This window comes from Chlorogloeopsis sp. ULAP02 (assembly GCF_038404745.2).
Taxonomy (GTDB): domain Bacteria; phylum Cyanobacteriota; class Cyanobacteriia; order Cyanobacteriales; family Nostocaceae; genus Chlorogloeopsis.
On the sequence record NZ_JAYKTT020000049.1, the window covers coordinates 115,343 to 173,013 of the forward strand.

Sequence of the window (57,671 nt, forward strand, 5' to 3'; positions counted from 1 at the left end):
ACGGCGCTGGCGAATTTAATCTCAAGAAAGAACTACCACCCGTACTGATAGCGATCGCTCTGTTTACCATTGCCATTCTGTTGGAGAAACCCTTACACAACACACCCTACAACATTGCCGAATTAGCCGTGATTATTCCAGCCTATTTGTTGAGTGGTTGGACAGTGCTGAAAACGGCTGGACGCAATATTCTCAGAGGGCAAATCTTTGATGAAAACTTTTTGATGACGATCGCAACCCTGGGCGCACTCGCTATTCACCAGCTGCCTGAAGCCGTTGCCGTGATGTTGTTCTTTCGGGTTGGAGAGTTGTTTCAGGAATACTCAGTGGGGCGATCGCGCCGTTCGATCAAAGCGTTGCTGGAAGTTCGTCCCGATACCGCTAACTTGAAAGTGAATGGCACAATCAAACAGGTTTCTCCAGAAACAGTCAACGTCGGAGACTTGATTTTGGTGAAACCAGGCGAGAAAGTACCGCTCGATGGCGAAATTCTAGAGGGGAACTCGCAAGTCGATACTTCAGCCCTCACAGGAGAGTCAGTTCCCCGTACGGTTAAACCTGGAGATACCATTCTCGCAGGCATGATTAATAAATCAGGTGTGCTGACGATTCGAGTGACGAAACTGTTTGGCGAATCATCGATTGCCAAGGTGCTTGACCTAGTTGAAAATGCCACCAGCAAAAAAGCATCTACTGAAAAATTCATTACTAAGTTTGCCCGCTACTATACACCCGTTGTTGTCTTTCTCTCATTAGGTATTGCCCTGTTACCACCCCTACTAATTCCAGGGGCAAATCGAGCGGACTGGGTATATCGTGCCTTGGTGCTACTGGTAATCTCCTGCCCCTGCGGACTGGTAATTAGCATTCCTCTCAGCTATTTTGGTGGGATTGGGGGAGCCGCCAAGCGGGGAATTTTGGTCAAAGGCTCAACGTTCCTGGATTCGCTTACAGCGATTAAAACAGTTGTGTTTGATAAAACGGGAACCTTAACCAAAGGCACGTTTCAAGTCACCCAAGTTGTGACAAAAAATGGGTTTTCTGAGTCGGAACTGCTGACCTTGGCAGCGAAAGCGGAATCTCACTCTAATCATCCGGTGGCACAGTCGATTCGGGAAGCTTACGCTCAACCGATTGCTGAATCTGAGGTTACGGATTACGAAGAAATTCCGGGGCATGGCATCCGGGCAGTTGTTCAAAATCAAGTGGTGATTGCAGGCAACGATCGCCTGTTGCATCGAGAAAAAATTGACCATGACACTTGTGATGTCGCAGGTACTGTGGTTCATTTGGCAGTGGATGGACGCTACGCCGGATACATTCTCATTGCAGACGAAATCAAAGAAGATGCTCCTCAAGCCATTCAAGATTTGAAACGAATGGGTGTAGAGAAAACCGTGATGCTGACGGGAGATAATCGGGTAGTTGCTTCCTCAGTAGCTCGTCAACTAGGTTTAGATATGTTCATTCCCGAATTGCTGCCAGAAGGAAAAGTAGACGAAATCGAAAAACTGCTAGAGCGATCGGGCAAAGCAAAACTCGTATTCGTGGGAGATGGCATTAATGATGCGCCTGTAATTGCTAGAGCTGATGTCGGTATGGCAATGGGTGGGTTAGGGTCGGATGCTGCCATTGAAACTGCTGATGTCGTACTGATGACGGATGCTCCTTCAAAGGTGGCAGAAGCCATCAAAGTTGCCCAGAAAACCCGTCAAATTGTAGTGCAAAACATTGTGGTGGCACTAGCGATTAAGGCACTCTTTATTGTGCTAGGAACCATTGGAGTAGCAACACTATGGGAAGCTGTGTTTGCCGATGTCGGTGTAGCCCTACTGGCGATTTTGAATGCGAGCCGGATTGCAAAGTAGAGGTCTATCAAATGAATCGCTTTTTGTGCTTGAGAAGTCAATCAGTGAATGATGCCTACATTTACACTTTCAGATGAAACCAGAGAACAGCCCATCAATCTCCTCTGGCTAGTGTTGGGATTGCGAAGTGGACTGTTTCTAGCAGAGCTGATTGTCGGGCTTTGGGTTCATAGCTTGTCTTTACTTGCGGTTGCAGGACACATGGCAGTTGATGTCTTCGCGATCGCTATTGCGCTAGTGGCGGCTGAATTAACCCATCGTCCGTCAAATAAGCTCAATATTGATCCAGTTCATCTAGATGCTTGGGCAGCTTTAATGAATAGTCTGCTTCTACTTGGAATTGCTGTATTTATAGCCTGGAAAGCGATCTATCAGATTCAAGAACCGCAGGTTAGTGCAGGTCTTCCGATACTAATGATGGCTATTTTAGAACTTGTCGTAAAAGGGGTAAATGCTGCCTTGTTATATGAGGAGAGCCATCACAACTTAAATATACGTGGCGTATTTCTTCACGCCATTGCTGATGCGATTAACTCTATTAGTCTTTTATTTGCATCTTTGGCAGTCCTTTTGTTGAATTGGCTGTGGGCTGATGCGATCGCCAGTATATTCGTTTCTCTACTCATTTTCATCAATGCATTATCCCTACTTCGGGAAAGCTTAAAAACTCTCAAACCTGAGTTGAGTTGAATCAGTAGATATGTTAATAATAGAATTCGGTTTTAGATTGGAGGCGTTAATAAATTATTCATGCTAGTTGAGTGATTGTGTTGCTGAGATTTCCGAAATGTGATGAATGCTAAAGCAGCAACTACTGTTAAGTAAATACGTTGTAACCAGATATTACTCAATTTTAAGCTAATACCACCTCCGATGGCTCCACCTATAAACATAGCAATCCCAAGAATTAATCCTAACTTATAATCAACCATCTCTTGTTTAATGAAAATAGTTGTAGCTATAAATGAGGAAAAAATATTAATTAATTTAGTAATTGCTATCGCTTCAACAAATGTCATGCGAAATAGCATTATGTAAGCTGCACTCTGGCTCCAGAAAATGGGGTTTAAAAGTTTACTTGGCTATACTTATGTCTTTTAGAGCTTCTTGACTGCTACACCAATTATTTGAGGGCTGACGATCGCAGGCACGTTTGCCCGAAAATGTTGATAATCTACTCGCTCAAACCCGGCATTCTCCAATGCTATCCAAGTTTCGCGATCAGGATGGCAGCCATCACCAAGGGTTTTCCAAAGTGGTCGTATTCCATGCTGTATCAAACGCAATATTGTTCCTTGAGGTGCCGCAACGTGCTCAAGGAAAAAGAAGCGTCCGCCAGGTTTAAGTACCCGTATAACTTCCTGCAACACAGCAGCTAGATTATTCACAGAACATAAAACGAGCGTACTGACAACAGCATCCATGCTGTTATCTTCGACTTCCAAGTGTTCGGCAGTTCCATTACAGAGGTCAATGCCTAAGCCGAGCCGTTCAGCTTCTTGCTGTAAATATGGATGCATGAAAGGGTTTGGCTCAATGCCAATCCAGTGAACATCAGACGGATAATAAGATAAGTTGCAGCCCGTACCCGGGCCAATTTCTAAAACGTTGCCATGTAGTTCGGTAAACAAAGCTCGCTTTCGGTCTGCTATCTCCTCTTCGTACTTAGCAGTGCCATGAGCCATCATCCAGGCAAATAAACGTTTATACCAGTCTAGAGAATCTTTTGTATTTGACTCTACAGTAGTATGTATCTTCGCCATCATTATTTTCTCAATTGTGGAACTATGATTAATGCTACTCAAGCTATCATCATTACTCTCTATTGATTAACTAAGGCAATGGCTAAACTGTAATCTTAGTTGCAAGTAATCCTAAACATTCAAAATGTCTTGATTGCAGATTTGAGCGATATTACCGATTACTACAGCTAGGTAGATAGTCTTCAAATTTATTTTAGTTCTATCCATGTTTTGCCGCTATTTTGGGATTGAAAGACAGCGTTGTTATCATTTACTGTATAAAATATCCGAGGATTGCTAGGGGCGATCGCTAGTTTGACAACTACACCATTAGTTTCAGTCCAAAGTTTCGCCCAGGTTTTACCACCATTACTGCTACGATAAATACCGGGTGCTGATTTGAGAAAGCGATAGCCATACATTATAAGATTGTTGCCTTCTTTTTGTAGAGCCAAACTGATAACAGGAACTTCCCGTGTACTAGGTACTAATGTCCAATCATTGCCGCTGTTGGTGCTTTCATACATTCCCGAACGGGTAGTTGCAAACAAATGCTTAGGGTTTTGTGGGTCAACTGCAAGGTCAAAAGGAGCATCGCCTAATCCAGTCATGCGGGTTTTGACCCAAGTTTTTCCACGATCGTTAGAAGTATGCAGCCCTTGCGCCCCAGAAGCGGGCCATCCATAAAAAACGTTGGGGTTACTGGGTGCGATCGCTATTGCATGAAAATCTACCCCAGGCATAGAAATTTGTTTCCAATCTTGCCCTTGATTTTCACTGATCTGGAATCCTAGATTACCTCCTGTGTGTGGATGTCCGCTAGAATAAAAGCGTTTACTGTTAATTGGATCGGCAGTAAAGCCCATATAATCAGCTCGCTCTTTTCCCATCCAAAACCATTCTCCAGTTTCAGAACGTTGCAAGAGTCCATTATGACTTGCAACATAAATAATGTTGGGATTATCTCGATTCACGGTCAAACCATGAACGTGATTATTTACTTGCCAATTGACTGCTTTTTCTAGGAATACATTTACAGCCTTTGGTTGAGCCTGGTTGTTTGGCTGGTTGGTTGACTGATTGCTAGTAGGCTGCTGGATAGAACGACCGAACCACACTCCCAAGCCTCCGCCTAAAAAGAGGAAAAATGCTATCGGTATAGCACAGCAAGCTACCATAGCAATTCCCATCCATTTCATCATGTTGTAGTCTTTTGAGTCAGGCTGACTCATAATTGTGTTTCTCCTGAGTAAGTTTTCTGCTGTAATAAAGCTATTGACTTATGATGAAACACAAAAGCAAGTGCGATTTGAGCTTCTGGATAAAAGGAGCGAGTTCGATAGTCATCTTGATTTACCTTAAGTTCCTTAGCCAAACCATAAGATAGCTTCCTTAGCAATGAGTTCATTAGCCTTTTTCGGCGAGACTTCTCTAAACATTCCTAGTTTTTTCTGACATTTCAAATGTGTTTCTCACCGATGGATTTATCAAGCTCTATCTTGATGGACTGTCTTGGCTGTTCATCATTCCCGGCATATTGTTCATCATTCCTGGCTTACTATTCATCATTGCTTGGCAACACTTACATCCCGTTGGGTTTGGCTGCTGTGGTGTTTGATTCGTTGGCGCTGTTTTTTGACTGGTCAGCACTTGAGTTAGTTTTGCTTCGCTTATAGCCCTAGCCGATTGATTCGGGGTCACAGTTTCCTTGGGGGTGTTTGCAAAGGAAGCAGTAGTGGTTAACGTCAGCAATGCAAAACTGGCAACAGCTCCGCTCAATACTGTCTTAACGCTTGTACTAATGTTCATTTTTACTCTCCATTATTCTGCCAAGCTAGTAGTATCTGAAAAACTAAGACCATACTAAAGTCTCTAGTCGGGTATAGAGTCAAGTCATAAATTTCCTATCCTCGTAAATTGTGAACAGGTATATCAGAGCAGGCAACTTCCTCAATCAAGCTACAAAGCTCTTTATTACAAGGATTATCCAAGGGTCGGTTTGCCCAACGCTGTTGATATGCCTCTAGCTCATCCTTCAGTTCCTTCATGCGATAAATTTGCTCCTCAAGATGAGCAATTTTCTGTTTGAGTAAGTCCCGAACTAGTGGACAAGCAGGGTCGCCTTGGGAACGGATACCTAGCACTTGCTGAATTTCGGACAGGGAAAACTGTAAAGACTGGGCTTTTTTGATGAATTGCAGCCTGTTGATTGCCTCACAGTCGTAATAACGGTAGCCACTTTCACTTCTTTCAACTGGTTTTATCAAGCCCAAGCCTTCGTAATACCGGATGGTTCCCACTGCCACATCAGTTTGCTTTGCTAGCTCACCAATTTTCAGGAGTTTTTTTAGGGATGATACTTCACAACAAACTTCTTCCATGACAGCAATCATAGTTATTTACTACTATGTGTTGCTATAACTTTAAAGTCTATAGTCGGCTAGAGAGTCAAGTGATACATTGAAAGTTTTAAGTAAAGTTTAATTACAATACTTGTAGGCAAAAATATTAGCTTAAAACTTGATGAGCTAGGCTTGCAAATTTAAGGGGATGATATGTCCAAGGAATTTTAATTAAGGTTATTTGGAAAATAATGTTTACCTATAGGGTTGACTCTATAGTTAGCTAGAGGCTTCAGAATGAATAAGTAAAAAGAATTTTGGTGGATATCATGACAAAACGTCAAGTTGAGATTTTTACTGCTGACTGTCCTCTTTGCGATGAAACAGTTCAATTGGTGCAAGAATTGACTTGCCCTAATTGTGAAGTATCAGTCTATAACCTGCGACAAGAGCAGGAGAAAGCCCAGCAGTATGGAGTGAATGCAGTGCCTGCGATCGCTATCAATGGAAAACTAGTTATGACTGGCAAACCCAGTCGAGAGCAACTCCAAGCTGTTGGTGTAGGTCAACCATTAAATTAGAAGCGGTAGGAAGGAGGAATTTACTACCCGTTCGAGTGGCGAATTCGTGCAAGTGAGATGTTAGTTTGTTTCTAGCTAGGAACAAACTAACAGTATATAAAAGGTTTACTGCTTTAGCTAGTAGGTTAACTAGAGTTAGCGTAGGCGTAGCCCGTCGTAGACATCGCGTTTCTTTACCATACTCGCAGATACTACACATAGGCATTAACAAGGGCGATCGCAGACGAGTTGCCTAAATTTCATGCTAATTTCATTTAGGTATGGTAGTAACTTTGGCTAATAAGTTATAAAAATTTCATGTAAATTTCATTTGTTTACAAAGAAGTGAATATATAGCTTGGAACTGTTTATATTGTTTTAGTCTTAATTGCCAAAACAAACTGACGGGGCAATGAAATGGGTTATAAAGCTTATCAAATAGGCTGAATCGGCCTATTTTTGTAGAAATTTACTCAAAATTTCATCCTAATTTCATAGTGACCTGTCAAGCTAGTTTTGTAAAGGTTCATTCGCTAAGAATAAATCTGCAATCTAGTTAACATAGTTTGTTAATCTAAAACTTGAGATGAAGAGAACACTACTTTATGCTGCTGTATGTAGTGTAGCTACCGCAGCTCTGATTTGCACTGGCTATGCAAATGCGAAAACAGATAATAATAAGGTTGCTAGTATTGAAAATAACATCCGATCTATTCCTACTGGCTGGCAACTTGTTAAATTGGCCTTCCAGTTACACATTCCTAAAAATGGCAAGGCTCTTTCTCAGCTAATTATTGATGCTCGATCCACAGTTGCTGTAAGTAATGATATTGACGTGTTAGATGATAAAGGTCAAAAAATAAAAATTAATATCTCTTTAGAGAGTGAAAGAATTATTATAGATTTTCCTGAACCAGTTACTTCCAGCACTACTAAATTACAAATAAATCTCAACAAAGTACTTCAACCAATTCTTGGTTCTACTTCTAGTTACCATCTTTCGGGTAAAGTCGTTGGTAGTGACGTAGAGATTCCTATAGGTGAAGCTCAATTTTCTCCATTTTAATTTATTTATAGATTTTAATGGTAACTGCTGAAATTTCATCTTGATTTCATTCTGACTTGTCATGCTAGTAGATAGAGGTATGCTACCTCTTTTGCAAAAACATCACCGACCATTTGAACTTGATAAAGGTAAGCTAACTACCTACTTCTCCTGATTAACAGCTGTATCAAGGGGTAGTTAAATATGGCTTCGCCAAGTTTTGATGTATCTATTAAGAGCAGATTCACTCACAATGCATGAACCTGCACTTTAACTAACGTGTTTAATTATTTTGGAGATAAATATGAAGAGGTCATTGATTTACGCCATTGTATTGACTCTGAGTAGCACAGCTATTATTGCTCCTAGCTATGCAAGTGCTAGAACAGATGATGGTAGGGTTCCCCATATTGATGGAAATTCACAATTCCCTCCCATACGCTGGGGAACTTTTAGACATACTTTCCGGTTACACGTTCCCCAAAATAGCAAAGCTGTTACCCAACTAATTCTCAAAGTTCCAGACAATGTAACTATAAGTAATAGCATTCAGGATATCGATGTCGTGGATGAAAAGGGGCAGAAAATTAACACTAATGTATCTGTCAACGGTAAAACAATACTATTAGCTTTCGCCGAACCAGTTGCTCCTAACACTAAGTTTGATGTTGACCTTAACAAAATAAGAAGACGAAATCTTGGTAATGGTTCTGTCTACAGCTTCTCAGTTAGAGAGGTTGGCATTGATGGAGAAATTCCCATAGGTGTTGCTTGGTTTCGTACTTACTAATCCAACCTTTTTTCTCTAACAATCTATGGGATTTCATTGAGATTTCATCTGTGAATGTCAAACTGATAATAGAAAGTAAATTGAACTAGTTTTTGAGGAGAATGAAAATGAAAAATTTGATTTATACTGTTGCATTCACACTGGCATTTACATCTTCAGTTGATGCTGTTTTTGCAAGCGGAAAAACAGGTGATTTTAGCGCTTCCCATTTAATGAAAAGTGCTGCCATTCCTAATACTACTTATGCCACAGATGCTACTCACAAATTTGAAGTCCATGTACAGGGTAAACCTTTAGAAGCACTCACAATTAATTTGCCTGAAGGAGTGAAAATTGATAGAGGAATTGAGGTCAACAATCAATCAGGACAAAAAATTCCCACGACAGTTTCTATTAATGGACAAAAAGCTACTGTAGCTTTTTCACAACCAATAGACCCTGAGACAAAGCTCTCAATTTTAATGAGAGGAGTCAATACTCAAACTTATGAACCAGGCTATGGTGCAACTTGGCAGTACCAAGTCTATGCCAAGAAAGTTGGATTCACGCAAGAAATTCCACTTGGTCTAACTCAGATTCAGACCTACCCCTAGTCAGAGCAATTCTTAGAGTTTATGAAACTGGTGCTTAAGGATCTCGTATTGCTATAAGTAGAGATGCAAATTGTGATAGATGCGTTTATGGTGGTTTTTTGATTCATTAACCTATCATTAACCTGTGATTTCATCCTAATTTCATCATGCTATGAGAATCTATTTATAGGAGTGAATCCTGTAAATAGATTTTCAGGTTTGAAGAGACAAGAAATCATGTCGGAATCAAATTTAGGTGTGAGTGAGAAAACAATCATGACCAAACCATTCTGGAATGTTCTAAGGCTCAGTCCAGTTGTTGCCGCTACATTTTTTGCTGCTAACAGTGCCTTAGCAGTTGAAGCTAACGAACAGGTAATGACTGTAGAGCAGTTGACTGCCCAATCAGACAACTTTGGTCAAGTCACATCAGTTTCTCAGTTTTCTGATGTACAACCAACAGACTGGGCATTCCAAGCTTTACAATCACTAGTTGAACGTTACGGTTGTATTGCTGGTTATCCCAATGCGACTTACCGAGGTAATCGTGCTTTAACTCGTTATGAATTTGCTGCTGGTTTGAATGCTTGTTTAGATAGAGTTAATGAACTGATTGCTACTGCTACTGCTGACTTAGTAACAAAAGAGGATTTGGCTACCCTACAGCGTCTGCAAGAAGAATTTTCTGCGGAACTAGCTACCCTGCGTGGTCGCGTAGATGCTTTAGAAGTACGCACTGCTGAGTTGGAAGCCAATCAGTTCTCGACTACCACCAAGTTAATTGGGGAAGCAATTTTTAACGTATCTAATGTTTTTGGTAGCGATCAAAGGGCAGTTCCTTCTGGTGTAGATCCAAGTACTGCTCCCGACCTAGATTCTAATACTATTCTAACTGACCGGGTTCGTCTGAGATTGGAATCAAGTTTTGTTGGTACAGACCTATTGCAAATCCGCTTGCAATCCCGGAACGTCACTCCCTATGACACAAATGTGACGGGTACTAACATGACCCGCTTCGGTTTTGATGGAAATCAGAACAATGAGACTGTCATCGATAAAATTAACTATGCTTTCAACCTGAGTAATGCAGTGCGGGTAAAAATTGATGCAGCAGGCGGTAACATCTACGACAACATCAACAACTTCAACCCTGATCTTGCCAGTGATGGTAGGGGCGCTTTGTCTCGCTATGGTCGATTTAGCCCTATCTATCGCACTGGTTTCGGTGGTGCAGGTGCAACCATAATTTTCAATCCTACAGGAGCTTTCACTGCATCTGCGGCTTACATAGCTCGCACAGCTAGCAATCCTGGTTCAAATGGAGGTCTGACAAATGGTGCCTATACAGCCCTTGGTCAGGTAGCTTTCAGGCCTAGTGATGCATTTAATATTGGTCTTACCTACGCTCACAGCTATCAAAATAGTTTATCCAGTGTAAACATGTTTGAGGGTACAGGTAGTGTATACGCAGGTAATCCCTTCAATGGAGTTGCTACTACTGCCAACCATTACGGTATAGAAGCTACCTTCAAACCCAGTTCCAAGTTAACTATTGGTGGTTGGTATGGTTACAGCAACGCTGAAGCCAGGGCAAGTGGTACGGGTGTGAATCAAGGTGATGAAGCATCAATGAATTACTGGGCTGCAACCGTAGCCTTCAAAGACTTTGGCAAAGAAGGCAACTTGCTTGGTCTGATTTTTGGTCAACCACCTAAAGTAAGTGATAATGATGCATTCACTTCCGCCGCAAGAACTACTAGGCGTGAAGATAACGACACCTCTTACCACCTAGAAGCTCTGTACCGCCTACAGATCAACGATAATATTTCCGTCACTCCTGGTTTATTGGTCATCTTCAATCCAGAGCATAATAATAACAACGACACAATTTACGTTGGTACACTGCGTACCACTTTTGCTTTCTAAAACTACTAATCATCATCATTTCATTAATAGTATTGTCATCAATACATAGAACTGTTTTTAAGTTCTAATTCTGTCTAGTAGTATGTGTTAAATACAACACTCTAGTCTTTCGATTAGGGTGTTGTATTATTTAGGCAAGTATAAATTTTAAATTTTCTGAGGCAGCTTGATATTTCATCTTAATTTCATACTGATTTGTCACAATAAAGATAACTTAATAGATTTCTTGCTAGCAGTTAGTTTCCAGAACTTCTCTAACTGACTTTTGCTCACACCAAATTACAATCATTTGTGGCAATGAGGTCTATTGAGTTTTTTCTAACTGTTAATATTTTAATACTTTGATTTTAGACAACATAATAAAAACTTATGCATTAAAATTCACTAAAGATGAAACTTGTATAGTTTTAAGCACATTTACTAGATTTTAGAAGTTATATGGTGCTAAGGCTCTTTATTTAACTGATATTAGTAGCGTATATCCTGTTAACTCTACCATAAGTAATGCTGTTTAAAATTACCAAATCCAGTAGCAAGAAAAGGAGTGCGATTGCCAGTGCTGTAGGCAATCGCACTCCTTTTCTTTTATAAATTATTCAACGTCGCAGTAGTTTATATAACGGTTACAGATCGGGTGAGGTACGTTTTTAAAGCTATTAACCTTGGTAAACAAAATTTGGGTGTACCTCAGTTGCTTAGGAAACAATATACTTTGCGATCGCAAAGTATATCTCTTTTCACCACAAATGCAGAAAAATCGAAATTTTTTAATTTCCTATCCTTCTGCAAGGAAAAAGTACTGCCTGTATTTTGACTCTCTTATTTACGTTGCAGTGCGAAAAAAAGCACTATAATTTCACTGACAGTACCTGCAAGCATTCCATACGCTGCTGAAGTAGCTCCGCTATGTCTAGTAAAAATCAGACTTGCACATACTATCAGGGTAAAAGCTGCGGCAACTAATGTTGCAAGGTTGATGAACCAATTTTTTGCTCGGTGAATAAGCAGTCCTTGAAACGTATTTTGCAATGCCAGGAGCAAGGGTAAAAATGACAGTATTTGTACAACCGGACGAGCTGCTTCCACAAGAGATAAATTATTTCCCAAAAACTGGCCAAGTAGTAGCAATCCTTTGTCCGTAAACCCAAGAAAAATTGGTATTACAGTAAAGCCCAAACCGACAAGAACCACAAAAGCAACAAGTGTCCGCCTAGAAGTTTCTTCATAAGTAGAAATCACCACTTGTTGAATCATGCGTGTACCGTTGGCGATCGAAAGAAGTAGCCCCCAAGCAGCGGGCCACACAGCAAGTGCAAGACTGCCATCGAATGAGCGAGCAATGAGACTCAGGAGTATTGCCCTTGCACCCCAAACAATAAGCATTGTTGAAGCTAAAGGAATATAGTAAAATGTGACTCCTCGAAAGGTTTTAGGCAGTTTCTTAGTTTCAGAATCTACTTGCCCTTTAAGAATAGAAATAGCCCCAAGACGCAAACAAAACCATGTGACCAGTACTGCTTCAATAAGTATGGCTCCCATCATGGTGATACCTGCAAGAAATGCCCCGTCACTTCTAAGACTGACTCCTACTGCCAGCGCCACAATTACCCAAGTAAATCGCGCTACACCTGCCCATCCTACAGCTACGCTCTTTTGAGCGCGGATAAGCAGTCCCTGAAAGAATCGTCGCCAAGCAATTACAAAAGGCCATAGGAACATCAAAAGAAAAGCAGTTCTCCCTCGCGCTGCAATAAATGGGCTAACACCAAATACGTCTAAAAGAAGCCAGTTATACAAAGGCTCCCAAGTGAGTAAAAGAAAAATGCCACTGAGAGAAAGTCCTGCAATTACTGTAAATTGCCAAAGTGCGCGCCGAGATGCGACGTTGCCCCCAAGAGCAGTTGAGGCATGAAGAATCATGATAATGGGGCTTTCTAGAAATACGGCAACTCCTTTGACTACCCCAACTCCGGCTAATGTCTCTTGCGGCAAGGCCAGGCGACTGAGTGCAGCAGTCTGAAGTGGATCGCCGAGAGTCATTGCCACATCAGTCAAGGAAAGAGGTATAAACTGGGCGAGTAACATTAACAGCGATCGTTGGGAGGCTGTTTTATTACCTTCCTGTTCCTGCTGGGGTGAGGTGTTCATGAAATTTTTGAGCACTATATAATAAGCCACTAAAAATACACAGGAGTCAGTGAGGCGATCGCATCATCAAGATGCTCCCCTTGTTTGACAATAAATCCATGATGGTCAAGCCAATGGTTGTCGTAGACTGTTTCAAGGTATCTATCCCCTCCGTCTGGATTGATCATCAGAATCCGCGCACTAGCACCAAGAGAGCGCGCCAGATGCAAGCCACCAGCTACAATTGCCCCTGTTGATGCACCAAGAAGCAATCCTTCACGACGTGCGAGTGCATGACATACCGAGTAAGCAAGCGCCTCTGGTACCACGTAAGCACGATTAAGCAGCGAAAGCTCTAGATTAGGTGGAAAGAACGATAATCCAACACCCGTCATCTTGTATGGTTTTGCTGGGGTTCCCATAATGACTGAACCCTCAACATCAACGCCAACAATACGTATTTCTGGAAATCGCGGTCGAAGATAACGAGCAATTCCCATTATTTGTCCCGCAGTGCTAACACCAACAACGACAGCATCAAGATCGGAGGAAAAATGAGCTTCAATCTCACGCGCAGTGTAGTATGAATGTGCCTCCGTATTCAGAGGATTCAAGTGCTGGCATGGATACCAAGCATGAGGAATGGTCGCGGCAAGCTCACGCGCCCGTTTCATTCTTGCCTTCTGCATCGAGCCTGATTCGTCTGCCTCATGTAGCGGTACATCCACAAGTTCTGCACCATAAGCTTTCAGCATTCGTCTAAACGGTGGCGCAGTTTTGGCATCGACAACAATAATGACTCGATACCCTCGGACTGCTCCTACCATAGCCAGACCAACGCCGAAATTTCCTGAGCTTGACTCGATAATCGTACCACCAGGTATAAGAAGCCCTTCCTCCTCTGCACGTGTCACGAGATAGACTGCATTTTTCTCCTTAATAGACCCTCCTGGATTACAGCTCTCTAACTTCAAGAAACATTCTGAGACAACACATACAGGAGAAATATTCTTGAGTTTTACAATCGGTACATTTCCTATTGCCTCGGTAACATCAGCGGCAGTAATCTTTTTCCATTTACTATGATTGTTCCATTGACAGTTAGAAACGTTCTCGAATGATGAAGATTTTGCAAGCTGATTCATATTTAACATCCAAAAAATTCAAAAACTAGTAGGAATTATCAAGGCTGAATGAACTTGCTCATTGGAGCGGATTTTTATTTGCAGTATCGTTACTACATTCTTTCATTGACGATACGAATTGTAGTGATTATTGCTTGTATAGCTAATCACCACTTAAAACTCTTTCAAGTTGACCAAAAGTAAATATCAATTAGGTCTGAGCGATAACTACCTGAGCAAGCCTTTAAGTCATGTCCACAAAAATATTGATATCCATTATGGAATCAACCTATTTTTTATCTTGAAGGAGAAATATGAAATCAAGATGAAATTTTCTATTTTGTCTTTAATAATTTCCCAAGTTCAGTATTCATAATGTGTTATTGTCATCTCATTGACTTCTCATTGTTGTATAATTTGAAGAAAGATTCAAAATAGAAGTCATAATTAATGATATGTCTGAATTTTCCACAAATTGAAGACTACAAAATTGAAAAACATATGTGGCATTTCACCATTGGTTAACTCGCAGTACAGAATTTATGTACTAATTATGAATTTTGAATTCTGAAGTTTTTCTTGATAAACATAACAACTTGATGTCCAATGCATATATATGTATAAATTAGAATTAGTTGCAATATTTATTGTTATAAATTCTAACTAAAGTTAGAGGTATAATGCTAACTTCGCTTATATATCAACTAATTAATGACAACAAATTTTCTAAATGTCCTTGAGATAATTGAAATTTCATCTTAATTTCATATTTCCGTGTCAAAATTATTATTGACTCAATAGATATCTTGCAAAACTTAGTTTCTATAACTCCTCAAACTAAGTTCACACCCTATTTTGGCAAGTTGGTCTACTGAGTCTTTTCTCTTTGATTATGTATCGCTAAGATACTAGTTACTGTTAGGTTTTGTATAGCTTAATTCTAATTCTTAAGAATTTCATCCTAATTTCATAAACTTCTGTCAACCTATTTATAGGGGTATCCCTATTGCAGACTATGCTTACATCACAAATTTACAACGAACCTTTAACTATTCAATTTGATATGAGGGTGCTGCTAGTCGAAGATGAGCCGGATTTGGGGGCTGCTATTAAGCGCACCTTAAATCAACAAAAGTACTTAGTTGATTGGGTAATGGATGGTACTGAAGCATGGGCTTACTTAGAAAATAGCTCGGCACAATATACAGTAGCGATTCTCGATTGGATGCTTCCTGGAATTACTGGTTTAGAATTGTGTAAAAGACTACGTTACAAAGGTAATCCTCTTCCCATCTTGATGCTAACTGCTAAAGATAGAATGGAAGATAAAGTTGCCGGACTAGATGCTGGTGCTGACGATTACCTAGTAAAGCCCTTTAGCATGGTAGAACTACTGGCACGATTGCGGGCTTTGCAGCGTCGCTCTCCGCATTTCCAACCTCAACAATTGACTGTTGGTAACTTGACTCTAGATTATGGCAACAGCACAGTTGTAAGACAACATACTACGGGTGAACCGGAAAGGATTCCTTTGACTAACAAAGAATTCCAACTACTGGAATATTTTATGAAGCACGCCAACCAGATTGTTACTACCGAACAAATTCGCAATCAAATTTGGGAAGTTAATGCGGAATCTAGTAGCAATGTAGTGGCGGCGCAAATACGTTTGTTACGTCGCAAACTCACCAATAGCGACTGTACTAACTCAATTGAAACTTTGCACGGTATGGGATATCGTCTTAATTTCACCAATGAATCAGAATAAGCTGTTTCGGCTCACCCGTATTCGGTTGGCTCTGTATTATGCCATCGTTATGGGTTTAATTTTAAGCCTATGTGCCTTCGGTTTTTATCGAGCAGTGTTCCATGCTCATGTGGTGGCTTTAGACAGTGAAATCGAGTCTGTAGCGGGAACATTGCACGACAGTATCGAACTAAAACTACAGTTACCTGGACGTTTAGAACCATTGGCACATCAGTTATTTCCAAATATAGATAAATGTGGAACTGGAGCTACTAATTGTATTCAACAACAGTCAGATTCTAAACGTCATCTTCTTGGTATTGTTACTAAAACTAGCTACTATATACGTTTTTTTGATACTTCTGGAAAATTAATTGCTACTGCTGGTTATTATCCAGAAGGATTACCTGACATTTTTAATCAAAAAACTTGGCAATTTCTCAAAGACAGCAAAGGCAAAGATTATCATCAAATTACTCTAGAGTTGCATACCCAAAATCATCAAGACTGGGGATATATGCAAGTAGGGCGAAGTCTAGAAGAGTTTAATCATTACTTAGATAGTATAAAACTAATTTTGGTATTAGGGCTGCTAGTTGCTATGGGTATGATTGCTGCTGCTAGTTGGTGGCTATCAGGATTAGCTATGCAGCCAATTTATCAATCCTATCGACAAATTCAACAGTTTACAGCAGATGCCGCACATGAATTACGAACGCCTTTAGCTGCAACAGGTGCAACGGTAGAATCAGCACTTTTAATGCCGCAAATAGACTCTGAAGATACACGAGATATTTTGCAAACTATACAACGTCAGAATCAACGGCTAACGGCTTTAGTTGTTGATTTATTAATGTTAGCACGTTTAGATAAACAAGCCCAAAAGTTACAGCGTGAAGTTTGTTGCCTAAATGATATTGTTAGCGATTTAGTTGAGGAGTTTGAAGCGATGGCAAATGCCGCAGGGGTAAAGCTAACATCTTCAATACGAGTGCATGAACCCGTGAATATCATAGGTAATTCTGACCAGCTTTATCGTTTGTTTTCTAATTTAATTGTCAATGCAATTCAATACACACCTAGAGGAGGGGAAGTAACGGTTTTATTAGACCGCAACGACCATTATGCTGTAATCAAAGTTCAAGATACAGGCATTGGTATCCCGAAATACGAACTTAAGCGAATTTTTGATCGCTTTTATCGGGTGAGTAGCGATCGCTCTCGTAGCACTGGTGGTTCTGGATTAGGATTAGCCATTGTTCAAGCTATTGTTCAAGCACATAAAGGTAAATTAAATGTACAAAGCGAATTGGGTCAAGGTAGTACTTTTACAGTTCAATTACCTTTGGATGTTGCTCCACTAAGGAGCGTAGGCGCAGCCCGCCGTAGGCATCGCTCTATCTCTCTATTGAAATTGATATACCGCAATTTACGTAGTTAGTTATAAATAAAATTTTTACCTAATACGAAGTTGCCAAAGATAGTATTGTTACATTCTGTTATATTGAACAGAGCCAAGAAAATCCGACTTCTCCCTTAACAGTCATTGGATTATTCATCAGCCACTGACATCGTTCAATCAAGACAGCCTATAGAGCATCAAGGTTATCAAACCCTTGTTTGCTAATCGCTCTTCTTCGTAAAGGCCAAATACACTCAGTGGGATTAAGTTGAGGAGTGTATGGAGAAATGGGGTACATAATGATGTCTCGCCTGCATTCTTTTACTTCTCTACAACGTCGGTAGCGTTGGGTTAATTCTGCATAATCCAGGTGAGGAATGATCTTAATCCGAGTACGAGGCATTGCTGTACACCGATTTTACTTCCCTTAAATAATACTATCTATCGCAACTTCGTATAAATTAAAAATTAAACAGCATCGATCCAAAAATCAGCCGTGATGATTTTGCCATTGCGATTAAACTGACCCCAGAGCTTATACTTTCCTGGTTGAGGAAAGCTAGTCATAAAATGAACCTGTCCAGCAGGAGCATCTTTTAGCGCGTGAGCATGAATGTAATCTGCTGCTGTTAATGAGGTTGACTGTCGCAGGATAACTAAATGTCCTTTTTCTCCTAAGTATGGCTGCAAGTCTGTAAGCGGTTGATTGTTAGAAGCATCTTGTAATTTAAACATTAAACTGACTTCTTTACCCGCTTTCACAGTAGGTTCAGAAACAGCAAGATTGACTTTAATATCATTGAACGTTTTACTGCGATTTAGGTTAATTCCTGGGGCAGCAATACTGTTTCCAGGAACTTGTGTTTTCAACACTGAGATTTGTTCTGTTTGACCAGCAGGTTTGTAGTCACTAAAAAATGTGTAATTGCCTGCTTGCGGAAAACTGGCTGTAACTTCAAACTGCCCATTTTCTTTATATGTGGGATGAAGATGACTAAAAAACTGAAGATCATCACTGACAAGAATGAGGTGCATGAGCTTTTCTTGGAAAGTGTCAAAGTTGGCGATCGCTTCCCCATCCGAATCTTGAACGCCAATCACTATCGGAATATTTTTATTAGGGGTAATAATGCTTGGGACTTTAAGTTTTGCCTGGGTAAATGCTTTTTTCCCATCACCTGTGCCACTTGTTGAATGTTCTCTGTGATTTATATCACCCATAGAATGTTCTTCATGCTGATCTGTGGCAGCAGATATTGGTTTTCCTTCGTCTCTAAGTAACAAGGAGCAACTTTGAATTAGTATCAAAGTAGTAGTTATAGCAATTATATTCAGAAATCGATTCATTGATTTTGCTCCATTTTTTAATGATTGAAGTTATTCAAAAGTCTTAATTAATCTGGGGAGTTAATATCGCAAGCATTAGAACCACAACTTTTAGTTGCCAAGGTGCTAATATTAAACTGAAAATTAGGCAAGTAACTGTAGATAAACTTGTTAATTCTGCCATGTCGTTAGTAGAATTTTTAAACAGATAACTAACTGCTAAACCAATCGTCAGTGGAATCAGAAAAAGCAAACTCATACAAGTCACATCTCTCCTAAAAGCAGAAGGACTTTTCTAAAATGAATATTTGACTATCAGCAGTTCATCCAATGCTGACTACTGATAGTAGAATAAACTCAAAAACCTAAACAGATGGATAGCCGATAGCAGCTATTACTTCTTTAATTTTAGTTTCAGGTGCTTGAGTTTCTATACTGACAAGTTTTGTTTTTGGATCAGCTTGCACTGTGGCTGTAGAATCAATTGATTGAATTGCTTTAGTGATAGTGTTCGCGCAAGCAGAACAAGCCAGTTTGGGAACCGTTAGTTGCAGCGTCATAGTGTTAAATTCCTTAATGAGGGAAACTAATTTTCTGAAAATCGTTGAATAGATATACTTAATCTACTTAACTAAAATTAGTTTAATCTCTCCAGCTTACGGGAGAGTCAATAGGTAAAATAAAAAATAACTAATTTCTTTATCAATTGATTTCTATCAATAAAAAATCAGTATATCAACTTAGCTTAATGCGTTGATATACTGATAAAAAATTAAATGAACAGCTTGATTGTTTAATTTCTTTCAATAATAGGACAAATTGTTTTTTCAGGATTTTCAGGTATTGTTTCCCAACCAGAAACTAATCCTGATAATTCTTGTCTTAAAATAAGTAATTGCCGAATTTGTTCATCAATAGCTTTCATCTTATCTTCTAGTTTAATTTTTATATGCTCACAAGGTAATTCCCCAGCATCATGAACATTTAAAAATTCCTTAATCTCTGACAAGCTTAATCCTAAGCTTTGAGCGCGTTTAATAAAGTGCAGTCGCTCCAAAACATCAGAGTTAAATAATCTAAATCCACCTTCCGTTCTTGCTGATGATTTGAGTAGTCCTAGCTCCTCATAGTAGCGAATAGTTTTAATAGGTACACCGCTAGACTTGGCAACATTACCAATGAGTTTTGGCTCTTCTTGGACTAGCATATTTAGCTGCTCTCATGTTAAATAAGTTTATTTACCTTATCTTAAACTCTCCAGCTAGCTGGAGAGTCAAGTGAGAACAGGATCATCTTGCTAATTATTTGCTACTGGATTATGTGGCAGGCTTTACTTCCACAACACCACGATACATTTTCATACCGCAGGTGAACTGATATTCACCAGGATACTTAGGAGTAAATTCCACTGAAGTGGTTTGGTTAGGAGCAAGGTCAACGGCTAAGTCAAAGTCTGGTATTAGCAATTTATCAAAACACTTGCTCAAATTGTGACGTTGGAAGTCCAATTTTACCGGTTGTCCCGCCTCTACAATTACTCGTTCCGGTTTGTAACCCTTTTCAACCGTAACAGTCGCTTCTTGAGTACCTTTTGGTGTTTTCACTGCTTTTATTGCTGACTCTGTAGGCAAAGAAAGCTCTGGTTGGATCTGGTGAGTAGCTTGAGAAGTAGTTACTGGGGTTGCTTTTGCAGTCGAGTCAGGAGGTTGAACTTCTATAACTCCTCGGAACATATTCATACCGCAGTTGAAGGTATAAGTACCTGGTTTATCGGATGTGAACTCAATGGGTGTGACTTCGTTGAGTGGTAGGTTTTTGGCGATATGGAAATCAGGTAGGCGTATTTCTTCAAGACAACTACTAGGGTCACGGCGTAGGAAATTAAGGCGGACTCTTTGACCTGCATTGACTAGAATTCGACTAGGTTCGTAGCCTCCATCTACAGTAATGCCAACTTCTTGAATACCATCATGGGCTTCGGCTTTTTGGGACTTTGGTTTACTGAGGAGAAACCACCATATTTCTAGTCCGATTAACCCCAACCCGGCTGTTGTAACTGCACCTTTTACCCAGAATGGTTGCTCAATACGGCGGAACTGAGTTGTATGCGTTCGCTCGGTAGCTGGCATTTGATGATTCATCTGTGCAACTACTTTATCTGAGGCAACACTGAATGCCAATCCCAAGCTTGCTATACTGCTAAGAATTACTTTACTCAACATTTGCTACCTCCTTATGCTACTGGTTTAGCTTGAAATTTACGCAGACGTAAGGCATTCGTAACCACTGAAACCGAACTAAATGCCATTGCTGCACCTGCAATGATGGGGTTAAGCAACCAACCGAAGATGGGGAACAAAATACCCGCAGCAATCGGAATGCCAGCAACGTTGTAGATGAAGGCGAAGAATAGGTTTTGACGAATGTTGCGAATCGTAGCGCGGCTGAGTTGAATGGCTGTGACAATGCTTTGCAAGTCACCGGAGATGAGTGTGATGTCACTGGCGGCGATCGCTACATCTGTACCAGTGCCAATTGCCATTCCTACATCGGCTTGGGCTAGGGCTGGTGCATCATTAATACCATCACCAACCATTGCTACAATCTTTCCTGATGATTGTAGTTTCTGCACTGTAGCAGCTTTTTGGTCGGGGCGAACTTCAGCCAAAACACGCTTGATACCAACTTCACGGGCAATGGTTTCGGCGGTGCGGCGATTATCTCCTGTGAGCATCACCACCTCTAAACCTAGTTTTTGCAAAGCGCGAACTGTCTGTATGGAGGTAGGTTTGATGGCATCAGAAATCCCCATTAATCCCTGAATTTGCCCGTCAACTGCAATCCAAATCGCAGTTTTGCCTAGATATTCCAAACGCTCTTTATCTTGTTGTAAGGCTTGGGTGTCGATGCCTAATTCTGACATCCAGCGTTGCGTACCAATTTGCACAAGATGACTAGAAACTATACCTTGCACACCACTACCTGCTACAGCTTCAAACTCCTTGACATCTGCTAACGTCACTTCTTGAGATTGGGCGTATCTCACAACTGCTTCTGCCAATGGATGTTCGGAATTGCGTTCTACAGATGCTGTAAGTTGCACCAACCTGATTTCGTTACCATTAGCAGTACCATTGACGGTGACAAAATCGGTGACTGTTGGTTTACCCTGAGTGATGGTTCCAGTTTTATCTAGTACTATTGTTTGAATCTTGTGCGCCAGTTCCAAGCTTTCGGCACCTTTAATCAAAATGCCATTTTCTGCACCTTTACCCGTTCCTACCATTACAGATGTCGGTGTAGCTAAACCCAGCGCACAAGGACAGGCGATAATTAGTACCCCAACAGTGGTGATTAGCGCTAAAGTCACGTTACCTGTAAAATTAAACCAAATGATGAAAGTGAGTAGAGCGATCGCAATTACCGCAGGTACAAACCATCCAGTTACTTGGTCTGCTAATCTTTGAATTGGGGCTTTAGAACCCTGTGCTTGCTGTACTAATTGGACAATCTGCGCCAGTACAGTATCACTTCCGACTCGTGTCGCCCGAAACTTAAAACTCCCAGTTTTGTTAATGGTAGCTCCAATCACTTCATCGCCTGGTTGCTTTTTGACAGGCACGCTTTCCCCTGTTACCATCCCTTCATCAATTGTCGATGCTCCCTCAATTACTTCTCCGTCAACAGGAATTTTCTCGCCAGGACGAACCAGTATCACATCTCCAATTTGGACTTCTTCAATTGGGACATCTACTTCTCGTCCATTGCGAATCAAACGCGCTGTTTTAGCTTGTAACCCAATTAGCTTACGGATAGCTTCTGAGGTTTGTCCTTTAGCACGATTTTCAAATAGTCTGCCTAGCAAAATTAGGGTAATGACGACAGCAGCAGTTTCATAATACACATCTGGTGTTAACCCCTGATTGATGAAAAAGCTGGGAAATAATGTGGGAAATAGTGAATAAAAATATGCTGCACTTGTACCCAAAGCAATTAGGGTATCCATTGTGGCAGCATGACGTTTTAAAGCTTTCCATCCATTAATGTAGAAGGAGTAACCACACCAGAACTGTACTGGGGTAGTGAGTATCAACTGTACCCAAGGATTATGCAGCCATACTGGGATAAAGGGTAAGTGCAACCCTGTCATCATAGGCAGTGAACCTATAACCAACACAGTGCTAATGATGCCTCCCACCGCCACTTTTCGCATTAAATCGCGGGATTCTCTTAAGCGATGTCTTTTCTCCACATCGTCTTCTCCCGCCATCAGGTTTTGTTCTTGGAGTGGGTAAGCAGAGTAACCTGCTGCATCTACTGCTTCTTGAATAGCTTCTAAATCAGTTCTTTTAGGGTCATATTTAACTGTTGCCTGTTCTGCTCCAAAATTCACAATACATTCATCGACACCGGGGACAGAATTAATCGCGTCTTCAATGCTGCTGGCACAAGAGGCACAACTCATGCCGCGCAGTTTGAGTGTGGTATTCTCCATCTGGCTGCTCCAGTTACTAAGTGGCGTTAACTAACAACTAACTAATTTCATCTTGAATGCTCCAGTGAACTGGAGAGTCAAGAGGCCATCTGAAGAATTTTTTTAAGCGCACATAAGCTTTATTCTTAGTCTTGGCGAGGCAATTTTCTAGGTTTGATAAATAGCGTCAACAGTTGTTAAATTGTCTTGAGCGTCTGTTGTAGTTAGAGTAACAATTGGTACTCCCGCACTAGTAATAATGCGTTTTTGCTTATCTTGGGAAGTTTCAATCTGAGGTGGAGCACCTGTGAAATTCAGCCATCACGTCTCACTTTCTTGAAACGCCAACTCCAACGAAAACGGTAGAGACCCAGGATTGGCAGCTGCCCACTCGTTGGCTTCTGCAATTAGAGTTTTGTTACCCGAATCAAGATAGAATTGCATTTTGGCACTTTGTTCCAAACGTTCGCGTTCTTTGCCTACAATTAAGCGTCGCGCAATTAGGCAGTACTCTCTAGCTAAACGCTTGGCGTGAGATGCTGCCTGGAGTCGCAACTTAGTCAGTTTCTTCAGTTCTGACAAAGCGAGAGTTTCAGCTAGGTCGCCTGAAGGTGTACTTTGCTCGCTAATTTCGGCTTTTGGTGACGTTTCAGGCGGCACAATTGCAGCTGTAGGCGTAGTAAGGGGAATACTGACAGAATTAATTAATAAGTTTTTGTTATTGTAATTTTCAGAGGCGCTGGGGTTAGAAAGGTATTTAAAATCCTTATCTGAATTACTTTCATTAACGTTTTCAGCTGGTTGTATAATATTTGAAGAAACTAATGAATTATCAGAATTACTGACACCTGAAGTTAAAGACAAATCTTCTGGTTGTAATAAATTCAATTCTTCGGAATTAATGTTAATTTCCTCAGATTCATGTTGTACCTGTGGTACAAACAATTCTCTTTCAAACTCAGGAACTTCTTTAAAACCTGCTGCTGGCTGCTCCCCTATAGGGGCATCAGCAGCAGGAGGTAAGCACTTACAAAAAACCTTCATATAAAAACAATGACCGTAATTTTCCATTTGATAAGGGTTTTCAGCACTTTGTTTTGGAAATGAGTTTTGAAAACTATCAAATTGCCCGTCATTGCTTGATTGATAAGGGTTTGAGCTATTTTCTGCCCAAGGGTCTAAAATGTAGCGCGTGGGATGCCACAAATGTAAGTGCTTTTGTAGTGTCTCTTGTGAGATAGTTTTGTTAAAGCGGTGCTTATACTCAGCACGTATCGCTCTCGCCCGTTCAGTAGCACCCGCTGGTAAGCCACCATCCCACTCTATTGCTCTTACTACTATCTGGATGCGTCGTTGGGCTTGTTGACTGCGTTCCCAGTTCTGTTGCTGGCGACGGTCAAATGGGATTACGTTATCTTTGGGTTTATGGATGCTTCTAATGCCTGCTATGGCTTCTGCAAATGTGTTGGTGAATGTACCCAACAGCCGTTCGGGATAACTAACGTAGGCGCTATACCATTTATTGCGAATTGTACATTCTACCCAATGCCGTACCCTAGCTTCGATTTCGTGTTGATGTCGGCAATATTGGCTATAGCCAGGGGCGTTAATTGCGGTGGAGAGGCAAAATTCGACTAATTCCTCACCCGTTAAGTCTAAAAAGACGATTCCGTAGCCTACAAAGATTTGTAGGAGGGTATTTGTTTGTCCAAGTCCAGTCCAACCGATCGCAATTATTTCTTCCCAGTTGGCACGCCACTGTGCAACATCAGCAGACTCTTGCTTGCGATATCTCTCTTGTGTAATTTGTTTTTTAGCTTTGTTCGCTACCCGTTTTAGTTTGGTTAAATCTTGACGGCTTGCTGCGCGATCGCAATGATCGAGGAAGATAGAAACTGAGTCGCTAATTGGTTGTAGGTCATCATCAAGTAAAAATGACCCGCTACCTGGTTGCATGGGGCAGCGGATGGCTTTGTAGTTGGTTATTTGTTTGGCACTATATGGTTTGGTGTTGGGGAAAATTTCTAGGTGTCCTTGGCGCAGAATAAAGCCTGCATTTCTCAAGGTAATCTCTAGGGCGCAAGCTAGGGCAAAGGTAGGCAGGGGGGATGCAAAGGTTAGGATCAGGTGATAGCCGCCACTAAAGCTGGACTGAAGGATAATGATATCGACTATGCCGATGTTCTCTAGCGCCGCTTTGATGCGATTTATAGATTCAATGTTATGGTAGTCCCCAAAAAAGTCTAAATCGATTGTGGCGTAACTGGTTGTGTCGTCAAAGCGCAGACCTACTAATTTTGACTTATCTTGGTGCAGCTTCCACAGTTGCGAGGGTTGCAGGTAGTGGTCGATAGTGCGCCATGCTGGTTTTGTACCTTCTACTAAAGAAGGGGCAACTATCGCCCCAAATGGATGCCAAAAACGTTCTACGTAGCGTTTGCCCAATGATTCTGCGGGCAGGTGGGGTTTGATTTTCTTTTTTGAAGGCTGTGAAAGGCTTAATTGGGGCTTGTTCTCAACATCTGAAGAGAAATTTTCTTGGTACATGAGTGACTGTCCTGATGATTTTTGTGCATCAGGTAGTCTCGCTGTTGGTCAAAATGTGTTAGCCTAAATTTGAAATTTTTATATTTAAGCGGTTGGTTATCCGCTTGTTGGAGGCGACTGGTAATCGTCTCGTGGTTGAAAGCAAACAAAGGTTTATACTTGTTTAGGCTTAGACATACGTAGGCTTAGGCTAAGATTTAGTCCAACACGCTTCACCAACAACAATGCGACTACCCAACTTTTTTTTGGTAATTATTTAAATGAGGCAGTTCGAGCGAAGTTGTCACTAAATCGACATTCTTAGTTTTGGGATAACAATGCAAAGCTAGTAACACCCACAAGTGTCACCCCACATTGGCTCTTGTTAGTACAACTGGTGAAGATGAAATTACTCACACTCCACCACCGAGTTTAAAAACAAAAAACAGTCAAATATCTTGATACGAGTTCAGCACTCAAAAAAAATGAACTCGTACTGCAATCAGTATTGAGATGCTAATCTATTAAGTAACGTTAAATTGTGGGATAAATTCTCTGCTAGATTAACTGCTCACAGCTATCTATGCAGCACGAATATTATCCTTTTTTCTATTTGTAGATACTTCTATTGCTTTCATTTGAGTCTTATAATCCTCCAAAGTTTTTTCAAATACGTCAGACTCATACATCCGCAATAAAACCTCCTCTTTCTCAGTTAAATTTGGGAGTTTTAACAACTCTGTCAAAGACACCTGAACTGGGAAAACATCACTAAACTTTTGCATTAAGTGAAGTATTCTTTTCCTCTGTGACGCAGATGGTTCATCTTGCAACTCTGCATCAATCTGTTGCGGACGTAGATTCACAATTTCTAGACTCATATTTACTAAATTCCTCAATCCAAACACAACAAACTCATTAGTTATACCAATAACTCGTCCCACAATTTCCAACTCTGGCCGCAGTCTCTTCTTAAATTGATATACTTGGTCAAGCTGGAAACGCCGAAACGGATTGCGATCGCCATTCCGTATCCAAGCAATACCATCAGCTATACTACCTATCTCATCTGCCTCAATCAGGTCTATCACTTGGTCACAGATATCTTGATTGCAAACAAACTTGTATGCTGCATCAATACTCCGGTTAAATTCCATCTCCAGTGCAATAACTGCCTTGAATTTTTGAAGTTCTCGTAATTGAGAAATCAAATCAAATACTTTCTTACCCTTGTGATAACTACCAACACTTATCCTTAGATTCTCTGAAACCTCCTGAATCACTCGCTTGCCCTTTCCTAATTGAAACTTACTCTCATTTATCGAATGATTCAAATTTGAATCATTCGATTGATTCAAACGACGGGCGCTTTGGCGCTGTCTTTCTTTCGCTTGGGGACGAAGTACGCTCTCCCAGTACTGCCCCTCGTGAAATTTCTGGTAGTGAGTCTTCCCGCCTTCGCGGTGGAGATTAAAGTCAAGCACTAGTTTCAAATCTTCTTCAGGCGAACCAGACTCGACAAATTCCACTTTCACAGTGGAAATTCCTAACTGGCGAGCTATCTGCAAGCGACACTTACCTGCCAAGACGATATTTACACCAGTACGTGCAGATACCTTTAAAGATTCAAGAATCCCTTTTTCCGAGATACTTTTTTCCAAAGCGGGACGATCCTCATTCTCACCATATATTTCTATCAGCTTTGGATGAACAACCAACTCCGCAGGAGAAATATATACAATTGCCGGATTATGCACAAGAGACATATTTATACTCCGGGTCACAAATTGTTTAAAAAGATAAGTTCAATCTTGAAAAACCTAAGCAGAAACCAGAAAAATCTTAACCAGCAAAACTTGTAGCACTTTCATCCCTTGGAAAAAGTGACAATTTTAAAAAATAATTAAATCTTGTAAATAGCAAAGGATTAACTACCAGAAAAACTCAAGGAAGAGAATTTTCTCGCGCAATAAACTATTATTCCCAACCTATTGAAAACCAATACGACTGAAGAGATATTTAACACACTGGCATTTGGAAAAAAGCATCTATCTTTAGATAGATTTGTAAAATTGGGTAAATTCATGATATGATGGCTCTAGATAACTTAATTGACAAAACAAAGTTCCGTCCTGTTTTAGTAACAGGTGGGCTTGTTTTTTCCTCAAAGCCCTGTTGGTAGCAGGGCTTTGAGTGAATCTTTAGGAAAAATGAACGCTACAAAAAGAGTATATCAGGCTTCATTCAATTTGGCAAAATTGTAGGTTTAAGCGGGGTAAATACTAAAATGCCTCATATTCAAATATTAAATCCTATTGAAAAGCAAGTATTAGAGGATATAGCAGTCACCGGCAGCTATGAAATGATCAAGAGAGCAAACATCCTGCTAGAACTTAATCGTGGGGAAAATCATAAAAATATAGTAAAAAAACTTGGTATAGCAAAGCAAACAGTAACAAACTGGAAGAAAAAGTGGACATCAAGTACCATAACATCGGAAACCTTGGAAGATGCGATCGCAAAGGTAAATGATGTATTAGGTGTGAACGCAGGCAGACCTAAGAAGTGCAAGAGCGCAGAAGCGAGCAAAATTGTCGAAATCAGCGAATGGAGCAAGAACCGAAAACCCAGTCGTTCAAAGCACCATTACCATATGCAAGTTGCTGAAGAAGCAAAGAGCAGGGGGTTGCCAGCACTATCGCCAAGAAGTATAGGTCGGATCTTGGAAGCGCAACCCTAATAGCATCAAGCTCAAATCAAGCTAACGGGCAATTCTATCTATTCAAAATGCCAGAATAACAACCAAGTCGCCGAAACTATCAAGTTAAAAGGTTTGCCCGAATTGTCGCCAACAACAATTAATCGCCTCCTATAAGCAAAAGGAGCAGTAAAAAAAATTGATAATTTCCTTAAACCATTCCAACCACTGGGATGGTTTAATTTTTGCATCTATAATAATTCAGCGAAAATACATAACGTAGTATAGTCAAGTGTTGGGTAACAAGCGAATAGCACTAGTGCTACAGCAGTATATTTAGCAACATTGCGAATGTGAAGGTTTAGTGGAAGATTTATCGCGCCAAAGTGAGTGTAGTCGGGCAAATCGAGAGAGAATAGATTTGATATCGAAAAGAACCATTTTCGCGCCCAATGCTATGTCTGATACTCCATATCCTCCCTGGCGTGCATCCCCAAAAGCAAACGATGACACCGGATTTGATGATGCGGTAGAGTCATTAAAAAAATCTCTTGAAGCCCCAATTGAGCGGTATTTTGCCGCAACAGAGGATGAACAGGATGTCATTGCTTTGATGCTGGCCAATATTCGCGCACCTAGTACGCGGCGCGAATACCAGAAAGATTTGCGGAAATTTTTTGTGGCGATGACTGGTATTGAGCCAAATGTTGACAGCGTGTTGGAATTTCTGCACCTGACCGAGAAACGGGCGGTGGCAGTGGTGTTGAAATATAAGGCCAAGCTACTGGCTATTGGGTTGAAGGAAGCAACGGTCAACCGTCGCCTCAGCAGCATTAAATCATTGGTGAAGTTTGCCCGCAAGTTGGGTGTATGCAGCTATACGCTCTTAAATGTGGAGTTGGAAAAGGTAAAGACATATCGGGATACCACTGGGGTGGATGCCCAAAGCATCAACAGTGTAGTCCAGCTAATTGAGCGCTCAACTGTTCATGGTCAAAGAGATTATGCGCTGTTGCGGCTGTTGTGGGAAAATTTACTGCGTCGCGATGAGGTCAGCAAACTAGACGTGAAAGACTTTGACCCCCATGAGTGCAGATTACGGATTTTGGGGAAAGGAAAGGGCACGAATGATGAATGGGTAAAACTGTCAGTAGCAACAGTTAATGCTATCTGTGATTGGTTGCAAGTCCGGGGTAATATCACCGCTTCCTCACCCCTATTTATCGCCCTTGATAACCGTAGCAAAGGGCATCGCCTCACTGGGGACGGCATCCGCAAAATTGTTGTCAATTATTTTGATGCAGCTGGTGTGAAAAAGTTAATGTCACCGCACCGCATCCGCCATAGTGGGATTACAACTCTTTTAGAAGCAACAGAAGGAGATGTGCGAAAGACGCAAAAAGTCAGCCGTCATGCCAAGCTGGATGTATTAATCCAGTATGACGATAACCGTAAACACGGTCAGTCAGAGATGACAAATTTATTAGCAGATATGATTGACTAAATGGATGCGTTAGCCAGGAAGTCACCCCCTGATTTGGCTACAAAAGCGATGGCTTTGCTCAAATTGTGCGCCAACAACTCCTGAACAACTCCAACAGTGGCTAACTAACTGTTGCAGACAGTAGTAATCTGACTGCTTTTTGGTAGAGGCGATCGCCTCCGGCGGGCGGGTACGCCATTGCAAGAAAGGGATACTGTTGGCGAAAGTGTTACAAACGCATAAACAAAAGTGTTACAACTAAAAGCTGCAACCGCAGATTGAAGGTTTGAGCTGACATAATACTTTCAAATACAAATATGTATTACATTCGCCAACTGTCCATTAAAGATTTATTTGTCAATTTTCAGCAATTAATGTCTGGCAGTGTCAGAGGCTAAAAGGCTTATATATCAAAGAGGCTACGCTTTTTGCTCCTCTTAAATTCTTTGAAAGCTTTTAAACAATTAAATGCCTTTTCTTTGAAAACTGACTCCTCAAGACTTAAACAATTAAATGCCTTTTCTTTGAAAACTGACTCCTCAAGACTTAAACAATTAAATGCCTTTTCTTATGTTTGTCTCAACAGACTACTGACTTTTGCTATTATTCAGGGGAGCGATCGCTCTATTAGGCGGGGCGGAGCATCGTCGCTTACTATCTGCCTACCCCAATGTTATTGTGGCCTTTCATCATCTAGCACCACTCGTGAGGATCGATAACCACAAGTATATTTATCAGTAAAAGTGACACTAATCCTTTAAAACTGAAATATACGAGGCTAAAGTATTAGTCTAATTGCATAGGGCTGGAAAAATCGAGCGTCTGGACATTAATTATTTAAAACTGACAAATAATTCTTTAATGGACACCAACGGTATCAGAAAGGGGGCGGGTACGCCATCGCACTCATGCGCTCCAAAATGATAGTGTCAAGGTAATTATCAAGATGGATGACGCGCTCACTCGGTCGCGGACAGTCCCGGTTTACCTAGACATTACCTAGACATGAGCCAAACAGGGAAAAACAAGAAACTGGCATCTTTTAACTGCGACCAAAAGATGTGGGAGCAGTTTATTGCCCGTTGTAAGTCGAAAGGGACGACGGCAACAGCCACGCTGACCCAATTTATCGAACTTTACCTAGATGATATAGATAACCTTGATGCAATTGGTGGCGATAATTTAGATAAACGCTTGGACTCTAAGATTAAAGCAAGTGTTGAGGAGTACTTGGTTGCTGGTAACAATAGTAACGCCAGTCTGACGAATGAAACGATATTAGCTATTTGCTCACGACTTGATAAGCTGGAGTCACAGTTTTCAAGTGAATCTAATAGCAACCAAACCACAGCAATTCATAATCTCGCCGATTTAGAACAAAAAGTGGAGGGGACGTGTGCCCGAATGACACAGTTGGCTGAGGCAATTATCAAAATTCAAAACTATCTTAACAACCAACCCAAACGGCAGAATAAATCGTACAAGAACAATTCATACTATCAACGGTCTACTCCCCGTATTCAACCATTAACAGAAGAAGGTTTAGCTGCAAGACTTGGTGTAAGTGTAGAAACTGTACGCGAGCAGCGGATTAAGCTGCCACCACCGCTGTTTGTGGGATGGTGCAAGGGCAAGGATAAATCGGGTATGGGGTGGGAATTTAACGAAAATACGGGATTATATCATCCGGCAACTTAGTATTTTTATGATTTTCAAATCTTCTCAAAATGAACCGTTCAAAGCTTCATTCTCCCGTGGCATCTTGACATTTTGAGCCTTAAAAATGATTTGAAAAGCAATATCTCTGCCTGACTGCTTCAAGACTTGCAAATAAGCAACAGCATCATCACGTCGGCGGAATCTTTTCACAACAATATTTTCTTGATTGGGAATATCACGGACAATACACCACGGTTTTAATTGCTCAGAATAAGTCATATTTTACTTTTTAAAAATGCTGTAAAATAACCATGTTATGTGCTTTAAAATCGCCAATATTTACCTTAAACGAGGAGGTATACTCAAAGACAGGTCAAATTGATATTGACAATTGCAATTATGTGTGTATTAAATTTATTGGACAGATATATAGCGTTCCGACTGGAATGAAAGAAAGTGTACTGAGTCTGAAAACCTTGCAGAGCAAAGTTTTTGTTTTAAAAACCTTTCAGTAATCAAACCGGATTGCTATATGTAGAATAGAAATGTTATTGAGATCAAGGCGAATGAGTCAGACATAGCAATTGCCAAAGTTGTTCAGGAACTTCTTCAAAATGTTCCAGCAAAAAGTCCATGAATGCCAAATGTCGTAAATCATTAGGCTGAGGATAGCGTCTAAATTTACCTTGCTTAAACCAACCTCTGACCGTAGAATCAGAACGACAGCAGATTAAGGCAATTTGTTCATAACTAACATCCCATTTGGCATAAAATTCTTCTGGTTTCATACCAAATTCCCAGTGACTGTAGAGTGAAATTAGATGAATTTCTCTTGCCCCTAAAATCCGGGGATTAGACATTAATACACCTCAAATATGTAGATTTTTTAACTCATTTCTTACATCAGGTATTTGTCAGTCACAGAGTTTATAGACACAAAAACTGAACCCAATTAAGCGGGTTTTAAACTCTTGATTCACTCTCAATCTGCGTAAGCAGATATAGTTAAAATAGTTCCGTTATTTATAATGGCTAGAATACCGATTCAGGAATAGCTATAAATATAAGCCTTTTTTCTCCCCCTGCTTCCCCTGCTCAAAAACAGCCCGCCCCAACAGATAAATGTCCTTAACTAAACGGTATTGGGATAGGGCGGGGATAGTGCTTCGGATCAAAAACGAAACGCCCTCTAACCACATTTTTGCACGAGCTATACTGTGAGGAGGGCAATTGAGTTTTTGACTAATCTTCTCAGAATAGCTTGACTGCAAATCCAACTTCAGTCGGACTCGGCAAGTTGGGATAGTTCACCAGCTATTTGATATTTTAATATCTATAACAACTGGAATAGGGCTGAGAAACTTTTGGGCAGCAGCAACCATACAATTGTGTAATATATGGCTAACTTGGTCAACTTCAGTCTCTGGACATTCCAGTACAATTTCATCATGTCTTACACAGATGAGTTTTGTTCTGAATTTAGCTAAGGTCGTTGAAAGTTTTACCATAGCTAATTTGTTGATGTCGGCATTTAAACCTTGTACTGGATGGTTAAATAGCTCTGATAGTCGGGGCTTGTTTACCCATCTCCGTCGTCTGTTTGCTAGTGTACGACTTTCCTTAATGCCTTGGATGTATTTACGTTTGATGTTTTCATGCCACCTAGCTATTCCAGGATAAGCTTCAAAGAATCGTTTTCTGAAAGCTTTTGCTTGTTCTAATGTCATTGCCACCCCATATTTTACTTGGGCGTAAATTTGGAGTTTGGCAGCGCCCATACCGAAAATCAATCCAAAGTTTATTGCTTTTGCTAGTCTGCGGTCTTCTTCAGTCACTTCATTGATATATTTTCCAGTTACTAGAGATGCTGTTAATCGATGTAAGTCAGCCCCCTGGCGATAGACTTGGCACATCTTTGTATCGCCACTGAGCCGAGCCATAATTCGTAGTTCTATTTGGGAGTAATCGGCTTTGATAATTTTATAGCCAGGGGCAGCAATAAAGCAGCTACGAGCTGCTTCATCACGGGGAATATTTTGTAGAGGTGGTTTGCGGCAAGAAAATCTACCGGATTTTGCTCCTAATTGATAATAGTTGGGATGAATTCTCCCAGTTTTGGGGTGGATATGCTGGGGTAGTTTCTCGGTAAAAGTGCCGATAATTTTGGATAGACGGCGGTAATCTAGCAATGCTTGAATTATGGGATACTGTGCAGCTAAAGAAACTAATTTACTTTGATTAGTTGAGTTAATTTTGATACCAATAGCTTGTAGAGCAGCCAAAACTTGCTGAGGTGAATTCGGGTTTACTGTATCTGTCAGTTCTGGCAGCAATGACATCTGAGAGCTAGCAATACGGAGTTGCTTGAGTTGGTTTAAAGCATCTGTTTTTTCAGCTTCTAGTTTTGCACCCAGTATCTGCCATCGGGACAAGTCAAATAGCATTCCGTTAAGTTCCATTTGAGCTACAACAGGCATACACTGAAATTCCAGTCGGGCAATTTTGAGTAACTTTGCCTGTTTTAACTTGTTGAGGAGAATTTGGTAAAGGTCAAGCAATATGGCAGCATCTACGGCAGCATAGTGCAATTGAACCTTAGTAAGAGGTTTACACCAATCGCTGATTTGTTGAGTTTTATCTAGTTGAAGGTGTAGTAGCTTTTTAACTATATTTTGTAAGGATGAGCTTGTTTTTAATCCTGCGGTTAGAACTTTATAAGCAAGTTGGGTATCAAAGAATTGACCAAAGGGTTGAAGTCCTGCGAGTGTGAGAAATTGCCAGTCGAATTTGGCATTATGAGCAATTTTGACAGCAGAGTTACAAAGCAGTTTTTTGAGCAGTTGGCGATCGCTTTTGGGAATAGCTGGTAAATCAATTAGCAGTACTGGATGGTTTGGTGCAGCTATTTGAATCAGTCTAATAGAATCAGTTAGAGGGTCAAGTCCTGTTGTTTCACAATCTATGGCTAAAACTTCTGCCTGAAACAGAGGTTGGAGAGCATAATTAAGAGTTGAAAGATTGGAAACAAGAGTATATTGTGGGGTATAAATACTAGTATTCTTAGTATTTATTAAGCCAGTCTTCATAATAAATAAAATTTAAATTTATCACCTATAAGCGATAGCTTGTATATGTACAAACTTAAAAAAAATTAGTTTTATACAAAAATTTTAAAACCTATTAAAGAGAGGTAATACTATCGAATATTCCTCTCTTTATATGATTAACTGACTTGACGCTTACCTGTTTTTGCAATGTTAAAATGCTGAATATTCTCTCGAACAGATGTAAAAGCAGTAGGAGCCAATTCTTTAATAATGGGTGTGACAATTTCTGGTGCCAGTTCTAAACGATGCTTAATCTGTGCTTGCAACCAGGCTAAAGGAGCACTTTTACTGTTGACTTTTTGTTTGATAATTAAGTCAGGATTGGATTTTGAAGCTTTTTTTATGGCAGTGGCAATTTTTCTGGCTGTCCGTAAATCAATTTTGTCTACATCAATGCTAACAAAGTTGTCTGGTTGAGGTTCTAGTTTTGATGGAATATGGTTAGTTGATTGATTTTCCAAATTGAGAGATTTCTCAATATCACTAGATTCAAGGTGTGATTGTTCAGATGTTGTGTTGTTGGTATGGTATTCGATATTGAGTGTAAATTTCTGCCACAGATGGACTATTCCCACAACGAAATCAACGAGCATCACAATAACATATAATGTTGTAATTCCAATGATGAAATGATTGAGAATTTCTTGAGTATTCATGATGACTAACTTGAGAATTTATGTTCATAACTAAAGAAGCGATCGCTTCCATTTAAGGCACATAAGCGTAAATAAATCTCCAGCCCTTCTCTTCTCTTTTTAGCTGCGTTAATGAGACGCTGTGTTTCGACTCCGCTCAACATAAATTCGCGTTTGGGTTCATCAGTACAAATAGACGGAAACCGAATAAAAAACGGATTATCAACACCGTCACACAAGCGATCCTGGCAACACAACGAGTAATTCCTTAATTCGGCTGGAGATTTATTTTTATGGTTCCCCCTAACAGAAAAATCCTCAACTGAAAATTTGAATAGACTGAGGAGAAGAGTGAAAATTCAGAACAGGCTAATTTGTACAGTTGAATTTGATGAAGGTTTAGGAGTTGGAGTGCTTTGGGTTGAGTCTAAGTTAGACTTGGTATTGACATGACGCTTACCCCATCCCTCTTGTGCTGCGTGTTTAACTATGCTGCGTCGAATTGATCTGCTAAGATAGTCGAATTCATTTTTTACCTGATTAAAATGAATGATGCGATTATTGCTGGCATTGCTCGTATCACCATCACCTATAAATTCATAAAAACTCTTGCAACCCTTTGGTAATTTATCGTATTTGGTTAAAACTTGATTACCTACCCAAAGATAAAGGTCAGCGTAGTCCCTATGCAGAGGTGCTTCGTAAGTTGCAGGCATCATGTAGGTAAGAACTTCTGTGGCTGTGCTGGAAACACCAACCTGATCCTGTTCGTATTCAGTGAAGATAAGTTCCAATCGATCCTGAATACAAGCAAACTTCAGCCATTGGGGAATTGTATCACTCCAAGGACTGCGATGAATTACCAATGGCCCTGCAAGGTAGCGAACATGGTGTAGGGAAAATTCAGCTATTTCTAAAAGACTTGCTAATAATTCTTTTGGTGTATTTAAACTTGCCAGAATTTGCAGCATTTTTCGGGTGTTGTCTGGCAGTTTGGTACTATTACCATTACTAATTTCTGCCATTATTTCTGGTGAAATTAAATTCATTTGCTCCATTTTTCATCTCGATATGAGCGCATCACCAAAATTAGCCAATCGGCTAAAAAATTAATGTCCAATAGGTGAAGGCTGATACTAGATAAATCTTTTTATGCTGGCATTGCTACAGTTTTTTTAGGTAATGTCAATGAATAACGAACCCACAATTAACCAAAATCTTGATACTGACGATAGTAGTAATTATCAGTCTGGCAGTGGCTATCAATCTGAAGGTTACGGTGTTGAGCAATCAAGTTCTGGAGATAGTAGTAATCCTTGGCAAGCAGACCAATTTAGGGATGGTTATCAAGAGAATATTTTTGAAATCAATCTTGGGGATACACCTTACACTGAATCGGCTGCTAATCCCAATCCTCAATTATCAGGATATGGCTCTGGCTCAGGTTACAAGTCTAATAAAAGTCAACAGTCAGCAGAAGAGGAGCTAGAGTTATAAGTCATATTTTCACTCTCTTCCTATACCCCATAAGCAACAATTAATTGGGTTTTTATTCAATAAATCACTTTGCTGATTGGGGTATAGTTGCTGTCATTTTTAAACCTGGAATTATGAAGATACCAAAAGCATGGATATCTCTTCTGGTTGTCATAAATTGTATTATTTATAGTATCGCCGCACAAGCTACAATCAACACAATTGGTGATGGCAATTTCCCGACTCGAATTGTAGAAGTTGCAAATCCTCAGTCTCGACTACCTGCTACTAAAGTTTTGCTCCCAGACTGGAGCCGCATTTCTCTGGCCCAGCTACCAGGTATCAGTCAATCCGGTGCAATTGATGGCAGTCCCTACAGCCAGACACTAGGTTATGACCTGAGTCGCACTTGGAATGTGGGTATGACTCCTGACCAATATTTGAAGTTAGGAGATATCAGTGAAGCATTACAGGCAGAGGAGTTTTCTTTGCAGGCGATCCAGGCGATCGCTCTGGGCACACAACCAGAGGCGAACACAGGCATTAACAGTATAGATTTAAACCAAATTGCCTTGAGTGAATTTCCCCTGATTGGGGAGCAGACATTGAGCCATTTAGCTCAGGTTGTTCCAGAATTAGCTAATACACAAGTAAACAATATTACACCTGTTGCAACCTTACTAAAATCAAAGGGAATTACTGCATCTAATTTAACACTAGCTCAGGTACTAACACAGTATGAAGTTGGGCAAATGAAGCTGGGAGAAATCGACTTGTCAAAGTTTTCTATCTCTTCAATTCCTAACTTAGATGCAGTACAGCTACAACAATTTACAGGTTGGATGAATAGCAATGTTTCGGATATTCCTGGTTTGGGACAAGTACCTTTAGGATTAATGCCTAATCCCATCACTGAAATTGGTAGTTCGGTAATGCGGATTGATGTAGTTCATGGGCCAGCAGAAAACCGCCGTAACAATACGATTTCTGGTTCCGATGTGCAAGGGTTTTCTGTGCCTTGTACTGTAAAAGACTGCGCTTATTTAGAATTGGATGATTTGGAAAATGCAGGTCGTAGCGATCGCAGTAAGTTAGAAGGAAAGCAGTGGATTTCCGGTAAATACCAAGAAGTCGAGGGCGGGCGGGGTATCCTGAAAGCAGTGAATAACGGTCGGGAACCAACAGGAAGGCTACCGTTTGGTAAAGCTTTTAAGGTGGTGGTAATGGAGCCGGATGAAACTACTGATACGGTAGATACGGCTTTGTTCTTTCGGTTCTGTGCTTGGCGAATGGGTTGTACACCTTATTTTATCGGGCCTGTTCCTTTTTTCAGCTACAAGGTTAACTCCCTGATATTTGTAGGCAATTTGAGTGAACAGAGGACAAATACTACGTCTTTACCAACTGGAGCTACAAGAGAGCCTAAAGCTAGCATTACCAACCGTACTGGAGTAAGAGAGAAGATTAATCCATGCACGTTTAGTAATGGTAGTCAGTCGATAACAGGTCAATCATTCTCTGGTATTGATTTGCGATCGCTCTTAAATGCAATTGCGGAAATTGAGAGTGTTGGTAGCGGAGATTACAAAGCGATTGGCATACATACCTGTGCAGATGGGGGGTTAAATTGTGGTCGCGCTCTCGGTCGCTACCAGTTCATGAGTTATAACCCTTATGCAGTGCAGTTAATTGCTGCCAAGCCTGGAGGTAAAGAGTTTCTGAGTCAAGTGGAGCAAGGGCATCAACCAACAGAGGCTGAACTATTTGAGTTTTTTCCTCCATCTGACCAAGATAGGGCATTTATGGTTGATATGGCTAACAAAATTCAAGTGACACAAGAGCAAATCGATCCGGCCACAGGAGAGCCATTTACGGGCGATCGCCTAATTGAACGAGTGGCTCAAAAACACTTTGGTGGTGATTACAGCAAAGTTGATGGAAATGGCTCAGATGCCCTCGGTCGTCTCAGTCTCAAAGATTACGGCAAAACCGCTTTAGCTAGTTATCGCAACAGTAATAGCGATAATGGAACGCTGACCTGTTCTCCCAATGTAAATTTTAGCTACATCAGCACTGCTAAAAATACTGAAAATGGAAGGTAGAGTATGACAGATTTATCTAAAACCTCTATTACTTCACCCCATGAGATAAAAGAAATACTTGATACTGATACCAATTCAAAAATACACATTGGGAAAACAGCGAAAGGAAAGGGAGTTTATTCTTCCTCCGCCTCCTCTACTCAGTCTCAACCACTGAAGACAACTGCATATCAATTACCAGCACCTTCTATGAGGGTACGCTACTGGGTTCATTGGTTTCGCATTGGTTTGGGCATCTTTTTGTTGCTGTCGATTCTCATGAGCTTAGGGGGCTGTAGCTTAAATGCGGCAGCCGTTACTTGGAACAAAGCTGCTAATGTTGTGCCTGCTTCAGTAATTGAACAGGTGATTGTAGAAAATACAGAGTTAAATTCCAAAGTATCTGCTAAAAATATACTGGCTTGGAGTGTGGAAGGAAAAGACGGTAGGTTCGCAGTTTTCAACTTGAACACGCCTGATGTCTGTGGTGCTTTGGGATGTCTGTATACTGGTTACTGGCTCAGAAAGGACAAACCAATTACTCAGGTATTCTTGAGTTACTTGAATCCCAATCTGCCAACAGGTAAACATTTGTTGTCAGTGGGAGAGAACCGAGGTCAGGCATTACCGTGCATTAAGGTACTGCAAACCGAGCAAGAGCATCTACGTCAATTGAATTTTTGTTTCAATGGCACCGGCTATCAACTTGCTGATAGTCAGCTTTTCACTAATAGTAAAAATTCTCGAAGTTGATAACTTGAAAGCTGGAAGATAACTCTGCCATAGTCATCTTAGCTACGGCAGGGTATTTTCATCTAAAACCTCTAGGAAATTCCCATTAAATCGGTATCTAGGTCAGTGGTGGATGAAGAGTGCTGTACATGGATAGCGGGGCGTTTAGCCCGTGCTGAGTTAAAATTTGGCCGCCCACAAGTGGATGCTGTGCGGGGCATATACCAAGTACATAAGTACTGAGTGACTTTTAATCTACTCAGGACTCAGGACTCAGGACTCAGAACTCATGACTTAGCACTGAGTAGTGGGTAGTTCACCAGCACAGACGCTATAGTTGCATTGGACTATTCCTCATCATCCAGTTCATCATCTTCCTCCTCAAAATCATCATCGTCTAACTCAGCTTCCAAATCGTCGGTTTCATCGAGGAAGTCGTCATCGTCAATAAGTTGAATTTTGCGAGGTGGCTTGGCTGCTGGTTTGGATTTACGAACGCTTTGAGTTTTGTTCCTATTCTTATTTGGTGGCAATACTTCCACGTCTACAGATACCGATTCTCCTGGCAAAGCAGGTAGGGATTGAGGTTCATTAAAACCAGCGATCGCATCATGTTGTTGCCAAATGAGGGCTTTAGCTGCGGGTTGACCCAAATAAAATTGAGACAGATTTTCAACGGTGGGTTTGGTATAGGCTACAGTCTTACAACAGTCGTGTTTATTCTTACCTTCGCCCTCTTTGACAGCTTTGAACTCAACTTCCAGCACACCTAAGCTACGCCACCTGTCGCTTTTGCCGCTAAATGGCACTTGGAAATAGTCAGCAAAGGTTTTCTCCAAAGAACGGTAAAACTCCTCACGCACCGACTTAAAACTCCAGAGAGCTACATTCTTAAAGCGGACAACGACAGGAGTAGTATGCAGGGGTTGATTATCCTCATCTAGAAACACCAGTGCATGTTCTGAACACACATCCATTGTTTTCTTGTCAAGGTTATGCTTGTATTCATCATAAAGCCCAACAAAAGAACCACCACAATCTTCAACATCTGATTTATAACGGATATACTCTGGTACAAAAGCTAAAACTAGTAACCGTGCTTGAGTAATTAAGAGTCCAGTAACATCTTCAGTTAGGGTGACAATAGTTAGGTCGTTTTCATCAGGCATATCAAGCCAGCCAGCCTTTTCTAGCTGATCTTCTGGAATCAGAAGTCCGGCAGGTTTGTCATTAACGACAATGCCGTAGGGTAGTAACGGTCGTCTAACTTGGTTATAACTGTCGCTGAGAAGTTCTGGGTCAATATCGTCAATATCAAGGTCTGACAATTGAGTGTTAGGAGCTTTAGATTTAGCTTTGGGATTAGAAGCAGCAGTTTTGGCAGTAGATTGATTGGAGCGATTAGAGTTGTTTGAAACCCTAGATTTAACCATTGGACTACATAAATATGATTGCCCAACGCATGAGGCGTTAGCCTCAAGAATTAGTTATTAATTTTGCCTGTAATCTAGCAGTTTTAATGTATAAACCTATCAAATAATTCTAATTTTAAATTGGTATTCAACAGTTAGTTATTATTTTAGTGTTTCATTTTTTGTTTTGTCAAAACCTGCTATGTATACTAATTCCTCAACAGCAATGCGAATGTCAGCTTTAACATTATTAATATCATAATCTCTAGCATTATAACGGCGGTTATGTGCTGATAAATCGCCAATTACTTTTATCTCGGCTATTTTTTCTAAATTTTTACTACGACTGACATTCCATTCAGTTTCTGACAAAAACTTGGATGTTAAATCTTTAAGTGCAAAAAAATCACCATTTACATTCTTAATTTTTGAATCAATTTCATGATGTTCATAGCATTCAATTATTAATGTTTCTATTAAACGTCTAACCATTACTGCACAAGCATCATAAAGCCCCTGTTTGTAACATTCATTTGCCTGGTATGCGACTTTCTCTATATAACCTCTTGTTTTTTGCACTATTTCCATAGGAAAAAGGAGAGATGCTTCTCTTTGTTTTTCCGCTTCTAGAGTAACAGCTTTATCTTCTTCAATATCTTGGCTATCCTGATTTTGCAATGATGAATTAAAAATATGTGAACGTTGTTGCTGCTTTTCCCAAAGTAGATTTACAAGATTTAGCATGAAGCGAATTGCGTCTGTTTTTTGACTTTTGACGATGGAATCAAGACAGATATTACCAGTAATTAAAACGCCTACACCGAAAATATCATTGTAACTACCAAGTATAGGGTACATAGCTCCATCCCAACGTAAATCGCTGGATGTTATCATGATGGTGGTAGTATTTCCAGGAAGTAAAATTCTCAGACGAAAAGCATCATCCACTTGAATAGGTGAATTAACTACTAGTCTCTGCACATTTTTAAATACTGAACGAATAGACTCATCGACTCTTCTTAAATATTTTTCGTTTATTTCTAGAGAAAAATAGTAATTTTTATTATTTATTTTATTCTGTTCATCGTAACAGTTAATAAAATCCTCTCTGTGAAAATCTTCTATAGGTTGACCATCTGGGAATTGTGATTGACTGATAGGATGTCTAATGATAGGTAGCAAAGCTTTTCTTAAAAAATCATTATAAGTAGATATAAATGGCTGTCCGTTTTCACTGCACATGAAGATGACAATACCTCCATTTTTGCGAAAATTGAGAAGAATTTCAGATTTTACTTTCTCTGATTCATCCTGCGAAATAACCTTTAGTTTATTTTCTATAATTAGAATATCATAATTAATATTTTCAAATTCTTCTTCTGTAATAAATTGTTTCTTGGTTGTTTCTGGATAATTTTCTATAGAAGATACAATTGCATAATACAAAGTAACATTATGATATTCTTTTAATTCGTTAACCAAAAGTTGACATTTAATAGGCTCTAAAGTTAATTCTGCTAAATCGGCATAAATATAAAGAATATTGGCTTTTGTTTTCATAATGTTTTCCTCCATATAATTGTCTATATTTTTATCCCCATCACCCAGATTTAGGGTTTAGGTAATTTCCCTTCACGACACCAACTGCCTTCATCAGCCCGCAATTCTACCCTATCACTGATAGCTTTGTCTATGTCTTTTTTAGCTATTACCTCACTGGCTAAAAGTCCAGCTTTTTGTAAGAATGTAATATTCACTATTGAGCCGAGATAAGAACGAGTGCGGAAATAGCAACTGAAAAAACTTGATTTTTCGTTGCCTACACTTATAAAGTTGTCATGTATCTGACACTCCTCTAGAAATAGAGTTTCTAACACCTCTAAAAAAATGTCCATCAGGTCAATACTTTAGCTTTAACTTGGCAGCTAAAATTTCTGTTAAATCCATACTTAACGGCTATGAACCTTTACCACAAGAATCTACCAGACAACCAGATCACTGCTAACTCAACATTAATTGAAGTGTCATCCTTTCAAGCACCTCTGGCTAGCATTGACTTTGGCAAGTTGTTTCAGCAGTATAACAATCCCCAAGGTTGGATGATGATAGGTGGAATGCTCTTCGTTTTACTGTTGTTGCAAATCAGTGGTACTGGTAAAGGAAAAATCACCACTGGTAAAGTCTCCGGTATCAGCGAGAAACTAGCAGCAACTAACCTAGCACTCAAGCAAATCAAGGAGTGCAAACACAATAAAGTTACCCTGTGGTCTGGAACTCCTCGCTATTGGGTAAAAGGTAAATGGCGATCGCTAGTTACTAATCTGCAAACAATGTTAGGTGCATCTCCTAGTGTTTGGTTTCCCAATGCCGAAAGGGGAACACTGGTAATAGGTGCGCCTGGGTCTGGTAAAACCTACTCTACCATAGACCGGATGTTAGAAAGTGCGATGCAGCAAGGTTTTCCGATTTTACTCTACGATAAGAAGGGCGACCAACTACGACTCCATGCACCCTTAGCAGCCCGTTATGGCTATAAAGTACGAATATTTGCCCCCGGTGAACCCTTTAGCGGTGTTATTAATCCTTTGGATTATATGCGTGATGCACGCGATGGGGTAATGGCAGGGGAAATTGGACAAGTGATTAACCGCAATGCTTCCAATGGTGGTAAGAGTGATGAGTTCTTTGCTAAAGCCGGGGACTTATTAGCTAAAGCACTATTGCAGTTAGTTAAGGGTTCACCTTACCCAGATATGGCGATGCTTTATGCTGTGCTGCGGTTGCCAAAACTGGTACAGCGCCTTGACCATGCGGTACAGTCCAAAAGGTTGGATGAATGGGTGGCGACTTCATTTATTCAATTTTTGAGTGCCAAGGATGCAGAGAAGACTATTTCGGGGATTTTGACCACAGCAGCAGGTACTTTCTCATCTTTCATCCAAGCTGATTTGCTGAGGGCATTTATAGGGAAATCGGACATTCCCACTAAGCTTGAAGGTAGAGAGATGGTGGTGTTCAAGCTAGATGATGAACGCCGTAGTGTGGTTGGGCCTCTGCTGGCAGCGGCAATGCACTTGATGATTGTTGGTAATTTGAGCCGTCCCCGCAAAGACCCGTTGATTATTTCTTTGGATGAATTACCATCAATTAAGCTAGACCGCTTACCGCAATGGATTAATGAATATCGTTCTAATGGTGCCTGCTTTATTCTAGGTATCCAAAGTTTAGAGCAACTTTACGATATTTATGGGGATAAAATGGGGAGTGCGATCGCATCAGCTTGTAGTACCCATGTTTTGTTTAATCCTGGTAATTACAAAACGGCTGAAGATTACTCCAAACGTTACGGTGAGAAGGAAGTGCTGATTAAAAATCGTACCACAGGGCGATCGCTTGGCGGACAAATGAGCCGTTCAATTAGCTGGAGTGAGAATTTACAAAAAATGCCTGTAATCAGTGCTGACGAAATTTTGAAATTTCCTCAAGGCAAGTGCGTAATTACCAGTCCTGGTTACAGTTCCGAGGGACAAGCTTCAATTCCTTATCCTTTAATTATTCCGGTGTCCAAAGCCGATGAAAAACGGGCGCATGATAGTGAGGCTCTTTGGGATACACAAGTTAAACCTGCTTTGTCAAGTCAGGTGACAATTCCTGATATTAAAACGCTAACACAAGCATTACATGAACGGATTGAGTCAGCAGCGCGGATGTTGCCATTACCAGAGGAAGATGTAGCACCTGCACAGGAGTCTAGTAGCAGTGAAACTGATGTTTTAGAAAATTTTCCTAACCGAGTTTATCAAACACCAGGATTGCAGTAAATTTTAACAATGCTGTTGTTAGCAAAGCTGACTTTTGACGGGATGGGGAAAAAGGAACTGGTTCGCGTATTTATTGATCGCATGATTGCGATCAGCCGCTGTGGGCGACGGACAATAATTTTACTGGTGGAGTAGCCAAAATTATCTAACTCAATCTTACTTATTGTGAGAGAATTAAATTGAGAATATTCATTTCTTTCGATTGAAATATTTGATTTTCATTAAATAAGTTTTTTCTTAATTTATCCATCACAGCACTATTAAAGACTACATAGGGAATATTTTGATAATTAGAGTCAATTGGCAAAATATTGTATGCTAAAGCCAGTGTATAAACATACTTAGCCAAAATATCTCTGAAAGATAGATTAGATACTATTCTCTCATTTTCAAAATAATCTTCAAAAGCGTGGAATGAGATAAAGGTCTGTATAGGCAAGGCGTAATAACGCTCTGATGAACGTGAAGTCTGACTTAGTTTTTGAGAACGTTCTAACTCACTAAAAAGTGTTCTTGCTAAGTCTATTAGGGAATAAGCAGCACTAGTAATTTGTTTTGGATACTTCCCAGATTTGACCAAAAGTCCAAGCTTCTTGATAAAGTCTTCATTCCGCTCAGGGTCAATAATTTTTTCTAAATCGATATAATTAGTTTCCTTTACCAACTTTTCTGATAACGGTACAATTAGCAAACTTCCTCTGACATATGTTTGCTCAATCGGTGGAAGATTAAGTAATTTATCAAGACTAGTCTCCATTTGGGATAAAACGTGAAAGCCCATTGAAAAATAGGATACTTCTTGATTTTCGGAGAATGATTCTTTTTGAGAATAAGGAATAATTTCGGTTTTTTGAACAGAAAGCAATTCATATAAAGTATGCTCGATATCTCGTAACAAGCTATCTTCAGGTTGCTTTTTAAACTCCTTACGGATTTCTCTTAATAAAGTAGCCAATGAGCCAATAAAGGTTTCTCCCGCTTGGCTAATTGATTTACCACCAATAGGAATAATAACATATCGCTCTCTGCCTATTTGTCCTGAACCCACAATTCTGGTCATAATAGAGGCTTTGAGAATAATCAGAATATTTAGTACATTCAAGCAAGCCTCTTGCAATGAAAGATTTGCAAGTTTTTCAGATTCATCAGCACTTAAACGGTTTCCGTCTTCATCAAGTTTTTTAGGGTAATATATTGCTTTATCAGATAAGTAAAAAGTCAAATTTTTATCGCCTTTATCTAGTTCACCTCCTCTTCCTCGGTAAATTACTTGTATTATTTCCATTAAGTTTTGCTCAATTTGGAAACCAGGAATTTGTACCAGAATATATTTAGTATTAGGGAAAGACAAGCCACGAGATGCTGAAGCAGTCATAAAGACTACTTTTATTTGTTCTTGATTTTGATATCTCTGAATCTCAGCTTCTTCCCTATCTGACAAACTAGCGTGTATTTCTAAATACTCTTGATATAGCTTAAAGCTCGGTCTTTCTTTGGAAATATTAGTAATTAATTGCTTAAGGCTATCCTTATTTTGAATATAAACTATAATTTGACCATCATTAGCTTTCAGTAGCTTCAAAATATCATTTTTTATTTTTTCAGCAACATTAGCATCTAACTTGAAATTGTCATCTGCAACTTTTTCTGAGTTTAATGATTGTATAAACACTTCATAATTAATGGTCAGCTTGTCAGCAGGATAGGAATTTGCATTAATTAGAGTTGCCGGCTTACTTAAAAATTCAAATTCTTCAATTGATAAACATTGACCCATAGAATCTGCAACTTGCCTAACAAATATTTTGTCCCCTTGAACCTGGTTGTTAGCAAGATGACTGTTAACTACGTCTTGTATTGTCAGTGATGCGTCAGCAGTAATTACCTTTATATTAAAGCCATATTCAGGATTTAATAAATCATATTCTTCAATAAACTCTAAAATGCCATGCAAAAAAGCTACTCCTTCTTGGGAACCTGTAATTTCGTCAATCATAATGAAAATATTTTTCATACGATTAGCGATTGCTTTCATCCTGTTTTTGATAATTCCAGGTGGCTTGCTTGAGGAATTATAAGCACTGCTAAATATTCTACTGAAATGCTTTAAAGTATTACCGTAGCGAGTTTCCTTAAGTGATTGAATTGACGCAGTAGCAACAATATTGTTAGGTAAATCATGATTAATAATACAGGTGTGAATCGCTTCACATAAAGTTGCTAATACTCCAACTTGGTTACGTCTCTCCACTTGTATCAAGTTATCTGCATATCTAACTAATTCACTTGAAAGCTCAAATGGATTGTCTTTTAAAGTATTAGCATCTAAGAATTGAACCTGTCCTATTGAATTATTTCCGTGAAGTTTATTGCTATGGTATTCAACAGCATAGCGCCCCTTTGCATAATCAATTATTCTTTTGTTTGTATTAATACAAATCAAATTATCGTCAAATAATTTTAGGTCTGGTTTTTCTCTAAACTTCTCGATAATATCCCTGTTTACCTGAATACGAGGACTGATATATATCAGGAGCGAACCTTCATTTAGCTGTTTAATAATTTGCTTTGCAACTGCTGTAGTCTTACCAATTCCGGGATTTCCGGTCAAAAACAGAAATGCTATTCTAGAATCTGCAAGCGCCCGATGTATTAACTCTGCATGAGCATCTCTGAATTTGGTTTCTGTTAGTTGTAGGGATTGCTTTACTGATTCAGGTACAATACCAGCCGTATTAAAGAAGTGTTTTTCCGCCTCAAATACTTCAATATTTTGGATGTGGCTTATTGTATCCTTTTTGGCTTCAACTATATCTTTAACGAACCTTCTACCATCCTGAAAGTTTCTAGCCGCGTTGCTTTTAATAACTTCAAGTACTTTGCTGCGGCTATCATTAATATCTTTGAAACTTTTATCTTTGTAGATTTTGTAACAAGTTTTTAATATTTCCAGGCTATCTTGACCATCATCTTTTTCTTTAGTGAGGGTAATGCCATTAATCATCCTGTCACTATACCCAAAACAGTTAAACTTCACTGGGTCAGTGGAGGATATTTTACCTGATGATAGTAAAAATTTATAAAAGCTCCAGGCGTAACTACAGGCTTGGATAACCTTAACAGCTTCTTTATCTTTCGTCTTGAAAGCAGAAAAGTATTGCACCAATTCCTTGGAGTAAATCTCGTTAAGCTTATTGTCCTTGTCGCTACTGTTACCAGTATCTATACCAAGTCCACAAAAGCTAGATTTGGATCGCACATAGTTCAACTCGGTACACAATGAATCTTGTAAAGTTTGGATATTATTTAAGTCAGTTACAGAATGAATAGCTGAAGTGGTAAAGGTGGATAAGTCTACAGTCAAGATACGATATTTACCCAAATACCGAGTCAATAAGAGGGTATCAGCTTTCAGAAATTCACCAGTGTCTTTGTAGCGATTGATATCTACATTTTCAAATCCCTGGCTCTCCAAAATTTCTTTGTAGCAAACTATTTCATCTCTGTCTAAAATACCAAAGGAGTTGTCGCCGTAGAAGTCACACTGAAAATAAAGAATTTCTATTTTGCTTTTATTACGCCAGCCAGTTGCTTCTATATACTCTCTAATAAAGCTATAGCCTGAAGTCCAGCCTTTTTGGATAAACAACTTTACCCAGTCTCCTATAATCTCCTTATGAGATTTATCTATATAATTCTTGGTAATAGCTTGTTGTATTTTATGTAAATATAAACTACTTAACGGTTTTAGATAAACATCGTCATAGGAATGTTGAAACTTTGAGTGTTTAAAATAAGTTAGGATGCCGATATTAAAGCTTATTTCAAATACCCGACCTAAATTAATGCCTAAATCATCTGCCATAAAGCGCACTCCTGATGCTAGTCAAAAAGGCTAGGTTATTAAATTTGACGTTTCTATTGGAATAAGTGTAAATAGAGATTGTACCGATACCTTCATCTCCAATTAGCTTACTGTAAGGATTCAGCTTAAATGCTATATTTCGGTTAACTTCGTATCTAGAAAAATGAAATAAAGTAATGTACTGCACAATAGCTTGTTGCAAAGGTGAATTTTTATCCAGAAGACCTGCCATAATATCTCTGGTATCAGCAACATCATAAATATTTAATAAAGTACTGTAACAAACTACACTGTTAAAAAATGTGCGTTGCTTGTCTACAGAACGTCCTGTAAAAAGGTTAAGGAATACTCTAGTTTGTTGGCTTTTATCTTTAGATAACTTTTCTAATTCTTCAGTATCAGGAATGTAAAAAGAATCAACTGTTCCAGGAGTTAAATTTAGGGCAGGATAAGTATCCATAAATATTGGATACAGCTTAATATCTGGTTTGCCTTGTTTAAGATACTGAACTACACTCTGAGACATAAAGAATAATGAATCTGGGTCGGATTCCAATTTAGTTATACCCAAGCTTCTACTATATGGAGCTTTGGCTATATATAGAAAATGTTGATACCCTTGCTGGTAAAGCTTGCTAATTTCATCTTTAATAATCTCTGGCTGGGTATATATTTTCGAGTGTGGTTGATTATCAGCAAACGTTTTGATAGTTTCAATTTTTACTGCTGTATCAGATACCTTATTAATGACAATAATTTCCCCATAAATATTAGAAATTCTGGCTGTTTTGTCTTTCTCATCCCAAACAGCATCACTTAACCAGCTAGAAACTACTATAATTGCTAGTTTATTCAGTTGAGGTTGATAACCTCCTTTAAACTCAAAAGTTTTGGGGACTAAACCGTACATTGATGACAAAGCATTTTTGACACGGAAATCAAAATCTGCTGGTTTATATTCTCTATTTTGTGTTTTATTATAGTTATAATTTTTAATATTAATTCCTTGAGTATCGGCAAGACAATCTCTGCGTAAAATATGTACTAATGCTTTAGATAAAGAACTAAGAAATATTTCATCTTCCGTCGTATCTTGAATATCTTTTAAATGCAATCTAACAATTGGAATAAACAGTTTCTCATTGACAGGCTGGCTATTGAGGCTGATTTGTTCTCGACAAATATTGATACACAAGTAAGTTAGTAAAGTAAATACCTGCCTATATATTCTTGCTGCTGGGGATTGACTATTATTAAATATAGTCTCTCTAGCTTGCTTAGGTATCCAGTAAATAGCAATAAGTTTTTGTGATTCATAATATTTTTCATATATGGGATGGTTTTCCCATTTCTTTGTTTCGGGATTGTAAGCAATAGGGTAAAATACGCCTGGTAATACTTTAATTCCTGTGGTGTCATATTTCATTGAAAAATTTTGTTTATCGCTATCTGTGAAATAGCGGACATCATCAAAAGTAAAAGTAACAGCCAGCGAGGTAAGAGATTGCAAATTAACAGTAGGTTGCACAACCTCGATATACCCTAAAGCCTCTCTAGCTTTTGCTTTGGCTTGTGATTGGTTTTCTTGATTTAGATCAATTTTAAAAAAATTACGAGACTTGAGAATTTTTGCAGCAGTTTTATTGAGAATAGCTGTGTTAATACATAGTTGAACTGATTTAGATAAAGGAGGTAATATTTCTTTCTTTTTAAGAAAAGTTTGTAACAGATTTTTTAAAGATGCTAGCTTCTGTCTAACTTGCCAACCATCCTGATTCAATATTAAATTTCTGATGTTGCCTAGCACATTTTTTACTTCTTCATCAGAAGTAGCACCTGGTTTCAATTTGTTTAAAACATCTATCTCAAACTTGGGAATAGGGTTATAATCTTTATCAGCTACTTTGCCATCTTCATCGACGCCAAAAATAAAATAGTAGAGACAAGCAATAATTAAAACCTTTGTTTTAAAGTTTTTAGATTTAACTGGATCTTGCAATTGCTCTTGATGCCGCTGACTTGTAGGATCAAGTTCAGACATATAGTAATCAAGTACAGATTTTTCATCATAAGTATTTACGGAACCATTCAGCTTTAGCCTCAACCCCAAATTAAATTCTTTAATGCCTTTTTCTTTATCTATGCTTTCGCCTATCACTCCTTCGTACTCAGGGACGACAGGCAACTTATCAAAAGCATCTGCTTGAGAAAAAGCTGTCCTAAGATTAGTCGCTGTCTCTAATAAATAACTAACTTCAAAATGTGTATTATCTAAATCGGGTTCGTTAATGTAATCTGATAGCAATCTCAACCGATTAATTAAAGTCTCTAAACATTCAAAACCTTCGGTGTTAGAGTTGTGTATATTAGTTTTCGCACATTCTGCTCTCAAATAATCTAGATAGTCTATTTTGATATCCCGTAACAGTCTGGGTAGAGATTCTGTATCTACAATTCTTCCAATTTCAGTTACTTCAGAGTTCTTTCGTTGTGAGATTTCTGTTAAAAGTTCCGTTACTTCTTGCCAATCATCGCTATCAGGAGCAGCTATTTTATCTATATAAAGTCTAAGGCTTTCTAACAACTTATTATCAAACTGCGAGATGCCTTCAAATCTGACATTTAAATGATGAGCTTTGATGACTGATTCACTACCTTTGCGTCTATCTTCAGCCAAACTATTTTCAATAGTTAAGCGTTGGGATGTGAAACTATAAGGTTGGTTAAAAGGATAGTTCAATGGTAAAGATGGCTGATTATTAAAATCAGACAATGAGCTACAAATATTTTCTAAGCAAGCTTGGGTTTGATTTTGTCCACAAGCATTATCAAGTTGTTTTCTTAATTCATCTACAATGACTTGAATTTTAGAGTAAAACTCTGTTTCTGAAATAAAATTGACAGTTGCAGCTTTAACACCTACTTCTTTGTTTAAAGTATTTAGTGGTTCCTGGTTTGAATTAATAGCAATTTCATATGCAAGTTCATAAGCAGATATCCGTAGTTTATTTTTATCTGGAGATAATTTAAAAATTTTCTTTCTTTGAATTAATTGTATAATTTTGTCAAGCAACGGAATATAGTTTAATTGTGCTAAGGGATTGGAACTTTCCTCAAAAGTATGTTTTGATGTCATTATGCAAGTATATTTAAGATTAGGTGTTTTAACTCGCGCTTATCCGGTGAATTATAGTATAAATGTATTCAAATGAGCAATTGAGGGCAAAAATAGCGAGCTTGCCACCATTTGCCATGCCACTACCAAAAGTATTGCTATACAAGGCTTTCAGAAAAAAATATTAAATTCTACACTATAAGTTTTTGCGCGATCGCACCCTAATGAGGTTGGGCTAGTTGGACAATGATACCAGTGAGTGCATCAACATCAACTGGCTTTGTGATGTGCCTTTGAAATTTTGCCTGAAGTGCTTTAAGCTGGTGGAGTTCTGCGGCATAGGTTGTCTGTTGCCGTCGTGCCTTTGTAGCGCCAACGGCGGTAAACTACTCCCACATCTTTTGGTCACAGTTAAAAGATGCCAGCTTCTTGTTATTCCCTGCCAATCTGACTGCCAACCTGAGTGGTGTCAAACTGAGCGGTGTCAACTCGGAGAGTGCTATTGAGATGCTCCCCGATGCACTCCTGTAATTCACCTGTAACTCCTGAATTATTTTAGTCCAATATGATTTTGCCAAACTTCTGTTATAAACTTTTTAAATTCTTCCATAATTAGCGGTAAATCACTATCAATTTCTTGGGTTTGTTGCTCATTTGTCATTGAACGGAAGAGACGACGACCTCGACTATCAAAACCAATTTTATCCGCAACTGCCATAAAGATTGAGTAGTCTTCTGGTATTGGTAAATCTCCACCTTTGCGCTGAAGAATTAAAAAGCTGGTGATAATTCCCAATCCACATTCTACCTGAAAGTTTTCTGTAGGTAACTGAATGGAAGCAATTAGCAAAGCCATGTCTTCTAATAGCCATCGGCGAAAGTGTGCTTGGTTAGATGAAGACAGAATTCCATTAGATACCAAGATACAGACTATTTCACCAGGTTGCAATTGATTTAAACACTGTTCTACAAACAGGCACTCTTGTTCTGCTTGGGTTTTCAACTTGGATGTAATAACGTAGCTTCCATCTCCGTGTTTTATCCATTTATAAGCCATCTCAAATCGGGCTAATTCTGAATCGGAAGTGAGATTAATTTTGCAATAGGGAGGATTGGCAAGTGCTACAGTAGGCAAGGAAATTGGCAGAGGAGGATTACTAACACAATTTTGAAATAGTTGTTGCCATTCAGTAATTTTAATTTCCATCAAAATAAACTTCCTTGCAACATATTTTCTGATTTAGTATTTTCATATTTGATACCATTAATTAGCAAACTATTATTTAGCTTCGGTTTAGGTGTTGATGCGGGAGTTTCATACTTTAAATTTGGTCGGATAAAAGAAATACCCTTGCCAGTCAAGGTGTCTCCGATGACTAAATCTCCACCCAAACTAGGAATAGGCAATGCCAAGTAGGGAGCGTAAAGCATGAAGTTTAAACTTGCTATTTTTATTAGTAGTAAATCCCACTCCCAGCCTGTCAAACTGATGGCATAATTGGACATTTCCAATGCTAATCTTCCTGTACCAAGTGCTGGTTCATATATATGAAATGGTGCTATTGCAGCAGAACTTTCAACCGCTGCAATAGCCATTGTCCTGGCTGTCCAAGTAGGAGTAGGATAGAATTTAGCTCTCGATTGTCCGTAACGATTAACAGCCAACAAATGACCGAAGTAATCGAAGGGACAAGAAATCAAAAGCTTCAGTTCCAGTTCTTGAATAAGACGATTACTCGCACCGTTACATCCCTCTGGCTTATGAGGCAATTTAGCAATGCAGGGATGCCCTAGAGCATAAAGTAACCAGTCAGTGAAATAGGGAATAAATCTGGAAGGACTGCCACATCCACCTATAGAAATAGATTGCAGACAGCTTGAGAGCATCTGTAAAACTTGAGGATGTCCTAAGTCTAAAAACTCAGTTTGTGGTATTTCTTTAGGTAGTTCTCCAGTTTCCATTGTCCATCGCCATTGCTCCCATCTACCTTGATATTCATCATCTAATTTCAGTAGTTTTGATAATAGCCATCCATGTTCAAAAGTTGATTTGAGTACCATTGGTGTTATCTTTAATAAACATTTGCCAATGGCAGAGGCATTAGCCTCTTAAATCTTGACTTCTGGAATAGCTTCTAAATTGACCATTGACGATAACTCAGGAATGACTATGTTTGATTGTGATTTTTCATCTTGAGGTTTAGTCAGTAGTTTAATTAACCATTTTTCAGTCTGCATCTGCTCCTTTTTATTCCAGCGTACATTTAATCTTTGGGCTGGTTTCACAGGATGTAATGCTAAAATTACGATTTGTATTTGGTTAGGAATAACTGAGTATTGTCTAGCCGTAGTCCACAACTTTACCCGGTCTTGCCAGCTTAAGTAGGGATGGCGTATAGCCCATTCATAAAGCCTGGGAATACCTTGTTTAAATGCTATATTTGTTAATACTTGAATAAAGTGTTTGTCGTCATTAATTGCAAGAGGTGCAATAACTGGATTATCGACTAATAACTTTTTCCGAGATTTAAAAATTTCTGGTGCAAGTTCCTGTGTTTGAGAAACCCACTGAGCAATTTGAGGATAGGCATTTAATAAAGGTTCTATAGGAAGTCCTAAAAATAGTTGTTTCATCACCAAAGAGAAGTTATCTGCAACTATAGAGTCAAAGGCAGAGCGATTTGGATGATATTTTTGACTGGGGAATAGGACTTGTTGCTGTGTTTTAGTAATTTGTTGAATATCGGCAAGATTAATTACTGGCATGGTGGAGAGAATATAACATCTCTCCAATGCAGCGGTAAGCTGCAAATTAATTATAGGTACAGCCAAGATACAAGAATTAGCTGTCAATCAAGGACATACACCTATTCGTCAGGCAGTCATTGATTACAGCATATTATATTTAGAGATCGATCAGATTGTTCGGCGGTTGATTGCTATGCACTCAGCGATAATACGGCTAATATCAGGTAAATCAAGCACATCTAATAATAACTGTAAAATTACTGCACTAAATCTGAAGCAGTATTGTATTGTCACTTTGGATATTATTCAGTCTATTAGAGCTTCAATATGCGTTAACCAAAGGCTTTGGCGTACCCTTACTCTTAAGCAAGCTACGCGTAGCGTCTCTAAGAGTTGCCATCGCTCCGTTTTATTTTTATTGCTCTCATTACTTCTTTATTTGTTACAAATGTTGTTTTTCTGCGAAAGGCGGGCGATTGCTCTGCAACGTGGTTTGGGCAAAGGAGTGTAGGCGTAGCCCGTCACCATCAGGCTACGCCTACACTCCATATCTTGAGGAAGATATTGTGGATGGAATGTCAATACGATCAATCCTCTACTTCCGGCTCACCAATTGTCTTCTGTGCGCCATGACGAATATGGAGAATTCTCACCGTGGGAACAGGCTGATCTTCAAGAACCGTAAATAGAATACGATAGGTTTGCTTTCCTTGCCCGTAAAGAAGCTGACGAATTTCTTGACTAAAGAAGGCATCCTCTCGAGCGATTGGACAGCGCCGAGGCATTTCTTGCAGAGAGACGATTGCTTTAATTAGCCCTTGATACCAGAGTTGAGCGCGTTCATCTGTGGTAGACTGAGAAAAACTTAAGAATGCGGCATCCGCTTCGGCTTTCGCAATGCTAGAGAAATCAATGCGGTACGTCATGCTTCAAGAGACAATCCATATTTCTGATTTTGTTCAGCAATGAAGTCCTCTAAACTCGAAAATTGTCCTTGCTCAAAATCATCAAGCCCACGTTGGATTCCCTTTAAAGCCTCAAAAAAATCTTGATCGTCCAAACTCAGTCCTAAAGTCAGCACCGCTAGCGCCATTTGCGAAATATCTTGTCCAGTACTTTCAGCACGCTGTCGCAACAGTGCCTCAACTTTCGGTGGCAGATCAAGTGTAATGGACATTGTGAGTTTTACCTCAGTAATACTGGTTTTATTATAGCGATGCCTGCGGCGGGTGTAGCTGCGGCACCTCTTTGTCGCTGTGGCTAGAAGCACTCAAAAATGTGGTAAGGGAAAAACTACCGACTGTCAACGCCCAACCAGAAGTAGCAGAAGCAATGCTCAATCGATTTAATCGAGCGTAGGCGTAGCCCGCCGCAGGCATCGCAGACTTGGAGGCAGTGATTGAGTATCTGGAACAATAAAATCTGGAAGTTGAGCGATGTCTACGACGATGCTTGTGTCAAACATCAGGTGTAGCGATGGGCTAAGTTTTGTCGGAAGCGATCGCATCTAACAACAGTAATCCCATTTGCTTCAATAAAGCAGTGTTACCATCAGGGCAACCATGTTGAATTAGGCACTTGGCACAGCCAGTATCGCAGTTGCAATCCTGTGCGATCGCTCTCGCAGCACCAGCAAGTTTTGGCAAATGCTTAAACACAGCCTCAGCCGCACCATTACCACCATCACTGGTATCATAAAAATAGCCTGTGTAATTGTTATTTTCCCCTAACTCCTTCACTACTGTAAAATTCACCTGTTTTGGGTCAACTCTAGCCACCAGCTGTAACGCTCTCATAATTTGATGCCCAAAGCTGTGGATAGCAATCAAGGTAGTGGAATATTCCCATAGCTGTTGATAGCCTGGTGGAATCGGTTCTCCACTGCGGGTTAAATTGGTTCTAGTTTCCAAGGCATTATGCTGGAGGTATTCCCGCGCACTTGAGTTAATCGCTACTTTGACCATTGGTGCGGAAAATCGTGTACGGAAAGGCTGCTCAAACTTTTCTTCTGACAGGGTTTTCACAATTACAGCCTTACGTGTGAGTTTGCTACAAAGTGGACAACGACGTTCTTTAGGTAGCGGCTCTTTGTAGTTAAGACACCGCTTGTTCAAACAAGTCTGCTCATAGATTTGGGTCATTAAACTGTAACCACTGGTAATGTGCTTAACTTCACCAAAACTAAGTTCCAGGGTTAGATATTCCTGACAGTCATCAACTTCACTGAGTTGAGAAAACAGCAATGGTAACTTCACCGGATCTGTCAGCACTGTTAGGCTACTAGTTTCTGATTCTGTAACTGCAACTGTAAACAGTGAGCTATCTGCTGTCTGTTTTAAAATTGCTTGTTTGCTGTTCAAGTCAAGGGAGATGCACTGATAAGTCAGCATTCGTCCATTGGCATCTTGTCGTTTGTAGATGGCTTGGGGATGGACTTCTCGGTGAGCAATATCTTCTGAGATTTCCTCCAGTTCTTCCCCAGATTCTGCGTCTACTAGCTTGATGCTAGTTTGGGATAAGCCACCCCGAAAGTTAACATCTTTATGGGGATAACCCTTTGCCCACAGTCCATTACGACCTTTATTTAGATGCCCTTGGGCTAACAGGAGTTTTGCTACCTCTAGAGCGGCTGTGCCAAAGTAGTGCTTTATTTTATTAGTAGGAATACCAGTTTCTGCGGCTGCACACATCAAATGTTTAGCAGCAAAGATGGGATATTCGTCATTAAAGAACACTTCTTCTGCTTCTGGCGATACCAGCATTTCTGGATGTTCTGCTACATAGCAGTCTATGGGATTGAGAGCATTGGGAAGCAGCACTGTCAGTCCAGACTGAGAACGTCCAGCTCGACCACTGCGTTGCTGGTACGCCATTTTGGAGCCAGGCCAGCCACGCAAAATACAACATTCTAACTCTGGTAGGTCAATTCCGGCTTCTAATGCTTCTGTGGCAATAATCCACTTGATTGTGCCAGACTGGAGTTGGTCAACTACTTCTGCGCGACGCTCAGAAGTTATGCCACTGTAGAATGCGGCTACTTGGTTTGATTTGAGTAATTCTGTTAGTTCCCGCACGCTGCGACGGGAGTTACAAAAGGCGATACCTGACTTACCTTGATTGAGCAAAAATTGAATTATTCGAGCGGTATCACCAGTCAGATTGTAACTGGGCTGAGTAACAATTACTTGTCTAGATGGTGAAGCTGCTCCACTTTTGCGAATCCAAATCAGGGGTTTGGGGTTGAGTTTAGTTGGTTTCAAACCAGAGA

General features: G+C 39.7%; 52 protein-coding genes (2 of these 52 running past the window's edge). 17 read left to right on the forward strand and 35 right to left on the reverse strand.

Going from position 1 to position 57,671, the window contains the following annotated elements:
• Together U2718_RS17445 and U2718_RS17450 are read left to right on the forward strand one after the other, a co-directional pair.
• Positions 1 to 1,868, forward strand: partial view of a heavy metal translocating P-type ATPase gene (locus U2718_RS17445; RefSeq protein ID WP_342001562.1) — the 3' portion only. 358 nt of this gene lie to the left of the window's left edge; 1,868 of the gene's 2,226 nt are visible here — the last part of the coding sequence; its start codon lies beyond the left edge, outside the window; its stop codon occupies positions 1,866 to 1,868.
• A gap of 48 nt (positions 1,869 to 1,916) precedes the next feature.
• On the forward strand, positions 1,917 to 2,558 hold the full coding sequence (locus tag U2718_RS17450; protein WP_342001560.1) for a cation diffusion facilitator family transporter: 642 nt from the start codon (positions 1,917 to 1,919) through the stop codon (positions 2,556 to 2,558).
• Between the two features lie 32 nt (positions 2,559 to 2,590).
• Here U2718_RS17450 and U2718_RS17455 read toward each other — a convergent pair whose 3' ends face one another.
• The 6 genes from U2718_RS17455 to U2718_RS17480 form a co-directional block, all read right to left on the reverse strand.
• On the reverse strand, positions 2,591 to 2,887 hold the full coding sequence (locus U2718_RS17455; RefSeq protein ID WP_342001558.1) for a TSUP family transporter: 297 nt from the start codon (positions 2,885 to 2,887) through the stop codon (positions 2,591 to 2,593).
• Between the two features lie 78 nt (positions 2,888 to 2,965).
• Positions 2,966 to 3,634, reverse strand: a complete 669-nt coding sequence (locus U2718_RS17460; protein WP_342001556.1) for a class I SAM-dependent methyltransferase — start codon at positions 3,632 to 3,634, stop codon at positions 2,966 to 2,968.
• 185 nt (positions 3,635 to 3,819) lie between these two features.
• A complete protein-coding gene (locus tag U2718_RS17465; protein WP_342001554.1) occupies positions 3,820 to 4,842 on the reverse strand; it encodes a F510_1955 family glycosylhydrolase in 1,023 nt (340 codons plus the stop codon).
• Positions 4,839 to 5,018: a hypothetical protein gene (locus U2718_RS17470; RefSeq protein ID WP_342001552.1), complete on the reverse strand. Its 180-nt coding sequence runs from the start codon at positions 5,016 to 5,018 to the stop codon at positions 4,839 to 4,841. The genes U2718_RS17465 and U2718_RS17470 overlap by 4 nt, the downstream gene beginning before the upstream one ends.
• A gap of 86 nt (positions 5,019 to 5,104) precedes the next feature.
• Complete coding sequence (locus U2718_RS17475) at positions 5,105 to 5,419, reverse strand: hypothetical protein (protein WP_342001551.1); 315 nt, start codon at positions 5,417 to 5,419, stop codon at positions 5,105 to 5,107.
• Positions 5,420 to 5,514: 95 nt separating this feature from the next.
• A complete protein-coding gene (locus U2718_RS17480; RefSeq protein ID WP_342001549.1) occupies positions 5,515 to 6,003 on the reverse strand; it encodes a heavy metal-responsive transcriptional regulator in 489 nt (162 codons plus the stop codon).
• 278 nt (positions 6,004 to 6,281) lie between these two features.
• On the opposite strand from U2718_RS17480, the gene U2718_RS17485 reads away from it, so the two are divergent.
• From U2718_RS17485 to U2718_RS17505, 5 genes are all read left to right on the forward strand, one after another.
• On the forward strand, positions 6,282 to 6,533 hold the full coding sequence (locus U2718_RS17485) for a thioredoxin family protein (RefSeq protein ID WP_099066905.1): 252 nt from the start codon (positions 6,282 to 6,284) through the stop codon (positions 6,531 to 6,533).
• 565 nt (positions 6,534 to 7,098) lie between these two features.
• Positions 7,099 to 7,578, forward strand: a complete 480-nt coding sequence (locus tag U2718_RS17490; protein ID WP_342001546.1) for a hypothetical protein — start codon at positions 7,099 to 7,101, stop codon at positions 7,576 to 7,578.
• Positions 7,579 to 7,861: 283 nt separating this feature from the next.
• Positions 7,862 to 8,347 (forward strand): DUF2808 domain-containing protein, encoded by a 486-nt coding sequence (locus U2718_RS17495; RefSeq protein WP_342001544.1) that lies wholly within the window; start codon positions 7,862 to 7,864, stop codon positions 8,345 to 8,347.
• Positions 8,348 to 8,454: 107 nt separating this feature from the next.
• The gene (locus U2718_RS17500; protein ID WP_342001542.1) at positions 8,455 to 8,940 is read left to right on the forward strand and encodes a DUF2808 domain-containing protein; all 486 of its coding nucleotides are present in this window, start codon (positions 8,455 to 8,457) and stop codon (positions 8,938 to 8,940) included.
• 255 nt (positions 8,941 to 9,195) lie between these two features.
• On the forward strand, positions 9,196 to 10,845 hold the full coding sequence (locus tag U2718_RS17505) for an iron uptake porin (protein ID WP_342001748.1): 1,650 nt from the start codon (positions 9,196 to 9,198) through the stop codon (positions 10,843 to 10,845).
• 819 nt (positions 10,846 to 11,664) lie between these two features.
• Here the strand turns inward: U2718_RS17505 and U2718_RS17510 are convergent.
• A complete protein-coding gene (locus U2718_RS17510; RefSeq protein ID WP_342001540.1) occupies positions 11,665 to 12,993 on the reverse strand; it encodes a hypothetical protein in 1,329 nt (442 codons plus the stop codon).
• Positions 12,994 to 13,022: 29 nt separating this feature from the next.
• Positions 13,023 to 14,117 carry a cysteine synthase family protein gene (locus U2718_RS17515; RefSeq protein ID WP_342001538.1) on the reverse strand — a complete coding sequence of 365 codons (1,095 nt, stop codon included), beginning with the start codon at positions 14,115 to 14,117 and terminating at the stop codon, positions 13,023 to 13,025.
• Between the two features lie 994 nt (positions 14,118 to 15,111).
• On the opposite strand from U2718_RS17515, the gene rppA reads away from it, so the two are divergent.
• Together rppA and rppB are read left to right on the forward strand one after the other, a co-directional pair.
• Positions 15,112 to 15,864, forward strand: a complete 753-nt coding sequence (gene rppA / locus U2718_RS17520; RefSeq protein WP_342001537.1) for a two-component system response regulator RppA — start codon at positions 15,112 to 15,114, stop codon at positions 15,862 to 15,864.
• Positions 15,851 to 17,284, forward strand: a complete 1,434-nt coding sequence (gene rppB, locus U2718_RS17525; protein WP_342001534.1) for a two-component system sensor histidine kinase RppB — start codon at positions 15,851 to 15,853, stop codon at positions 17,282 to 17,284. Before rppA ends, rppB begins: the two co-directional genes overlap by 14 nt.
• A 148-nt stretch (positions 17,285 to 17,432) precedes the next feature.
• On the opposite strand, the gene U2718_RS17530 is transcribed toward rppB, so the two are convergent.
• The 9 genes from U2718_RS17530 to U2718_RS17570 form a co-directional block, all read right to left on the reverse strand.
• Entirely contained in the window at positions 17,433 to 17,648 is a 216-nt protein-coding gene (locus U2718_RS17530) for a hypothetical protein (protein ID WP_342001532.1), read from the reverse strand.
• 65 nt (positions 17,649 to 17,713) lie between these two features.
• Entirely contained in the window at positions 17,714 to 18,592 is an 879-nt protein-coding gene (locus U2718_RS17535) for a hypothetical protein (protein WP_342001530.1), read from the reverse strand.
• Positions 18,593 to 18,635: 43 nt separating this feature from the next.
• Positions 18,636 to 18,830: a hypothetical protein gene (locus tag U2718_RS17540; protein ID WP_342001528.1), complete on the reverse strand. Its 195-nt coding sequence runs from the start codon at positions 18,828 to 18,830 to the stop codon at positions 18,636 to 18,638.
• A 106-nt stretch (positions 18,831 to 18,936) separates the two neighbouring features.
• The gene (locus U2718_RS17545; protein ID WP_010993966.1) at positions 18,937 to 19,131 is read right to left on the reverse strand and encodes a heavy-metal-associated domain-containing protein; all 195 of its coding nucleotides are present in this window, start codon (positions 19,129 to 19,131) and stop codon (positions 18,937 to 18,939) included.
• 233 nt (positions 19,132 to 19,364) lie between these two features.
• Complete coding sequence (locus U2718_RS17550; protein WP_342001523.1) at positions 19,365 to 19,778, reverse strand: heavy metal-responsive transcriptional regulator; 414 nt, start codon at positions 19,776 to 19,778, stop codon at positions 19,365 to 19,367.
• A gap of 109 nt (positions 19,779 to 19,887) precedes the next feature.
• Positions 19,888 to 20,793, reverse strand: coding sequence for a cupredoxin domain-containing protein (locus U2718_RS17555; protein ID WP_342001521.1), 906 nt, complete (start codon positions 20,791 to 20,793; stop codon positions 19,888 to 19,890).
• Positions 20,794 to 20,804: 11 nt separating this feature from the next.
• The gene (locus tag U2718_RS17560) at positions 20,805 to 23,066 is read right to left on the reverse strand and encodes a heavy metal translocating P-type ATPase (protein WP_342001519.1); all 2,262 of its coding nucleotides are present in this window, start codon (positions 23,064 to 23,066) and stop codon (positions 20,805 to 20,807) included.
• 300 nt (positions 23,067 to 23,366) lie between these two features.
• Entirely contained in the window at positions 23,367 to 25,592 is a 2,226-nt protein-coding gene (locus U2718_RS17565) for a hypothetical protein (protein WP_342001517.1), read from the reverse strand.
• Between the two features lie 560 nt (positions 25,593 to 26,152).
• Entirely contained in the window at positions 26,153 to 27,337 is a 1,185-nt protein-coding gene (locus U2718_RS17570; protein WP_342001515.1) for a hypothetical protein, read from the reverse strand.
• Positions 27,338 to 27,858: 521 nt separating this feature from the next.
• Between U2718_RS17570 and U2718_RS17575 the strand changes: the two genes are divergently transcribed.
• The gene (locus tag U2718_RS17575) at positions 27,859 to 28,311 is read left to right on the forward strand and encodes a helix-turn-helix domain-containing protein (RefSeq protein ID WP_342001513.1); all 453 of its coding nucleotides are present in this window, start codon (positions 27,859 to 27,861) and stop codon (positions 28,309 to 28,311) included.
• Positions 28,312 to 28,726: 415 nt separating this feature from the next.
• A complete protein-coding gene (locus tag U2718_RS17580; RefSeq protein ID WP_342001509.1) occupies positions 28,727 to 29,773 on the forward strand; it encodes a tyrosine-type recombinase/integrase in 1,047 nt (348 codons plus the stop codon).
• Positions 29,774 to 29,794: 21 nt separating this feature from the next.
• Here U2718_RS17580 and U2718_RS17585 read toward each other — a convergent pair whose 3' ends face one another.
• Entirely contained in the window at positions 29,795 to 29,956 is a 162-nt protein-coding gene (locus U2718_RS17585; RefSeq protein WP_342001507.1) for a hypothetical protein, read from the reverse strand.
• An 801-nt stretch (positions 29,957 to 30,757) separates the two neighbouring features.
• Here U2718_RS17585 and U2718_RS17590 point away from each other — a divergent pair.
• Positions 30,758 to 31,450 (forward strand): hypothetical protein, encoded by a 693-nt coding sequence (locus tag U2718_RS17590; RefSeq protein WP_342001505.1) that lies wholly within the window; start codon positions 30,758 to 30,760, stop codon positions 31,448 to 31,450.
• 24 nt (positions 31,451 to 31,474) lie between these two features.
• On the opposite strand, the gene U2718_RS17595 is transcribed toward U2718_RS17590, so the two are convergent.
• The 5 genes from U2718_RS17595 to U2718_RS17615 all read right to left on the reverse strand — a co-directional run bounded on the left by U2718_RS17595 (position 31,475) and on the right by U2718_RS17615 (position 36,211).
• Complete coding sequence (locus U2718_RS17595; protein ID WP_342001503.1) at positions 31,475 to 31,690, reverse strand: hypothetical protein; 216 nt, start codon at positions 31,688 to 31,690, stop codon at positions 31,475 to 31,477.
• Positions 31,691 to 31,968: 278 nt separating this feature from the next.
• A complete protein-coding gene (locus U2718_RS17600) occupies positions 31,969 to 32,271 on the reverse strand; it encodes a hypothetical protein (RefSeq protein ID WP_069069453.1) in 303 nt (100 codons plus the stop codon).
• A 447-nt stretch (positions 32,272 to 32,718) separates the two neighbouring features.
• On the reverse strand, positions 32,719 to 34,497 hold the full coding sequence (locus U2718_RS17605) for a bifunctional 3'-5' exonuclease/DNA polymerase (RefSeq protein WP_342001499.1): 1,779 nt from the start codon (positions 34,495 to 34,497) through the stop codon (positions 32,719 to 32,721).
• Positions 34,498 to 34,634: 137 nt separating this feature from the next.
• Positions 34,635 to 35,174, reverse strand: coding sequence for a hypothetical protein (locus U2718_RS17610; protein WP_342001497.1), 540 nt, complete (start codon positions 35,172 to 35,174; stop codon positions 34,635 to 34,637).
• Between the two features lie 338 nt (positions 35,175 to 35,512).
• The gene (locus U2718_RS17615) at positions 35,513 to 36,211 is read right to left on the reverse strand and encodes a hypothetical protein (protein WP_411813316.1); all 699 of its coding nucleotides are present in this window, start codon (positions 36,209 to 36,211) and stop codon (positions 35,513 to 35,515) included.
• A gap of 130 nt (positions 36,212 to 36,341) precedes the next feature.
• Here U2718_RS17615 and U2718_RS17620 point away from each other — a divergent pair, with 130 nt between their 5' ends.
• The 3 genes from U2718_RS17620 (at position 36,342) to U2718_RS17630 (ending at position 39,463) form a co-directional block, all read left to right on the forward strand.
• Entirely contained in the window at positions 36,342 to 36,650 is a 309-nt protein-coding gene (locus U2718_RS17620; protein ID WP_342001493.1) for a hypothetical protein, read from the forward strand.
• Between the two features lie 113 nt (positions 36,651 to 36,763).
• Positions 36,764 to 38,731: a M23 family peptidase gene (locus U2718_RS17625; RefSeq protein WP_342001491.1), complete on the forward strand. Its 1,968-nt coding sequence runs from the start codon at positions 36,764 to 36,766 to the stop codon at positions 38,729 to 38,731.
• Between the two features lie 3 nt (positions 38,732 to 38,734).
• Positions 38,735 to 39,463, forward strand: a complete 729-nt coding sequence (locus U2718_RS17630; RefSeq protein WP_342001489.1) for a hypothetical protein — start codon at positions 38,735 to 38,737, stop codon at positions 39,461 to 39,463.
• 326 nt (positions 39,464 to 39,789) lie between these two features.
• On the opposite strand, the gene U2718_RS17635 is transcribed toward U2718_RS17630, so the two are convergent.
• From U2718_RS17635 to U2718_RS17645, 3 genes are all read right to left on the reverse strand, one after another.
• Entirely contained in the window at positions 39,790 to 40,875 is a 1,086-nt protein-coding gene (locus U2718_RS17635) for a DUF5895 domain-containing protein (protein ID WP_342001487.1), read from the reverse strand.
• A gap of 141 nt (positions 40,876 to 41,016) precedes the next feature.
• The gene (locus U2718_RS17640) at positions 41,017 to 42,414 is read right to left on the reverse strand and encodes a hypothetical protein (protein WP_342001485.1); all 1,398 of its coding nucleotides are present in this window, start codon (positions 42,412 to 42,414) and stop codon (positions 41,017 to 41,019) included.
• Between the two features lie 50 nt (positions 42,415 to 42,464).
• Positions 42,465 to 42,749 (reverse strand): hypothetical protein, encoded by a 285-nt coding sequence (locus tag U2718_RS17645; RefSeq protein ID WP_342001483.1) that lies wholly within the window; start codon positions 42,747 to 42,749, stop codon positions 42,465 to 42,467.
• 63 nt (positions 42,750 to 42,812) lie between these two features.
• Between U2718_RS17645 and U2718_RS17650 the strand changes: the two genes are divergently transcribed.
• Together U2718_RS17650 and U2718_RS17655 are read left to right on the forward strand one after the other, a co-directional pair.
• Entirely contained in the window at positions 42,813 to 44,675 is a 1,863-nt protein-coding gene (locus U2718_RS17650; protein WP_342001481.1) for a type IV secretory system conjugative DNA transfer family protein, read from the forward strand.
• Between the two features lie 9 nt (positions 44,676 to 44,684).
• Entirely contained in the window at positions 44,685 to 44,810 is a 126-nt protein-coding gene (locus tag U2718_RS17655) for a hypothetical protein (protein WP_342001479.1), read from the forward strand.
• Between the two features lie 25 nt (positions 44,811 to 44,835).
• Here U2718_RS17655 and U2718_RS17660 read toward each other — a convergent pair whose 3' ends face one another.
• The 9 genes from U2718_RS17660 to U2718_RS17700 form a co-directional block, all read right to left on the reverse strand.
• Complete coding sequence (locus U2718_RS17660) at positions 44,836 to 48,540, reverse strand: helicase-related protein (protein ID WP_342001477.1); 3,705 nt, start codon at positions 48,538 to 48,540, stop codon at positions 44,836 to 44,838.
• The gene (locus U2718_RS17665) at positions 48,530 to 51,676 is read right to left on the reverse strand and encodes a hypothetical protein (protein WP_342001475.1); all 3,147 of its coding nucleotides are present in this window, start codon (positions 51,674 to 51,676) and stop codon (positions 48,530 to 48,532) included. Before U2718_RS17665 ends, U2718_RS17660 begins: the two co-directional genes overlap by 11 nt.
• A gap of 529 nt (positions 51,677 to 52,205) precedes the next feature.
• A complete protein-coding gene (locus tag U2718_RS17670; protein ID WP_342001473.1) occupies positions 52,206 to 52,862 on the reverse strand; it encodes an N-6 DNA methylase in 657 nt (218 codons plus the stop codon).
• A complete protein-coding gene (locus U2718_RS17675) occupies positions 52,862 to 53,716 on the reverse strand; it encodes a hypothetical protein (protein ID WP_342001470.1) in 855 nt (284 codons plus the stop codon). Before U2718_RS17675 ends, U2718_RS17670 begins: the two co-directional genes overlap by 1 nt.
• 48 nt (positions 53,717 to 53,764) lie before the next feature.
• Positions 53,765 to 54,508 carry a hypothetical protein gene (locus tag U2718_RS17680; RefSeq protein ID WP_342001468.1) on the reverse strand — a complete coding sequence of 248 codons (744 nt, stop codon included), beginning with the start codon at positions 54,506 to 54,508 and terminating at the stop codon, positions 53,765 to 53,767.
• A gap of 482 nt (positions 54,509 to 54,990) precedes the next feature.
• Positions 54,991 to 55,329 carry a type II toxin-antitoxin system RelE/ParE family toxin gene (locus U2718_RS17685; RefSeq protein WP_342001466.1) on the reverse strand — a complete coding sequence of 113 codons (339 nt, stop codon included), beginning with the start codon at positions 55,327 to 55,329 and terminating at the stop codon, positions 54,991 to 54,993.
• Positions 55,326 to 55,580 carry a hypothetical protein gene (locus tag U2718_RS17690; protein WP_094333544.1) on the reverse strand — a complete coding sequence of 85 codons (255 nt, stop codon included), beginning with the start codon at positions 55,578 to 55,580 and terminating at the stop codon, positions 55,326 to 55,328. The genes U2718_RS17685 and U2718_RS17690 overlap by 4 nt, the downstream gene beginning before the upstream one ends.
• Before the next feature lie 31 nt (positions 55,581 to 55,611).
• The gene (locus tag U2718_RS17695; RefSeq protein WP_342001459.1) at positions 55,612 to 55,782 is read right to left on the reverse strand and encodes a hypothetical protein; all 171 of its coding nucleotides are present in this window, start codon (positions 55,780 to 55,782) and stop codon (positions 55,612 to 55,614) included.
• A gap of 102 nt (positions 55,783 to 55,884) precedes the next feature.
• Positions 55,885 to 57,671 carry the 3' portion of a DEAD/DEAH box helicase gene (locus U2718_RS17700; RefSeq protein ID WP_342001457.1) on the reverse strand. Its footprint extends 802 nt past the window's final position, so only the last 1,787 of its 2,589 coding nucleotides appear in the window; its start codon lies beyond the right edge, outside the window; it ends in the stop codon at positions 55,885 to 55,887.

Excerpts from the sequence above, each read along its gene's own strand:
- U2718_RS17450 (WP_342001560.1), top strand. The coding sequence starts at position 1,917 with ATGATGCCTACATTTACACTTTCAGATGAAACCAGAGAACAGCCCATC.
- U2718_RS17455 (WP_342001558.1), bottom strand. The coding sequence starts at position 2,887 with ATGACATTTGTTGAAGCGATAGCAATTACTAAATTAATTAATATTTTT.
- U2718_RS17460 (WP_342001556.1), bottom strand. The coding sequence starts at position 3,634 with ATGATGGCGAAGATACATACTACTGTAGAGTCAAATACAAAAGATTCT.
- U2718_RS17465 (WP_342001554.1), bottom strand. The coding sequence starts at position 4,842 with ATGAGTCAGCCTGACTCAAAAGACTACAACATGATGAAATGGATGGGA.
- U2718_RS17470 (WP_342001552.1), bottom strand. The coding sequence starts at position 5,018 with ATGAACTCATTGCTAAGGAAGCTATCTTATGGTTTGGCTAAGGAACTT.
- U2718_RS17475 (WP_342001551.1), bottom strand. The coding sequence starts at position 5,419 with ATGAACATTAGTACAAGCGTTAAGACAGTATTGAGCGGAGCTGTTGCC.
- U2718_RS17480 (WP_342001549.1), bottom strand. The coding sequence starts at position 6,003 with ATGATTGCTGTCATGGAAGAAGTTTGTTGTGAAGTATCATCCCTAAAA.
- U2718_RS17485 (WP_099066905.1), top strand. The coding sequence starts at position 6,282 with ATGACAAAACGTCAAGTTGAGATTTTTACTGCTGACTGTCCTCTTTGC.
- U2718_RS17490 (WP_342001546.1), top strand. The coding sequence starts at position 7,099 with ATGAAGAGAACACTACTTTATGCTGCTGTATGTAGTGTAGCTACCGCA.
- U2718_RS17495 (WP_342001544.1), top strand. The coding sequence starts at position 7,862 with ATGAAGAGGTCATTGATTTACGCCATTGTATTGACTCTGAGTAGCACA.
- U2718_RS17500 (WP_342001542.1), top strand. The coding sequence starts at position 8,455 with ATGAAAAATTTGATTTATACTGTTGCATTCACACTGGCATTTACATCT.
- U2718_RS17505 (WP_342001748.1), top strand. The coding sequence starts at position 9,196 with ATGACCAAACCATTCTGGAATGTTCTAAGGCTCAGTCCAGTTGTTGCC.
- U2718_RS17510 (WP_342001540.1), bottom strand. The coding sequence starts at position 12,993 with ATGAACACCTCACCCCAGCAGGAACAGGAAGGTAATAAAACAGCCTCC.
- U2718_RS17515 (WP_342001538.1), bottom strand. The coding sequence starts at position 14,117 with ATGAATCAGCTTGCAAAATCTTCATCATTCGAGAACGTTTCTAACTGT.
- rppA (WP_342001537.1), top strand. The coding sequence starts at position 15,112 with ATGCTTACATCACAAATTTACAACGAACCTTTAACTATTCAATTTGAT.
- rppB (WP_342001534.1), top strand. The coding sequence starts at position 15,851 with ATGAATCAGAATAAGCTGTTTCGGCTCACCCGTATTCGGTTGGCTCTG.
- U2718_RS17530 (WP_342001532.1), bottom strand. The coding sequence starts at position 17,648 with ATGCCTCGTACTCGGATTAAGATCATTCCTCACCTGGATTATGCAGAA.
- U2718_RS17535 (WP_342001530.1), bottom strand. The coding sequence starts at position 18,592 with ATGAATCGATTTCTGAATATAATTGCTATAACTACTACTTTGATACTA.
- U2718_RS17540 (WP_342001528.1), bottom strand. The coding sequence starts at position 18,830 with ATGAGTTTGCTTTTTCTGATTCCACTGACGATTGGTTTAGCAGTTAGT.
- U2718_RS17545 (WP_010993966.1), bottom strand. The coding sequence starts at position 19,131 with ATGACGCTGCAACTAACGGTTCCCAAACTGGCTTGTTCTGCTTGCGCG.
- U2718_RS17550 (WP_342001523.1), bottom strand. The coding sequence starts at position 19,778 with ATGCTAGTCCAAGAAGAGCCAAAACTCATTGGTAATGTTGCCAAGTCT.
- U2718_RS17555 (WP_342001521.1), bottom strand. The coding sequence starts at position 20,793 with ATGTTGAGTAAAGTAATTCTTAGCAGTATAGCAAGCTTGGGATTGGCA.
- U2718_RS17560 (WP_342001519.1), bottom strand. The coding sequence starts at position 23,066 with ATGGAGAATACCACACTCAAACTGCGCGGCATGAGTTGTGCCTCTTGT.
- U2718_RS17565 (WP_342001517.1), bottom strand. The coding sequence starts at position 25,592 with ATGTACCAAGAAAATTTCTCTTCAGATGTTGAGAACAAGCCCCAATTA.
- U2718_RS17570 (WP_342001515.1), bottom strand. The coding sequence starts at position 27,337 with ATGTCTCTTGTGCATAATCCGGCAATTGTATATATTTCTCCTGCGGAG.
- U2718_RS17575 (WP_342001513.1), top strand. The coding sequence starts at position 27,859 with ATGCCTCATATTCAAATATTAAATCCTATTGAAAAGCAAGTATTAGAG.
- U2718_RS17580 (WP_342001509.1), top strand. The coding sequence starts at position 28,727 with ATGTCTGATACTCCATATCCTCCCTGGCGTGCATCCCCAAAAGCAAAC.
- U2718_RS17590 (WP_342001505.1), top strand. The coding sequence starts at position 30,758 with ATGAGCCAAACAGGGAAAAACAAGAAACTGGCATCTTTTAACTGCGAC.
- U2718_RS17595 (WP_342001503.1), bottom strand. The coding sequence starts at position 31,690 with ATGACTTATTCTGAGCAATTAAAACCGTGGTGTATTGTCCGTGATATT.
- U2718_RS17600 (WP_069069453.1), bottom strand. The coding sequence starts at position 32,271 with ATGTCTAATCCCCGGATTTTAGGGGCAAGAGAAATTCATCTAATTTCA.
- U2718_RS17605 (WP_342001499.1), bottom strand. The coding sequence starts at position 34,497 with ATGAAGACTGGCTTAATAAATACTAAGAATACTAGTATTTATACCCCA.
- U2718_RS17610 (WP_342001497.1), bottom strand. The coding sequence starts at position 35,174 with ATGAATACTCAAGAAATTCTCAATCATTTCATCATTGGAATTACAACA.
- U2718_RS17615 (WP_411813316.1), bottom strand. The coding sequence starts at position 36,211 with ATGGAGCAAATGAATTTAATTTCACCAGAAATAATGGCAGAAATTAGT.
- U2718_RS17620 (WP_342001493.1), top strand. The coding sequence starts at position 36,342 with ATGAATAACGAACCCACAATTAACCAAAATCTTGATACTGACGATAGT.
- U2718_RS17625 (WP_342001491.1), top strand. The coding sequence starts at position 36,764 with ATGAAGATACCAAAAGCATGGATATCTCTTCTGGTTGTCATAAATTGT.
- U2718_RS17630 (WP_342001489.1), top strand. The coding sequence starts at position 38,735 with ATGACAGATTTATCTAAAACCTCTATTACTTCACCCCATGAGATAAAA.
- U2718_RS17635 (WP_342001487.1), bottom strand. The coding sequence starts at position 40,875 with ATGGTTAAATCTAGGGTTTCAAACAACTCTAATCGCTCCAATCAATCT.
- U2718_RS17640 (WP_342001485.1), bottom strand. The coding sequence starts at position 42,414 with ATGAAAACAAAAGCCAATATTCTTTATATTTATGCCGATTTAGCAGAA.
- U2718_RS17645 (WP_342001483.1), bottom strand. The coding sequence starts at position 42,749 with ATGGACATTTTTTTAGAGGTGTTAGAAACTCTATTTCTAGAGGAGTGT.
- U2718_RS17650 (WP_342001481.1), top strand. The coding sequence starts at position 42,813 with ATGAACCTTTACCACAAGAATCTACCAGACAACCAGATCACTGCTAAC.
- U2718_RS17655 (WP_342001479.1), top strand. The coding sequence starts at position 44,685 with ATGCTGTTGTTAGCAAAGCTGACTTTTGACGGGATGGGGAAAAAGGAA.
- U2718_RS17660 (WP_342001477.1), bottom strand. The coding sequence starts at position 48,540 with ATGGCAGATGATTTAGGCATTAATTTAGGTCGGGTATTTGAAATAAGC.
- U2718_RS17665 (WP_342001475.1), bottom strand. The coding sequence starts at position 51,676 with ATGACATCAAAACATACTTTTGAGGAAAGTTCCAATCCCTTAGCACAA.
- U2718_RS17670 (WP_342001473.1), bottom strand. The coding sequence starts at position 52,862 with ATGGAAATTAAAATTACTGAATGGCAACAACTATTTCAAAATTGTGTT.
- U2718_RS17675 (WP_342001470.1), bottom strand. The coding sequence starts at position 53,716 with ATGGTACTCAAATCAACTTTTGAACATGGATGGCTATTATCAAAACTA.
- U2718_RS17685 (WP_342001466.1), bottom strand. The coding sequence starts at position 55,329 with ATGACGTACCGCATTGATTTCTCTAGCATTGCGAAAGCCGAAGCGGAT.
- U2718_RS17690 (WP_094333544.1), bottom strand. The coding sequence starts at position 55,580 with ATGTCCATTACACTTGATCTGCCACCGAAAGTTGAGGCACTGTTGCGA.
- U2718_RS17695 (WP_342001459.1), bottom strand. The coding sequence starts at position 55,782 with ATGCCTGCGGCGGGCTACGCCTACGCTCGATTAAATCGATTGAGCATT.